This window comes from Lentzea sp. NPDC054927 (genome assembly GCF_053610285.1).
The window spans coordinates 1-57,671 of record NZ_JBSGXZ010000039.1 but is presented as its reverse complement, the minus strand read 5'-3'; the positions used below and the strand labels follow the sequence as shown (position 1 = coordinate 57,671).

The 57,671-nt window shown below is 69.2% G+C and carries 53 protein-coding genes (1 of these 53 running past the window's edge); 27 read left to right on the top strand and 26 right to left on the bottom strand.

Going from position 1 to position 57,671, the window contains the following annotated elements; all coding sequences use genetic code 11:
• Positions 1-2,096: the 3' portion of an RICIN domain-containing protein gene (locus ACWGE0_RS35700; protein ID WP_452265304.1), read on the top strand. 37 nt of this gene lie to the left of the window's left edge; the window shows 2,096 of its 2,133 coding nt (coding positions 38-2,133); its start codon lies beyond the left edge, outside the window; its stop codon occupies positions 2,094-2,096.
• Between the two features lie 78 nt (positions 2,097-2,174).
• Positions 2,175-3,425 (top strand): amidase family protein, encoded by a 1,251-nt coding sequence (locus ACWGE0_RS35695; protein ID WP_452265303.1) that lies wholly within the window; start codon positions 2,175-2,177, stop codon positions 3,423-3,425.
• On the opposite strand, the gene ACWGE0_RS35690 is transcribed toward ACWGE0_RS35695, so the two are convergent.
• Positions 3,400-3,726 carry a DUF6204 family protein gene (locus tag ACWGE0_RS35690; protein ID WP_452265302.1) on the bottom strand — a complete coding sequence of 109 codons (327 nt, stop codon included), beginning with the start codon at positions 3,724-3,726 and terminating at the stop codon, positions 3,400-3,402. The genes ACWGE0_RS35695 and ACWGE0_RS35690 overlap by 26 nt on opposite strands.
• A 70-nt stretch (positions 3,727-3,796) precedes the next feature.
• Here ACWGE0_RS35690 and ACWGE0_RS35685 point away from each other — a divergent pair, with 70 nt between their 5' ends.
• A complete protein-coding gene (locus tag ACWGE0_RS35685) occupies positions 3,797-4,438 on the top strand; it encodes a thiaminase II/PqqC family protein (protein ID WP_452265301.1) in 642 nt (213 codons plus the stop codon).
• Between the two features lie 38 nt (positions 4,439-4,476).
• Here the strand turns inward: ACWGE0_RS35685 and ACWGE0_RS35680 are convergent, their stop codons facing one another.
• On the bottom strand, positions 4,477-5,967 hold the full coding sequence (locus ACWGE0_RS35680; protein WP_452265300.1) for a chitinase: 1,491 nt from the start codon (positions 5,965-5,967) through the stop codon (positions 4,477-4,479).
• 96 nt (positions 5,968-6,063) lie between these two features.
• On the opposite strand from ACWGE0_RS35680, the gene ACWGE0_RS35675 reads away from it, so the two are divergent.
• Positions 6,064-6,828, top strand: coding sequence for an alpha/beta fold hydrolase (locus tag ACWGE0_RS35675; RefSeq protein ID WP_452265299.1), 765 nt, complete (start codon positions 6,064-6,066; stop codon positions 6,826-6,828).
• On the opposite strand, the gene ACWGE0_RS35670 is transcribed toward ACWGE0_RS35675, so the two are convergent.
• From ACWGE0_RS35670 to ACWGE0_RS35650, 5 genes are all read right to left on the bottom strand, one after another.
• On the bottom strand, positions 6,818-7,648 hold the full coding sequence (locus tag ACWGE0_RS35670; RefSeq protein WP_452265298.1) for an oxygenase MpaB family protein: 831 nt from the start codon (positions 7,646-7,648) through the stop codon (positions 6,818-6,820). The two genes, ACWGE0_RS35675 and ACWGE0_RS35670, sit on opposite strands and share 11 nt — an antisense overlap.
• Before the next feature lie 7 nt (positions 7,649-7,655).
• Positions 7,656-8,501, bottom strand: coding sequence for a hypothetical protein (locus ACWGE0_RS35665; protein ID WP_452265297.1), 846 nt, complete (start codon positions 8,499-8,501; stop codon positions 7,656-7,658).
• Between the two features lie 44 nt (positions 8,502-8,545).
• Positions 8,546-11,428, bottom strand: a complete 2,883-nt coding sequence (locus tag ACWGE0_RS35660; RefSeq protein WP_452265296.1) for an alpha-L-fucosidase — start codon at positions 11,426-11,428, stop codon at positions 8,546-8,548.
• Positions 11,429-11,536: 108 nt separating this feature from the next.
• Positions 11,537-12,190 (bottom strand): hypothetical protein, encoded by a 654-nt coding sequence (locus ACWGE0_RS35655; protein WP_452265295.1) that lies wholly within the window; start codon positions 12,188-12,190, stop codon positions 11,537-11,539.
• Between the two features lie 10 nt (positions 12,191-12,200).
• On the bottom strand, positions 12,201-14,855 hold the full coding sequence (locus ACWGE0_RS35650) for a WD40 domain-containing protein (RefSeq protein WP_452265294.1): 2,655 nt from the start codon (positions 14,853-14,855) through the stop codon (positions 12,201-12,203).
• A gap of 133 nt (positions 14,856-14,988) precedes the next feature.
• On the opposite strand from ACWGE0_RS35650, the gene ACWGE0_RS35645 reads away from it, so the two are divergent.
• Positions 14,989-15,852 carry a DUF4231 domain-containing protein gene (locus ACWGE0_RS35645; RefSeq protein WP_452265293.1) on the top strand — a complete coding sequence of 288 codons (864 nt, stop codon included), beginning with the start codon at positions 14,989-14,991 and terminating at the stop codon, positions 15,850-15,852.
• Positions 15,853-16,072: 220 nt separating this feature from the next.
• Here the strand turns inward: ACWGE0_RS35645 and ACWGE0_RS35640 are convergent, their stop codons facing one another.
• Positions 16,073-16,459 carry a hypothetical protein gene (locus ACWGE0_RS35640; RefSeq protein ID WP_452265292.1) on the bottom strand — a complete coding sequence of 129 codons (387 nt, stop codon included), beginning with the start codon at positions 16,457-16,459 and terminating at the stop codon, positions 16,073-16,075.
• Positions 16,460-16,489: 30 nt separating this feature from the next.
• Between ACWGE0_RS35640 and ACWGE0_RS35635 the strand changes: the two genes are divergently transcribed.
• The 12 genes from ACWGE0_RS35635 (at position 16,490) to ACWGE0_RS35580 (ending at position 27,787) form a co-directional block, all read left to right on the top strand.
• The gene (locus ACWGE0_RS35635) at positions 16,490-17,035 is read left to right on the top strand and encodes a helix-turn-helix domain-containing protein (protein ID WP_452265291.1); all 546 of its coding nucleotides are present in this window, start codon (positions 16,490-16,492) and stop codon (positions 17,033-17,035) included.
• Between the two features lie 27 nt (positions 17,036-17,062).
• A complete protein-coding gene (locus ACWGE0_RS35630; RefSeq protein WP_452265290.1) occupies positions 17,063-18,160 on the top strand; it encodes an NAD(P)/FAD-dependent oxidoreductase in 1,098 nt (365 codons plus the stop codon).
• On the top strand, positions 18,157-18,339 hold the full coding sequence (locus tag ACWGE0_RS35625) for a 2Fe-2S iron-sulfur cluster-binding protein (protein WP_452265289.1): 183 nt from the start codon (positions 18,157-18,159) through the stop codon (positions 18,337-18,339). Before ACWGE0_RS35630 ends, ACWGE0_RS35625 begins: the two co-directional genes overlap by 4 nt.
• The gene (locus ACWGE0_RS35620; RefSeq protein WP_452265288.1) at positions 18,336-19,526 is read left to right on the top strand and encodes an FAD-dependent oxidoreductase; all 1,191 of its coding nucleotides are present in this window, start codon (positions 18,336-18,338) and stop codon (positions 19,524-19,526) included. Before ACWGE0_RS35625 ends, ACWGE0_RS35620 begins: the two co-directional genes overlap by 4 nt.
• On the top strand, positions 19,523-20,431 hold the full coding sequence (locus ACWGE0_RS35615; RefSeq protein WP_452265287.1) for a dihydrodipicolinate synthase family protein: 909 nt from the start codon (positions 19,523-19,525) through the stop codon (positions 20,429-20,431). The genes ACWGE0_RS35620 and ACWGE0_RS35615 overlap by 4 nt, the downstream gene beginning before the upstream one ends.
• On the top strand, positions 20,428-21,420 hold the full coding sequence (locus tag ACWGE0_RS35610) for a proline racemase family protein (protein WP_452265286.1): 993 nt from the start codon (positions 20,428-20,430) through the stop codon (positions 21,418-21,420). The genes ACWGE0_RS35615 and ACWGE0_RS35610 overlap by 4 nt, the downstream gene beginning before the upstream one ends.
• Before the next feature lie 180 nt (positions 21,421-21,600).
• Positions 21,601-22,479 (top strand): hypothetical protein, encoded by an 879-nt coding sequence (locus tag ACWGE0_RS35605; RefSeq protein ID WP_452265285.1) that lies wholly within the window; start codon positions 21,601-21,603, stop codon positions 22,477-22,479.
• Between the two features lie 17 nt (positions 22,480-22,496).
• Positions 22,497-23,231 (top strand): VOC family protein, encoded by a 735-nt coding sequence (locus tag ACWGE0_RS35600; RefSeq protein ID WP_452265284.1) that lies wholly within the window; start codon positions 22,497-22,499, stop codon positions 23,229-23,231.
• Between the two features lie 22 nt (positions 23,232-23,253).
• Positions 23,254-24,081 carry an SCO6745 family protein gene (locus ACWGE0_RS35595; protein WP_452265283.1) on the top strand — a complete coding sequence of 276 codons (828 nt, stop codon included), beginning with the start codon at positions 23,254-23,256 and terminating at the stop codon, positions 24,079-24,081.
• 51 nt (positions 24,082-24,132) lie between these two features.
• On the top strand, positions 24,133-26,577 hold the full coding sequence (locus ACWGE0_RS35590; protein ID WP_452265282.1) for an ABC transporter permease: 2,445 nt from the start codon (positions 24,133-24,135) through the stop codon (positions 26,575-26,577).
• Positions 26,574-27,173: an ABC transporter ATP-binding protein gene (locus tag ACWGE0_RS35585; protein ID WP_452265281.1), complete on the top strand. Its 600-nt coding sequence runs from the start codon at positions 26,574-26,576 to the stop codon at positions 27,171-27,173. Before ACWGE0_RS35590 ends, ACWGE0_RS35585 begins: the two co-directional genes overlap by 4 nt.
• A complete protein-coding gene (locus ACWGE0_RS35580) occupies positions 27,170-27,787 on the top strand; it encodes an ATP-binding cassette domain-containing protein (protein ID WP_452265337.1) in 618 nt (205 codons plus the stop codon). The genes ACWGE0_RS35585 and ACWGE0_RS35580 overlap by 4 nt, the downstream gene beginning before the upstream one ends.
• Here ACWGE0_RS35580 and ACWGE0_RS35575 read toward each other — a convergent pair.
• Both ACWGE0_RS35575 and ACWGE0_RS35570 read right to left on the bottom strand, forming a co-directional pair.
• Positions 27,760-28,206, bottom strand: coding sequence for an Lrp/AsnC family transcriptional regulator (locus ACWGE0_RS35575; protein ID WP_452265280.1), 447 nt, complete (start codon positions 28,204-28,206; stop codon positions 27,760-27,762). The genes ACWGE0_RS35580 and ACWGE0_RS35575 overlap by 28 nt on opposite strands.
• Entirely contained in the window at positions 28,203-29,324 is a 1,122-nt protein-coding gene (locus ACWGE0_RS35570; protein WP_452265279.1) for a M24 family metallopeptidase, read from the bottom strand. Before ACWGE0_RS35570 ends, ACWGE0_RS35575 begins: the two co-directional genes overlap by 4 nt.
• A gap of 117 nt (positions 29,325-29,441) precedes the next feature.
• Here ACWGE0_RS35570 and ACWGE0_RS35565 point away from each other — a divergent pair, with 117 nt between their 5' ends.
• Positions 29,442-30,386, top strand: coding sequence for a 5'-3' exonuclease (locus ACWGE0_RS35565; protein ID WP_452265278.1), 945 nt, complete (start codon positions 29,442-29,444; stop codon positions 30,384-30,386).
• Here ACWGE0_RS35565 and ACWGE0_RS35560 read toward each other — a convergent pair.
• The 13 genes from ACWGE0_RS35560 to pafA form a co-directional block, all read right to left on the bottom strand.
• On the bottom strand, positions 30,383-31,552 hold the full coding sequence (locus ACWGE0_RS35560) for a GNAT family N-acetyltransferase (protein WP_452265277.1): 1,170 nt from the start codon (positions 31,550-31,552) through the stop codon (positions 30,383-30,385). The genes ACWGE0_RS35565 and ACWGE0_RS35560 overlap by 4 nt on opposite strands.
• A gap of 113 nt (positions 31,553-31,665) precedes the next feature.
• Positions 31,666-32,388 carry a DUF4333 domain-containing protein gene (locus ACWGE0_RS35555; RefSeq protein ID WP_452265276.1) on the bottom strand — a complete coding sequence of 241 codons (723 nt, stop codon included), beginning with the start codon at positions 32,386-32,388 and terminating at the stop codon, positions 31,666-31,668.
• A 121-nt stretch (positions 32,389-32,509) separates the two neighbouring features.
• Positions 32,510-35,251, bottom strand: a complete 2,742-nt coding sequence (locus ACWGE0_RS35550) for a DEAD/DEAH box helicase (protein ID WP_452265275.1) — start codon at positions 35,249-35,251, stop codon at positions 32,510-32,512.
• Between the two features lie 155 nt (positions 35,252-35,406).
• Positions 35,407-37,251: a molecular chaperone HtpG gene (gene htpG / locus ACWGE0_RS35545; protein WP_452265274.1), complete on the bottom strand. Its 1,845-nt coding sequence runs from the start codon at positions 37,249-37,251 to the stop codon at positions 35,407-35,409.
• 44 nt (positions 37,252-37,295) lie between these two features.
• Positions 37,296-38,156, bottom strand: coding sequence for a diacylglycerol kinase family protein (locus ACWGE0_RS35540; RefSeq protein WP_452265273.1), 861 nt, complete (start codon positions 38,154-38,156; stop codon positions 37,296-37,298).
• Complete coding sequence (tatC, locus tag ACWGE0_RS35535) at positions 38,153-39,061, bottom strand: twin-arginine translocase subunit TatC (protein ID WP_452265336.1); 909 nt, start codon at positions 39,059-39,061, stop codon at positions 38,153-38,155. The genes ACWGE0_RS35540 and tatC overlap by 4 nt, the downstream gene beginning before the upstream one ends.
• A 115-nt stretch (positions 39,062-39,176) precedes the next feature.
• The gene (tatA, locus tag ACWGE0_RS35530) at positions 39,177-39,467 is read right to left on the bottom strand and encodes a Sec-independent protein translocase subunit TatA (RefSeq protein WP_452265272.1); all 291 of its coding nucleotides are present in this window, start codon (positions 39,465-39,467) and stop codon (positions 39,177-39,179) included.
• Positions 39,460-39,732, bottom strand: a complete 273-nt coding sequence (locus ACWGE0_RS35525; RefSeq protein WP_452265271.1) for a bacteriophage holin — start codon at positions 39,730-39,732, stop codon at positions 39,460-39,462. Before ACWGE0_RS35525 ends, tatA begins: the two co-directional genes overlap by 8 nt.
• A gap of 18 nt (positions 39,733-39,750) precedes the next feature.
• Positions 39,751-40,722, bottom strand: coding sequence for a helix-turn-helix transcriptional regulator (locus ACWGE0_RS35520; RefSeq protein ID WP_452265270.1), 972 nt, complete (start codon positions 40,720-40,722; stop codon positions 39,751-39,753).
• Positions 40,719-41,684, bottom strand: a complete 966-nt coding sequence (locus tag ACWGE0_RS35515; RefSeq protein WP_452265269.1) for a helix-turn-helix transcriptional regulator — start codon at positions 41,682-41,684, stop codon at positions 40,719-40,721. The genes ACWGE0_RS35520 and ACWGE0_RS35515 overlap by 4 nt, the downstream gene beginning before the upstream one ends.
• 60 nt (positions 41,685-41,744) lie before the next feature.
• Entirely contained in the window at positions 41,745-42,572 is an 828-nt protein-coding gene (locus tag ACWGE0_RS35510) for an alpha/beta fold hydrolase (RefSeq protein ID WP_452265268.1), read from the bottom strand.
• 27 nt (positions 42,573-42,599) lie between these two features.
• On the bottom strand, positions 42,600-43,613 hold the full coding sequence (locus ACWGE0_RS35505) for an oxidoreductase (protein WP_452265267.1): 1,014 nt from the start codon (positions 43,611-43,613) through the stop codon (positions 42,600-42,602).
• A gap of 32 nt (positions 43,614-43,645) precedes the next feature.
• Positions 43,646-45,004, bottom strand: a complete 1,359-nt coding sequence (gene pafA, locus ACWGE0_RS35500; RefSeq protein WP_319970530.1) for a Pup--protein ligase — start codon at positions 45,002-45,004, stop codon at positions 43,646-43,648.
• A gap of 116 nt (positions 45,005-45,120) precedes the next feature.
• On the opposite strand from pafA, the gene ACWGE0_RS35495 reads away from it, so the two are divergent.
• From ACWGE0_RS35495 to ACWGE0_RS35480, 4 genes are read left to right on the top strand one after another with little or no spacing between them, the layout of a single operon-like run.
• The gene (locus tag ACWGE0_RS35495; RefSeq protein ID WP_452265335.1) at positions 45,121-46,485 is read left to right on the top strand and encodes a phosphatase PAP2 family protein; all 1,365 of its coding nucleotides are present in this window, start codon (positions 45,121-45,123) and stop codon (positions 46,483-46,485) included.
• Between the two features lie 49 nt (positions 46,486-46,534).
• Complete coding sequence (locus tag ACWGE0_RS35490) at positions 46,535-47,290, top strand: IclR family transcriptional regulator (RefSeq protein WP_452265266.1); 756 nt, start codon at positions 46,535-46,537, stop codon at positions 47,288-47,290.
• Between the two features lie 48 nt (positions 47,291-47,338).
• On the top strand, positions 47,339-48,829 hold the full coding sequence (glpK, locus tag ACWGE0_RS35485; RefSeq protein ID WP_452265265.1) for a glycerol kinase GlpK: 1,491 nt from the start codon (positions 47,339-47,341) through the stop codon (positions 48,827-48,829).
• A complete protein-coding gene (locus ACWGE0_RS35480; protein WP_452265264.1) occupies positions 48,822-50,342 on the top strand; it encodes an FAD-dependent oxidoreductase in 1,521 nt (506 codons plus the stop codon). The genes glpK and ACWGE0_RS35480 overlap by 8 nt, the downstream gene beginning before the upstream one ends.
• A gap of 1 nt (position 50,343) precedes the next feature.
• On the opposite strand, the gene ACWGE0_RS35475 is transcribed toward ACWGE0_RS35480, so the two are convergent.
• Together ACWGE0_RS35475 and ACWGE0_RS35470 are read right to left on the bottom strand one after the other, a co-directional pair.
• A complete protein-coding gene (locus ACWGE0_RS35475; RefSeq protein ID WP_452265263.1) occupies positions 50,344-51,171 on the bottom strand; it encodes a hypothetical protein in 828 nt (275 codons plus the stop codon).
• A gap of 5 nt (positions 51,172-51,176) precedes the next feature.
• Positions 51,177-51,596: a MarR family winged helix-turn-helix transcriptional regulator gene (locus ACWGE0_RS35470; protein ID WP_452265262.1), complete on the bottom strand. Its 420-nt coding sequence runs from the start codon at positions 51,594-51,596 to the stop codon at positions 51,177-51,179.
• A gap of 77 nt (positions 51,597-51,673) precedes the next feature.
• Between ACWGE0_RS35470 and ACWGE0_RS35465 the strand changes: the two genes are divergently transcribed.
• Positions 51,674-52,282, top strand: a complete 609-nt coding sequence (locus tag ACWGE0_RS35465; RefSeq protein ID WP_452265261.1) for a maleylpyruvate isomerase family mycothiol-dependent enzyme — start codon at positions 51,674-51,676, stop codon at positions 52,280-52,282.
• On the opposite strand, the gene ACWGE0_RS35460 is transcribed toward ACWGE0_RS35465, so the two are convergent.
• Positions 52,279-52,869 carry a GNAT family N-acetyltransferase gene (locus ACWGE0_RS35460; protein WP_452265260.1) on the bottom strand — a complete coding sequence of 197 codons (591 nt, stop codon included), beginning with the start codon at positions 52,867-52,869 and terminating at the stop codon, positions 52,279-52,281. The genes ACWGE0_RS35465 and ACWGE0_RS35460 overlap by 4 nt on opposite strands.
• Before the next feature lie 169 nt (positions 52,870-53,038).
• On the opposite strand from ACWGE0_RS35460, the gene ACWGE0_RS35455 reads away from it, so the two are divergent.
• The 4 genes from ACWGE0_RS35455 to ACWGE0_RS35440 are packed head-to-tail and all read left to right on the top strand — an operon-like array spanning position 53,039 to position 57,560.
• Positions 53,039-53,584 (top strand): PadR family transcriptional regulator, encoded by a 546-nt coding sequence (locus ACWGE0_RS35455; protein ID WP_452265259.1) that lies wholly within the window; start codon positions 53,039-53,041, stop codon positions 53,582-53,584.
• On the top strand, positions 53,581-54,285 hold the full coding sequence (locus ACWGE0_RS35450) for an ABC transporter ATP-binding protein (RefSeq protein WP_452265258.1): 705 nt from the start codon (positions 53,581-53,583) through the stop codon (positions 54,283-54,285). Before ACWGE0_RS35455 ends, ACWGE0_RS35450 begins: the two co-directional genes overlap by 4 nt.
• Positions 54,282-56,915, top strand: coding sequence for an FtsX-like permease family protein (locus ACWGE0_RS35445; protein WP_452265257.1), 2,634 nt, complete (start codon positions 54,282-54,284; stop codon positions 56,913-56,915). The genes ACWGE0_RS35450 and ACWGE0_RS35445 overlap by 4 nt, the downstream gene beginning before the upstream one ends.
• Positions 56,916-56,924: 9 nt before the next feature.
• Positions 56,925-57,560 carry an alpha/beta fold hydrolase gene (locus ACWGE0_RS35440; protein ID WP_452265256.1) on the top strand — a complete coding sequence of 212 codons (636 nt, stop codon included), beginning with the start codon at positions 56,925-56,927 and terminating at the stop codon, positions 57,558-57,560.
• The last annotated feature ends 111 nt before the right edge of the window (positions 57,561-57,671 follow it).

Genomic DNA, 57,671 nt, shown 5'->3' with positions numbered 1-57,671 from the left:
CAGCGGTCGTTCCTGTGTGGACGGTCGCGGCGCAGGCCGACGTAGTGCCCGGAACCGCTTATCAAGTGACGAACGTCGGCAGCGGAAAGTGCGTGGAGTCGCAGGGATCGGCGAACGGCGCACAGCTCCGCCAACAGGCCTGCTCCGGGCAGACCTGGAAGTTCACGCCCACGAGCGACGGCTATTTCACGGTCGGCGAAGGCTCGGTGTGGGACGTCTCGAACGTGTCCACCACGGACAACGCGCTGGTGCACATGTGGCAGAACTTCAGCGCGAACAACCAGCAATGGCGTCCCGAACAGGTCGGCACGGACACCTACCGGTTCGTCAACCGCAACAGCGCCAAGTGCCTCGACGTGCCCGGTGCGTCCACCGGTGACGTCCAGCTGGTCCAGTACGCCTGCAACGGCACGAACGCCCAGCTGTTCCGGCTGGGCACCTCCACGCCGCCGGACCCCGAAGCTCCTGACTTCGGCCCGAACGTGCTGATCTTCGACCCGTCGATGCCCGCCAGCACCATCCAGGCGCGGCTCAACGACGTCTTCCGGCAGCAGGAAGAGGGCCAGTACGACGCGCGCCGGTACGCGATCATGTTCAAGCCCGGCAACTACAACGTCGACGTCAACATCGGCTTCTTCACCCAGGTCATCGGCCTGGGCCTGCTGCCGGACGGCGTGACGATCAACGGCCAGGTGCACGTCGAGGCCGACTGGTTCCAGGGCAACGCGACGCACAACTTCTGGCGTGGCGCGGAGAACCTCGCGGTCAGGCCTCCGAGCGGCACCAACACGTGGGCCGTCTCGCAGGCGTCCGCGATGCGCCGCACGAAGGTCTACGGCAACATGCAGCTCGACGACAACGGCTGGTCGAGCGGCGGTTTCCTGGCCGACTCCGTGGTCACCGGCCAGGTCCGCTCCGGTTCGCAGCAGCAGTGGCTGTCGCGCAACACCGAGTGGGGCTCGTGGGCCGGCGAGAACTGGAACATGGTGTTCGTCGGGGCTCGCAACGCGCCGCAGAACACGTTCCCCGAACCGCCGTACACGACGGTCGCGCAGACTCCTGTCGTGCGGGAGAAGCCGTTCCTGAACATCGACGGCGCCGGCAAGTACAACGTGTTCGTCCCCGCCCTGCGCAGCAACACCAGCGGCACCACGTGGGCGAGCGGCAACCAGCAGGGCACCAACATCCCGCTGTCGAACTTCTTCGTGGCCAAGCCGGGCACGAGCGCGGCGACGATGAACGCCCAGCTCGCGGCTGGCAAGCACCTGCTGCTCACACCGGGCATCCACCAGGTGTCCGAACCGATCCGCGTCACGCGTCCCGACACCGTGGTGATGGGCCTCGGTCTCGCGACCGTCATGCCCACCAACGGGAACATGGCGATCGACGTGTCCGATGTGGACGGCGTGAAGATCGCGGGCCTGCTCCTCGACGCGGCCCCGACCAACTCGCCGCTGCTGATGCAGATCGGCGCGCCGGGCAGCAACGCCAACCACTCGGCCAACCCGACGTCGGTGCACGACCTGTACGTGCGCATCGGCGGTTCGGCCATCGGCCGCGCCACGACCTCGTTGGTGGTCAACAGCCACAACGTGATCGGCGACCACCTGTGGCTGTGGCGCGGTGACCACTCCATCGGTGTCGGCTGGGACGTCAACAGGGCGGACACCGGCCTGATCGTCAACGGCAACAACGTGACGATGTACGGCCTGTTCGTCGAGCACTACCAGAAGTACCAGACCATCTGGAACGGCCAGGGCGGCCGGACGTACTTCTACCAGAACGAGATGCCCTACGAGGTGCCGAACCAGGCGGCGTGGATGAACGGCTCGACGCGCGGCTACGCGGCGTACAAGGTCTCCAACAACGTCACGACGCACGAGGCGTGGGGCCTGGGCAGCTACATCTTCGCCAACGCCAACCCGAGCGTGGTGGCCGACCGGGCGTTCGAGGTGCCCAACACGCCGGGCGTGAGGTTCCACAGCATGGTGACGATCTCGTTGGGCGGCAAGGGAACCATCGAGCGAATCATCAACAACTCGGGCGGACGGGTGACCGCCGGCTCTACCGAGGCCTACCTGGCCAACTACCCGTGATGTTTCCCCGAAGATCAATGTTCCACTGAGCGGTTTTGAATGACGCATCCCCATGCTCCGGTCCGCATAGACTGGAGCATGGGGATTCTTTCTGAGCAGTTGCGGATCATCGAGGCCCTCAACCCGGTCTACAACGCTTTGACCAGCGTTTTCGACGTCCGGGATGAGCCGACCGGCCCACTCGCCGGGGTCACGTTCTCGGTCAAGGCCAACATCGACGTCGCGGGCGCCGCGACCACGCACGGCCTGAAGGCGTTGACCGGCAACGTGAAGTCGTCCGACGCACCGATCGTCGCACGGCTGCGGGCGGCGGGAGCGACACCGATCGGGCACGCGAACATGCCGACGATGAACGCCCGCGGCATGCACACGTACAGCGAACTGGCCGGGCACACCGTCAACCCGTGGGACGCCACGAAATCACCTGGCGGCAGCTCCGGCGGTGACGCGGTCGCGGTGGCGACGGGCATGGCGCACATCGGGATCGGCAACGACAGCGGCGGATCACTGCGGCTGCCGGCGTTCCTCAACGGCGTCTGCGCCCTGAAGCCGAGCTACGGCCGCTACCCGCAGGGCGCCGTGTTCGGCCAGCCCGACCCGCCGTTCCCCACCCAGGTCATGACGGTCGAGGGCCCGCTCGCCCGCACCGTGGCCGACCTGCGCACGGTGCACGGCCTGCTGTGCGGCGCGGACCCGGCCGACCCCCGCGTGGTGGCGATGCCCGTGTCCGGTCCACCGGCTCCTCTGGTGGCCGGTTTCGTGCCGGGCGACCCGGTGGTCAAGGCAGCGGCGACACGGCTGGCGGACGCCGGTTACGAAGTCGAAGCGGTCGAGGTGCCACGGCTGGACGAGGCCGCGGAGCTGTCCATGCGCATGATCGCCACGCCGATCGCCCTCGGCTACGAGCAGTTCGCCACGTTCGCCGGCGAGGACGTGGCGCTGTACGCCCGCCATTTCCTGGAGGTGCGGCCGGGGCTCGACCTCGCGGAGTTCCTCGCGCTCACCGGCACCCGCCTGGCCGTCCAGCGGGAGTGGGCACAGCTGCTCGACCGCTACCCGGTCCTGCTCGGCCCGGTCAGCACCACGCCGTCGTTCGAACCGGACCAGGACCGCCGCAGCCCCGAGGCGCTCGCCGCGTACTTCGAGGCGACCAAGCTGTGCGAGGCCAGCAGCTTCGTCGGCGTGCCCGCGGTGGCGGTGCCGACGGGCCTGCGGGACGGGCTGCCGACCGGTGTCCAGGTGATCTCCCGGATGTACCGGGAAGACCTCGCCCTGAACGCCGCCGCAGTCCTGGAAACCCCGCTCACCCCAGCCGTTTCGGCCGGTTGACCTTCATCTCGTCCATGTCGGTGACGGTGGCGCGCAACCCCTTGAAGTCGACGCCCAGCGCGTCGAGGGCGGTGGTCGCGCGCCGCAGTCCCGCGTCGTCCGGCTTCGTCTCGGCCGTCAGGATCACGCGGTAGCTGAAGAAGTCGAGCTTCTCGTCGAACATCAGCGCGCCCTCCTCGCTGAAGCCGCCGTCCCGCAGGAAGTCGAACCCCTCGAGGTGTTCCCGCAAAGACACGCGCTGTTCGGCGGTGAGGTCGGTGAAGCGTCCGCGGACGAGTACCCGGTAGGTGTGTTCAGCCACGAGCGAAGATGGTCCCCGAAGGCCCGCCGGTCTGGCGAACGATTTCCCGGGTGCGGAAGAATCGTGATCCATGAACGCAAAAGAGCTGGTCACGCGCATCCGGACGGAGCTGCACCCCGGTGAGCACGACAACCTCGTGGTCAACCTGATCGAAACCGGACAGGCTCCGCGTGCTGTGATCGCCACGTTCGCCGCGGAAGAGAACCACATCGTGTCGTCGGACTGGCGAACATTCCTGGCCCTCGCCTCGAAGGCGGGCGAGCCGAACGCGCGGGCGTTCTTCACGTTGCTGGCGGGCGGTGAGGAGCTGGTGCTGCCAATGCTGGAGCCGCTGGCGAACGCGGCCGGCATGTCGTCCAAGGACTTCCACAACTACGAGCCCTTCCCCGGCTGCCAGGCCTACCCGGCCTACCAGGCGTGGATGGCGCTCAACGGGGAGCCCACCGACGTGATCCTCGCGATCCTGGCGAACTTCACCGCGTGGGGCGGCTACTGCGCGCGGATGGCGAAGGGGCTGCGCGAGCACTACGGGTTCGACGACGAGGCGTGCGCCTTCGTGGACTTCTTCGCCACGCCCGCGCCGCAGCTCGAGGAACGCGCGATCGCCGCGATCCATGCCTCACTGGACGCCGGCTGGCAGCCGAAGCACGCGTGGCGCTACGGCCGCCTGCTGCAGGCGTACGAACTGCAGTTCTGGTCCACGCTGGCCTGACGGGAGTGGGGGCGGCGAAAGAGCCGCCCCCACCGCCGCTATCGGGGTAGATAAGCCCGGTGGGACTTGGAGAACTCGTAGTTGTTGTACTTGTCCCAGTTGATCGACCACGTCATGAGGCCGCGCAGATTCGGGTAGACGCCCTTCGGCTTGTAGCTGCCGCACCGCGTGCCCTTGGTCAGGCAGTCCAGCGCGGTCTGGACGTCCGCGACGGACGTGAACCCGTTGCCCGCGTACTGCGCGGCGGGCAGGCCGATCGCGACCTGTTCCTGCCGCAGCGGCGCGAAGACCTTCGACGTGTCACCGCGCACCGGGAACCCGGCGAGCAGCATGTCGGTCATCGCCACGTGGAAGTCGGCGCCACCCATGTTGTGGTACTGGTTGTCCAGCCCCATCACGGGACCGGAGTTGTAGTCCTGCACGTGCAGCAACGTCAGGTCGTTGCGCATCGCCTCGATCACCGGCAGGTACGCACCCGTGCGCGCGTCGCCGGTGCCCGTGCCGCCGTAGAACTGGTAGCCGACCTGCACGAAGAACGTCTCCGGTGCCATGGTGAGCACGAAGTTGGCTCCGTAGCGGGACTTCAGCGTCCGCAGCGCCGAGATCAGGTTCACGACCACGGGCGTGGTCGGGTTCCTGAAGTCGAGGTCACCGGGGTTCAGCGACAGCGAGTGGCCCTCGAAGTCGACGTCGAGGCCGTTCAGGCCGTACTTGTCGATGATGGCGCCGACCGTCCGCACGAAGGCGTCGCGCGCCGCCGTGGTCTCGAGCCGCACCTGGCCGTTCTGGCCGCCGATGGAGATGTTGACCTTCTTGCCCTTTTGCTGCTGGGCGCGGATTCCGGCGATGAACTCGGCCTCGGACTCGACGTTCGGGCACTCCGCGACCGGGCACTGGCTGAACCGCAGGTCACCGGACGTGGCGCTGGTCGGCTCGGCGAACGAGAGGTTGATGACGTCCCACTCGTCCGGCACGTCCTTCATGCGGATGTAGCCGGAGCCGTTGGCGAAGCTGGCGTGCAGGTAGCCGACGAGCACCTTGCGCGGCAACTGCCCCGTGGGCGGCTGACCCGTCGTCGTGGTGGTCGTGGTCGTCGTAGTAGTTGTCGTCGTGCTCGTGGTGGACGACGTCGTCGGGCCCGTACCACCGGTGCACGCCGCGCCGTTGATCGTGCAGTTCGCCGGATCCGCGGTGCCGGCGGCGTTGAAGCCGAACGTGACGCTGGCTCCGGGCGCGACCGAGCCGTTGTACTCGCGGTTGACGAACGTGTTGTGGTTGCCGCTCTTGGTGAGCAGCGAGTCCCAGTAGGCACCGACGGAGGTCGTGGCCGGGTAGTCGAACTCGACCTTCCAGGAACTGATGGCCGCGCTGGTCTCGTTCTTGATCGTCACCGTCGCGGTGTACCCGGTGGCCCAGCCGTTCTTGGAGAACGTCGCCGTGACTCCGGCGGCGTTGGCAGGGGCGAGACTCACGATCACGGTGCCGAGCACCAGTGCGGCCACCGCGGATATTCGAGCGAACAACAGCATGGGTTCCATCCCTCACGCGTTGGCGGCCGGCAGGGGGGTCACCCCGAATTGGACTAGACCATCTACCTCGGAGTCAAGGTTCTAGACTGCCCAGTCGTGCCTCTAGCTCGTGCCGCCGACGGAACCTCGCTCTTCTACTCGGTCGAAGGCTCCGGTCCCCCACTGCTGCTGATCGCGGGCCAGTCGAACTCCTCCCGCTGGTGGTCACAGGTGCGGCCGGACTTCTCCGCGGCGTTCACGACGATCGTCACCGACCACCGCGGCACCGGTTCCAGCGACAAGCCCGACTCCCCCTACAGCACCCAGCTCTTCGCGTCGGACTGCGTCGCGATCCTCGACGACGCCGGCATCGGCACGGCCCACGTCTACGGCACCTCGATGGGCGGCCGGATCGCGCAGTGGATCGCGGCCTCGCACGGCGACCGGGTCGACCGGCTCGTGCTCGGCTGCACCTCCCCCGGCGGCACGCACGCGATCGAGCGCAGCGCCGAGGTGCGCAAGTCGCTGGCGCAGATCGACCCGATGAAGGCGCGCAGGGCGTTGGAAGAGCTGATGTACACACCGGCGTACCGCGGCCCGTTCAACACGCTCGGCGACCCGAACATGCCGCCGCACGCACGCAAGCGGCACCTGTTCGCGAGCGCCGAACACGACGCGTGGGACGTCCTGCCGTCGATCACCGCACCGACTCTCGTGGTGCACGGCACCGAGGACGTCTTCAACCCCACGGCGAACGCTCCCCTGATCACCGAACGCATCCCCGGCGCGCGGATGCACCTGATCGAGGGAGCACGGCACGGTTACTTCGAGGAGTTCCGCGACGTGGCGACTCCCCTGGTGACGGACTTCCTCAGCCGGTGACCCAGCGCAGGCCGCGCATCAGTGCGTGGCCCGCGAACCGCACGCCGGTGGCCTCGGCGATCGGCAGGTAGGGCAGCCGCAACGGAATCCGCGCCCACACCGGCAGGCTGGCGACCGCGGTGGCGGTCAGGATCGCGTACGGACCACGGGCCAACACCGGCAAAGGGGCTTTGAGCAGCAGGAATCGCGCTGCCTCGCGGGCGTCGTGGGTACCTTTCAGCTCGGCCCGGTAGGAGTCGAGCCGCGCTCCGAGCTCGGCGGTGGTGCGCGGCGGATCGACGACGCCCAGCGCCTCCCCGATGACGGCCATGTCCGCGACGTACTCGTCGTAGTCGTCGAGGGGCTTCTCGCCGTACTTCTGGTGGCAGCGCAGGAAGCTGTCGACCTCCGCCACGTGCACCCAGGCCAGCAGGTGCGGGTCGTCGGCGCGGTACTGACGACCGTCCGGCGCGGTGCCGTGGATGTGCTTGTGCACGTGTCCCAGCCGTGCGATCGCCTTCTGCGCGTCCTCGACCGTGCCGTAGGTGGTGACGCCGATGAACAGGCTCGTGCGTTGCAACCGTCCCCACGGATCGGTGCGGTAGTCGGAGTGCTGGGCGACCGCGGCCATCGCCAGCGGGTGCAACGACTGCAGCAGCAACGCCCGCAGCCCGCCGATGAACATGGCGTGATCAGCGTGCACGTGCCGGATCGGCCGGTCGTCGGCGAACATGCGCGGTCCGGGCGTCTCGTGGATCCGCCGCGCGTGTTTCTCGCGCTCCGGACCCGCGACCCGCTCGAACAACGACTCGCTCAGCTGACGCCGCAGTGCCTCCAGCATCCCTCCATCATGCGTGCCAGTAGTCCCGATCGGGAAGGAGCAACCACCGGTTCGGCGCAGTGAACGCCTTGTCGTCCTCGGGCCGCAGCCCCACGTAGGCGCAGCAGTACGCCACAGCCTCGCTGGAGTAGAGGTGCGCCAGCAGCACCTCGGACGTCGTGTCGGCCTCGCTGGGCGATCCGCCGGGGTGCAGGTCCCAGCCGGCGATCTCACCGTCGCGGTCGATCCTGCCCTGGTTGCCGCTCTTGGGGTTCGCGTACATGGCGTACACGACCGTGCCCGCCGACAGCAGGTTCGTCACCACCGGGGTGGAGGCGTTGAAGTACCAGGGCTGCATCAGAACGCACCCGCCCGGCACATCGGTGACGCCGATCGCGAGCTCGGTGTCGTCCTCGAACGGCTCTTCCCACCAGTCGGTGACGTCCGGAAGCTCGTGCTCCGGCACCACGTACGCCTTCAGCCTCCGCGCGGCCTCGCCGGCGTCGATGCCCGCGACGCAGGCGATGCTGAAGCCGTCCGCCTCGGGAAATCCGGCGAGTGCCGCGACGAGCCGGTCCCGTTCGTCCACGGCGGCCTGTTCCTCGGGCGTGAGGACCTCGTCGGTGGCGAGGGGATGCGCGGTCGTGAGGCTGAGGCGGGCGGGCGACCAGCCGGACATCATGGGGCGCGCCGGGTCAGCGCCCGCGGCCAGCAACAGCTCGACGCTGTCGAACTTCCGCCCGTTCACGGCCTGCCACAACGCCGTGCGGCCGTCGAACATCACGTCGACGTCGTCGGTCTCTTCCAGCCGCGCCGCCACTTCCTGTGCCGTGCCGAACGCCGCCGCCAGGTGCAACCTGTGGAATTCCCCCATGGGAACGGCACCCTACCGATGCGGGGTGCCGTTCCGCCGGGAGATCAGGCGATCGCGATCTGGTCCAGATCAGGAGCGCCGGCCTTGTCGTTGCCGAACTTGATGGAGTTCGCGCCAGCGTTCAACGTCACCGGAAGCTCGGCCACGTACGGGGTGTTGTTGCCGACCCCGTCGAGCTTGACCTCGACCGGCGTGCCGCCGTTCACCGTCACGAAGTACGAGCGCGGCCCGTTCACCGTGAACTGGATGAACATCCGGTACGCACCCGCCGCGGGCACGACGACGTTCGGGAACGTCACCGAGGCCTCCGGGCTGCCGCCGATGTTGCGCACCTTCTCCGCGCCGGAGCACGATCCGCAACTGGTCAAACCCGTGCTGCCGAACACGTTCGCCGAGTCCTCCGCCTCGCGCACGAACACGCGGTCCGCGGGCCTGGTGCGCACCGGTACCGAACCCGAGACCTTCCGGTCGGAGCTCAGCAGCTGGAACGACGCGGTCACCGGGATGCTGACCGAACCCACGTCCTGCCCGGCGGGCGAGGTCGCGGTCCAGCTGCCTTCCAGCAGACCCGCCAGCCGCATCGACGTGCGGGTCGCGGGTGCGCCGGTCAGCGTCCAGCCGGCGGGCAGCACGGGTGCCAGCGACACGGTGTCGATCTGGTCGTCGGCGTCGAGACGCAGCCGTGCGGTGATCTTCACGGATTGCTGGCCCGGCGAAACCCATTGCACGCCATGGGGTTCGACGGTCAGCGTCGTCTTCGGCGTGTAGGTCGACGGTGGCAGCCCGCCGACCGAGATGCGGTCCAGGCCGAGGGACCTGCCGGTGCCGAAGACCTTCAGCGTGTTGCGGCCCGCGTTCAACGGCACCGCGACCGACGTCGGGTCGGGCACGTCGGCCCGGTCCGCGGGCACCGCGACGGAAACCGGCGCACCACCGTTCGCGGACACCGAGACCGAGGAGGCCGCAGACGACGTCAGGTCGAGCTGCAGACGGTAAGTACCCGCCGTGGCAACGGAGACATCCCGATAAGTCACGGCGTTGCGCTCACCACCGCCGAGCCCGGTCACCTGCCGCGTGCCGGAACAGGCCTCGCAGAACTCGCTGCGTGCCGAACCCGACCGGGACGCGTCCTCGGCTTCCAGCGCGCCGTCCCGGACCGAGCGCGGATAGCTGTGACCGACCCGGATCTCGTCGATCTTCAGTTCCTTGAAGTAGACCGGCGCCTGCGGCCCGCCCCACGTGTTGAGCACGGTCAGCTTGAGGAACCGGGCCTCCTGCGACCCGATGTCGATGAACTGAGTGCCACGAGCGGAAGGCAACGCGCCGGTCCGGACGTGCCACCAGTTGCGGCCGTCGTCGGACGCCGTCAGCTGGTAGTCCTTGATGCGACTCGAATCCTCAGGGCGACCGAACGACACACGTGCGTGCGTCGGTGACGACTCGCGCTGGTTGATCGCGAGGAACGCCGCCTCCTTGCGCCGGCCGAGGTCCAGCGAGATCGAGACGGGCTGGGCCGCGTTGGCGTCCCAGTACTTCTCGTAGCTGCCGTCGGTCAGGTTCGCCGCGGGGAAGCCGTCCTCGGAGGAGGTCGCCGACGCCTTGACGCCGGTGTAGAAGCCTTGCTGCCCAGCGGTTTCCACGGCGAACACCGTGTCGTACTCGTCCCACTTCGTGATGCCCTGGATCGTCAGGTGCCCGGCTGACTGCGAGAACCGCATCCGCTCACCGGTCCGCAGGTCCCTGACCCCGGTGACGCGATAGCCGTTGTCCCGCAACCGGACAAAGTCAGCACGCGGCTTCGTCACGACGTGCACGTACTGCTTGCCCGTCTTGGGATTGATGGTGATCACGCCGTGCGCACCGTCGTTCCAGAACCCCGGCTGCATGCCGCCGTACATGTACCCGGCGCCCTCGACGCCTTGGATCGACTCCTGGATCGGCGGCACCCAGGAGGACATGAAGTTGTTGTACGCCTCCTGCTGCGCGGGCATTTTGCCGTTCACCATCGGCGTTTCGGCCATCAGCGACTTGATCGAGGCGCCCGCGTTGGTGATGTAGCGGCCGGTGTTCAGTCGCGTGTCGACGGCGTGGTTGCCGCCGTCGTACCACCAGTCGCCGGTGTTGGGCAGCTTGTAGCAGGCCTCGGACAGCCGCGGCATCGGCGTGAAGGTCGCCGCCGGGTAGTCGTAGGACGGGAACATGCCGGTCTTCTGCTCGTTCGAGACCGTGTCCATGATCGGCGTGTCCTCGTTGTTGTTGCTCAACAACCAGGTGGGCTGCAGCTGCCGGATCTGTTCGTAGAGCTTGTTGCGCTCCCAGTACTCGTTGTCGTTGTCGATCCAGAACCCGGCGAGGTCGTTGTAGTTCTTCATGACCTCGAAGAAGAGGTCGTAGCTGTACTTGCCGAAACCCTCACGCGTGGTGAGGTCGACCTGCTCGCCCTTGTAGTCGGAGTAGGCCTTCGAGTCGAGCATCTGCACGCCCTGCTCGCTGTGCCACTGCGGGTCGTCGGTCATGTAGAGGATGACCTTGACGCCCTTCGCCTTGCCGGCCTTGGTCAGCTCACCGAGCAGGTCGCGTTGCGTCGCACAGCTGCCGGGGATCTTCGACGGCCACGGCCGCGCGTAGCCCAGCCTGCTGTGGAACGTCGCCAGCACGACGTAGGAGGCGCCGAGCTTGCGGGCCTCGTCGATCCAGTAGTCGGGGGTCCACCCTCCGCCGGTGACGTCACGTTCCCACTCGGCGCAGTTGAGATGCTTGGGGGCGGTGAACATGCCCCAGTGCAGGAACAGGCCGGCGGTGGACTTGCGCAGCCATTCCTGTCTCGGGTGTTGCACTTCGGCCTGCGCCGGTGCCGACACGGCCACCGTGAGCAGACCAGCGAGCAACGCGGCCACGACGGCCGCGCACAAACGTCGTAGAGCCATGACCCACGCATTCTCGTCGGGGCGGCGGCGAGAGATCCGATGATTACAACCGGAACAACGTGGGTCAAGCCCCTGTTACGCCTGGGTCGGCCAGACCCATCCGATCTGTCAGGACACCTGGACAGCCGGATCGGCCTTCAACGTGCCGTCGCGCAGCCACCACCTGGTCAGCGAGGCGCCGGTGGGGCAGCAGTTCGCGTCGGTCGGCCGGTACCAGGCCTCCGTGACGGTGATCGCGCCCTTCTCGAACCGGGGCGCGGTCAGCACCGGCACGTGCGGCGCGTCGTCCCGCATCGTCGTCGTGCTGATCTCCCCCACCAGTTCCAGCTTCCCGTTACTGGCCCTGACCACCACGAACCCGTACGCGAGGTCGCTCGACGCCGTGCCGCCGCCGTTGTCGCAGCCGATGCTGACCGCGGCCTCGTCGTGGCCGTCCGCATCGACGTCACCGAACCAGACGGGTCTGTCCGAGCGGATCCAGAGCCCGACCTCGCCCCAGGTCGTGGAGGTGGCCCTGCCTTTGCCCTCCTGGAACTTCACCGGCTTCTCGACGCCGCAGAACGCCGCCGGGAGGGTCGTCTGCTCCCAGTCCACCTCGTGCAGGTCGCCGGGTGCGGCACCCAGTGTCGGCTTCGCCCCGCCGGACGGCACGGTCGTCACGACGGTCGTGCCACCGGACCGCGGTGCGCTGGTGATCTTCGGTCCCGCGGAAGGATCGCCGCACGCGGCCAGCAGCAACAAGAGCGGGAGAACGGGTCTCATGAGATTCCCTTCACGCGCACGGCGGATCGTAAGGGGTGTCCGGAAGGTACTGGCGCCACACGGTTTCCGGAATGGCGGGCGAGTCGGCGCAGAGCTTCTCCAGCAACCTCGGCACGTCGATGCTCCAGATGGTCGTGCGGGTGCCGTCCGCGCCGCCCAGCAACGCGCCGTCGGGGCTGAACGCGATCGCCGCCTGGTCGAACACGCCTCCCGCCCGCAGCTGCGAGACGCCGAGCGGGCGCGACGGATCACTGACGTCCCACACCGCCACCTCGCCGGCCTCCCCCGCGCTCGCGAGCGTCCTGCCGTCCGGGTGCAGCGCCAGGCCGTGCACGCTGCCGAGGTGCATGCTGACGGTGGCGACACGGCTGCCGTCGACGTTCCAGACGGTGATCAGGCCGCTGCGGTTGCCGGTGACGACGTGGTCGTCACCGGGCCCGAACAACACCGCGTCGACCCTGTCGTCCTTGGTGTCGATCGCCCGCACGAGCCGTGGCGCCCGCGGGTCGGTGACGTCCCAGATCTGCGCCAGGTCGCCGTTGCGGCCGTTGGTCACCGCGTGGCGGCTGTCGGAGCTGAACGAGATGCCCTGTTCCACCAACCCGGCGGTGTCCGGCAGAGTCGCCGCCTTGACCGCGTTGTCGCCTTCGCGGATCCAGAGCGTGACCTCCTGCCGGTCGGACGCGCCGATGAGCTTGCCGTCCGGGCTGAAGACAACGGATTCGGCGGTGGCTTCCTGTTTCACCGCGGGCGGTTCGTCGCTGTTCGGGTCCATCAGCACGATCGGCAGCCCGGCGGCCAGCCGCGAGCCGTCCGGGCTGAACGCGATGGGCTGCCTGGACCGGTTGTAGGTCCGCAGCGTGCGGACGTTCCTCGGGTTGGCGACGTCGTGCAGGTCGTAGAGCATCGTGGGTCTGCCGGTGGCGAGCTGCCGGTTCGCCCCGAACGCCAGCTCGTTGCCGCCCGCCGGGACCACCGCCGTCGCCGCGGAACGGGAGCCGGCGAGCACCTGCCACAACCGGACCACGTTCTGCTGGGGAGATCCGTCGACGCTCGCCGACGCGAGCACCCGCGAGTCGGCCCGGAACGCGAGCGCGCTGACCTCGGCGATGTGCCCGCTCAGCTGCGGGCCCGCCTTCGGCTGGACCGCGTCGGTGACGTCCCACAGGTCGACGCCGCCGGTGTTGTCGCCGACCGCGAGCATGGTGGCGTCGGGAGAGAACGCGAGCGCCCGCACGCGGTCGTCGGCACCGGTGAGCACGCTGTACAGCTCGGGTTTCGCGATGTTCCACAGCTGCACGGTCTGGTCGCCGGAGGTGACCGCCAGCACCCCGCCCTTCGGCGAGAAGCTCATCTTCGCGACCGTGTCGCCGCGTGCGGTCAGCGTGCCGCGCGAAGTTGGTGTGCCGGTGATGTCCCACAGTTCGACCGTCGAGCCTCCGGCGGCGATCGCGAGGGTCGAGCCGTCCGCGCTGATCGCCAGTTCGTGGCCCGCCTTGATCGCGCCGATCTCCTTGGGCGCCAGCGGATCCGTGAGGTCGAACAGGGCCGGTCCCGCGGCGAGCACGGGTTTGCCGGGCGCGAACGCGAGCGACCACCCGCCGACTCGCAGCAGGTGCCGCTTCGCCGGATCGGTGACGTCGATGACGACCGCGAACTTCTCGGTGCTCGCCACGACGTGCTTGCCGTCCGGGTGGAAGGCCACGTCCAAGACCGGTGCGCCCAGCGGGAGGCGGTTCCGTTCGGTCGTGCCGTCGTAGATCAGGAGGTCGTTCTCCCGTGCTGCCGCGAACATCTCGCCGTTCGGCGCGAACGCCATGGCGCGGACGGCGTCCCCCGTCGGCACCACACGGGGGATCGACGGGCTTTCCATCAACGCCCCGAGCACTTCCGCGGTCGGCGACATCCGGTAGGCCTGGGCGAGCAGCTGACGTGCGATGTTCGGCCGTGAATCGCGGATCGCGGCGGCTTGCGCGACGAGCTGGCGGGACGTGGCCACGAGCGTCTGCTGCTGTGCCCGGTCGCTCTGCTGCTCCGAACGGACCGCGAAGATCACGGCGGCGACCAGCAGGACGACCAGGACGGAGATCGCGGCGGTGACGGTTCGCCTGGTGCGGCGGCGTTCGGTGATGTGGTGCCCGATCAGTTCGGTCTTCTCGATGCCGTCGAGCGGCGCCACCACGTCGGCCAGCACCGACTCCCACTGCGGGTTGCGCGGGTCCAGCGCGATGTCGCGGACGCCGCGCAGGTCGACGCAGCGCGGTTCGGGAACGTCGTACAACGCCTCTGGCAACGCGGTGGTGCGTTCGATGTCGAGAACCCCGTTGTCCCACACCGCCTCGCCGTCGGTGAGCAGCACGAACAGGGTCCGGCGGTCACGGTTCTCCAGCCACCAGGCCACTTCCTTCGCGACCCAGCGGGACTGCGCGGAAGCCGGTGAGGCGAGCAGCAGGAAGTAGTCGGCGTTCGCCAGGCCGTCGAGAATCGCCTGCGTCAGGTCGGATTCGGCCGCCAGCACGGAGTTGTCGAGGAACACCCGCCGCCGGCGAGGGCGGTACCAGGGCTTCGCGAACTTCTCGACGCCCTCCTGCAACAACGGTCCGAGCGCGTGGTCCGTAGCGTGGCTGTACGAGATGAACGCGGCATACGTCCGTTCGCCGGGCATCCCGAAGCCTCTCCGCTGTACGGGTGATCACCCCTTCATCGTGCCGGAAGCGGCCACTGTTAAGGCTGCATCGTGGTAACACACGTTTGGTGTCTCACGATCAGCGTGGCGAGCAGAGGGAGATGGTCACCAGATGATCGACGCGGACCTGCCGGGTTTCTTCCACGACGCGGAGAAGGCTGCTCAGCGCGGGCAGCGACAGACGCTCTCGCTCGGCAGACTGCGCCTGCTCAGCGCCGGGGTGGCGGCGCTCGGCGGAGCGCTGAGCTGGAAGGCCGGCCGGATCGACCTGTGGGCGATCGTGTCGATGGCGGGCTTCCTCGCCGCGCTGTACGCCGAGGTCCGGCTGTGGAACCTCAAGCCGGAGGAGGACTGGAAGTCCGGCCGCGCGGTCGCGGAGGCCGTCAAGTCGCTGGCCTGGCGGTTCGCCGTGGCGGGCAACCCCTTTCCGCACGACCTGCCGAAAGCACGCCGTGAGCTGGCCGCGCAGACCGCCGAGGTGGTGCGCAAGTACGGCCAGACCCTCGCACTGGACAGCTCGAACCCGTCCGCCACGCCCGCGCTGATCGAGTTGCGCGACAAGCCGTTCGGGGAACGCCGCCGCGAGTACATCGAACGGCGCGTGCGTGACCAGAAGACCTGGTACGCAGGCAAAGCCCGTAACAACAAGGATCGCGCGTCGCTCTGGCGCGGCCTGCTGATCGTCGGCGAGATGCTCGCGATCCTGCTGGCGGGCGGCCGCGCCGTCGGTTTCTGGGACGTCGACATCTCCGGTGTGATGGCCGCCGCCGTCGCGGGCGGTGCGGCGTGGCTCGGCGTGAAGCAGCACGAGACGCTGCGCCTGAGCTACAGCGCGGCGGCCACGAACCTCGCCCTGCTCGAGGAAACGCTCGCCGAGACGCCCGAGGAGGAGTGGGCCGCGGCGGTCGCGGACACCGAGGAGGCCATCAGCAGCGAGCACGCCGCGTGGCTGGCGTCGCGGCCGAGCGCGACCTGACGAGGGAGCCCGCCGTGGATCCGTTGACGATCTTCCTGGCCACACCGAGCACCGCGTTCGGTGAGCACGCGAGGCCGTCAGGCAGGCCGGCCGAATCGCTGTGGACGACACGGCGTCACTGCTGAACGAAGCACGGCTGGAAAGCCGGCGGCACCACCTGAGCGGTCACCGCCGGCGAGCAGCACCTCGTCGATCCGGCCCGGAAGTCAGGCAGGCTCCGTCAGGCGAGGGCTTCGACGACTCGGGTCACCATGTCCCTCTCGGCCGCCGCCACCTCGCCGTCCGCGCCGGCCACCGAGCGGCACATCTCCGTCACGGCGGCGCGGAAGATCGGGACGTCGCGTGGTTCGTGGGCGGTGATGATCTCGACGGAGGAGCGCAGCGCGGCCAGGACGCCTGCCTCCACATCGGACGCCGAGCCGCCGGGCAGGGCGGGCGGGGCGGCGGCGATGGTGGCGCGCAGGTCGTCCGTCAGCAGGGACATGGCCCTGATCCCGGCGTGGCTCTCCTCGTCGACCGAGCCGGGGTCCGCCGTGGACACGAGCACCATCGCACCGAAAACGGCCGTGCGGAGGGTCTGACCCTCCGCCTCCGTGTACGCAGTCATGTGCGCAAGCCTATGCAACGATCAGTGGCTATGAGTGCGGGTCAGGTGCTTGGCGCCAACATCAGGGCGTTCCGGGAGCAGCGCGGGCTGTCTCTGTCGGAGCTCGCGCGGCGGTCGTCCATCGCCAAGGGCACGCTGTCGCAGCTGGAGAGCGGCTCCGGCAACCCCACGATCGAGACAGTGTTCAGTTTGTCGAACGCTTTGGACGTGCCGGTGTCCGAGTTGGTGACCGAGCGGACGCCGCCGGACGTGGTGCTGGTGCGGGCGCGGGACGTCGAGGTGCTCAGCAGCAACGCCGTCGACCTGCGGCTGATGCGCCGGATGGACATCGGGGACACCGTGCTGGAGATCTACGACCAGCGGGTCCGGCCGGGAGGTACCCAGACCAGCGAAGGTCATCCCGGCAAGGAGCACGTGCTGGTCACCAGCGGCAAGCTGAAGGTCGGGCCGGCGGACAAACCGTACGAACTCGGACCGGGCGACTACGTGTGCTTCCCCGGCTCGGTCCCGCACCTCTACGAGACGATCGACGGCGAGGTCAGCTCGGTACTGGTGCTGGAGTACCCGAAGCACTAACGTTCATTCTAATGAACGGAGGTGGCGATGCACCCGGACGTCGTGGTCATGGGAGCGGGCATCATCGGGGCCGCGTGCGCCCAGGCGTTGAAGGCACGCGGGCTCGAGGTTCTCGTCATCGACCGCCACGGACCGGCGTCGGGCACCAGCGCGGCCGGTGAGGGAAACGTCCTGGTCAGCGACAAGGAGCCGGGACCGGAGCTCGAACTCGCCAAGGCGAGCCGGGAGCTGTGGCCGCAACTCGCGGACGACGCCCAACTGGCAGAAGACTTCGAATGGGAGGAAAAGGGCGGACTGGTCGTCGCCACGACACCGGACGCATCCGTTCCCCTCAAAGCCTTCGCCGCCAAGCAACGCACGGCCGGCATCGACGCCTGCGAGCTCACCACCGAGGAAGCGCTGAGCCACGAGCCGCACCTCAACCCCGAGATCACCGCCGCCGTCCACTACCTGCAGGACGCCCAGCTCAACCCGGTCAAGGCCACCAGAACCCTGCTGCGCGGCATCAGGATCACCCGCGCCGAGGTGTCCACAACGGACGGCCGTTCGGTCACCACGTCAGATGGCGTGATCAGCTGCGGCGCGGTCGTCAACGCCACCGGACCGTGGGCGCGGAACTTCGGCGTCAACGTGCTTCCCCGGCGCGGCGTGGTTCTCGTGACCACGCCGATCCCCGGCACGATCCGGCACAAGGTCTACGACGCGGACTACGTCGGCGCGGTCGCGAGCGGCGACGCGGACCTGCAGACGTCCGGCGTCGTCGAGTCGACCCGGGCCGGCACGGTGCTGATCGGGTCGAGCCGTCAGCGCAAGGGCTTCGACGACACGATCGAGAGCAAGGTGCTGAAAGCGCTGGCGCTCAGGGCGATCGCGCTCTTCCCGATGCTGAAGGACGTCCCGGTCATGCGCGCGTACGGCGGCTTCCGCCCGTACGCCCCCGACCACCTGCCGATCATCGGCGAGGATCCGCGCACGCCCGGTCTGTGGCACGCCACCGGACACGAGGGCGCGGGCGTCGGCCTGGCCCCGGCCACCGGACGCCTGCTCGCCGAGCTGCTCACCGGCGGCACGCCGTTCCTCGATCCGTTTCCGTTCCGCGTCGACCGTCCGGAGGTGATGGTGTGAAGGTGACGTTCAACGGCCTCCAGCGCGAGGTCGCGCACGTCGCGGAGCTGTTGCCGGGCAGGTTCTTCTGCGGCATCGGTGTCTGTTTCGGCTGCGTCGCGGAGATCAACGGCGTGCCCGAGGTCCGCGCGTGCCGCCACCAGCTGCGCGACGGCGACGTGATCAGGACGAAGCCATGAGGATCGTGGTCGTGGGTGCGGGCCCAGCGGGGATGGCCGCCGCCAGAACCGCCGCCGACGCGGGCGCCGAGGTCACCATGGTCGACTCGGAACCGGAAGCGGGCGGCCAGTACCTGCGCGGCCGCGTCAAGTTCAGCCACCACGGCGTCACGCACCTCAAGAACACCGAGGCCTGGCTGGTCGAAGGAAACACGCTGCATCTGAGGGGGCCGAAGCAGCTCCCGTTCGACGCGCTGATCATCGCCACCGGCGCCTACGACCGGCCGCTCCCCTTTCCCGGCTGGGACGGCCCCGGCGTGATCACCGCGGGCGCCGCCCAGGCCCTCGCCAAGCAGGGCGTCACCCTCGCCGAACGCGTGATCGTCGCGGGCACCGGCCCGTTCCTGCTGCCCGTCGCCACCGCGCTGCAGGATCTCGGCGCCACGCTCGTCGGCGTCTACGAGGCCTCCTCCCCCACCAGGTGGCTGCGCGAGGCCAGGGCCCTGCTGGCCAACCGGCACAAGATCGCCGAACTCGCCCGGTACCGCACAGTGCTGCCGCACCTGGAAACCCGGACCGCGGTGATCGCCAAGCACGGCCACCGCGTCACCGTCGCGAAGCTCGACCGCCACTGGCGCCCGATCAGCCACCGCACCGAACACGCCGACCTGGTGTGCATCGGCCACGGATTCCTCCCTCGCACCGACCTCGTGCCGAACGCCAAGCGCACCAACGACTTCCTCGACGTCGACGAGCACCAGCGAACGTCGGTCGAGAACGTCTACGCCGCGGGCGAGGTCACCGGCATCGGCGGCGCGGACCTGGCAGAAGCCGAAGGCGTCATCGCCGGAGCCGCTGCCGCACAACAGAAGCCGCCGCAAGCAGCCGTCGAAGCTGTCCGAAGGGGCCGTCTGTTCGCCGGAGCTCTGGCGCGAGCGCACGAGATCCAGCCCGGCTGGCGGACGTGGCTCGACCCGGACACCACGGTGTGCCGCTGCGAGAAGGTCAGCCTCGAGAACCTCACCGACGCGACGAGCATGCGCGAACTCAAGCTCACCAGCCGGGTCGCGCTGGGCCGCTGCCAGGGCCGCATCTGCGCCCGCAACGCCGCCGAGCTCACCGGTGTCCCGTTCGACGGCCAGCGCCGCGTGATCGCGGTCCCGATCCCCCTTGGCGAACTCGCAGAACTCCCGGAGGAGAAGTCATGACCGAACGCCTCGACGGCGTCATCGTCGCCACCGCGCTCCCCTACGCCGAGGACCCCAAGGCCCCGGCGGGACTGCGCCCCGACCTCGACAAGCTCGCCGAGCACTGCCAGTGGGTCGTCGAGAACGGCTGCCGCGGCGTGGGCCCCAACGGCAGTCTGGGCGAGTACTCGTCGCTGACCGACGCGGAACGCCGTGAGGTGGCCAAAACCGCCATCGCGGCCGTCAAGAACAAGGGCATCGCGGTCATCGGCGTGCACGGCGTGGGCGCGCACCAGGCCCGGCACTGGGCCGAGCTGGCGGCCGAGGACGGCGCGGACGGCGTGCTGTGCCTGCCGCCCACCATGTACCGGGCGAACCGCGGCGAGGTCGTGCACCACTTCCGCGAGGTCGCCAAGGCCGGGCTGCCGATCATGGTCTACAACAACCCGATCGACACCAAGGTCGACCTCACGCCCGACCTGATCGCCGAGCTGGGCCAGATCGAGCACGTCGTGGCGGTGAAGGAGTTCTCCGGGGACGTCCGGCGCGTGCTGGAGATCCGCGCCGCCGCCCCGCACCTCACCGTCGTGGCCGGCGCGGACGACGTCGTGCTGGAGAGCCTGCTGATGGGCGCCACGGGCTGGTTCGCGGGCTACCCCAACGTGTTCCCCGCCGAGTGCGCCGAGCTGTTCGAACTGGCGCAGCTGGGCAAACTCGCCGAGGCCCGCGCCCTGTACGAACGGCTCGTGCCCGCGTTCCGCTGGGACTCGCGCACCGAGTTCGTGCAGGCGATCAAGCACTCGATGGACTTCGTCGGCCGCTACGGCGGCCCGTGCCGTCCCCCGCGCGGCCCGTTGTCACAGGCCCAGCTGGACCAGATCGACACGGACATGGAGCTCGCCACCCAGAAGGTGGACGCGGCATGAGGTTCGCCAGGTACCTCAGCGCGGTCGACTCGCACACCGAGGGCATGCCGACGCGCGTGATCACCGGCGGCGTCGGCGTGATCCCCGGCGAGACCATGGCCGAGAAGCGCCTGAACTTCATCAAGAACCACGACCACATCCGCAGGTTCCTCGTCAACGAACCGCGCGGGCACTCGGCGATGAGCGGCGCGATCCTGCAACCCCCGACCCGCCAGGACGCGGACTGGGGCGTGCTGTTCATCGAGGTCTCCGGCCTGCTGCCGATGTGCGGGCACGGCACGATCGGCGTCGCGACGGTGCTGGTCGAGACCGGCATGGTCGAGGTGACCGAGCCCGTGACGACCGTGCGGCTCGACACCCCGGCCGGGCTGGTGCTCGCCGACTACGACACCCGCACGAAGCTCGTGACCATCCGCAACGTGCCGTCCTACGCCCACGAGCTGGACGCCGTCGTGGACGTGCCGGGGCTGGGCGAGGTGCGCTACGACATGGCGTACGGCGGCAACTTCTACGCGATCCTGCCGCTCGACCAGCTCGGCATCCCGTTCGACCGGGCGGAGAAGGACCGGATCCTCGCGGCCGGTCTGTCCATCATGGACCAGATCAACGCGGTCAACCGCCCGGTGCACCCCGTGGACACCGCGATCGGCGGCTGCAAGCACGTGCAGTTCACCGCGCCCGGCCAGGACGGCGCCGACTCGCGCAACGCGATGGCGATCCATCCCGGCTGGTTCGACCGATCACCCTGCGGCACAGGCACTTGCGCTCGAATGGCCCAGCTGCACGCCCGTGGTGAGCTCGGAATCGGTGCAGAGTTCGTCAACGAGTCGTTCATCGGCACCAGGTTCATCGGCCGGTTGCTGGAAGAGGTTCCGCTGGGTGATCGAACCGCCGTTGTGCCCACAGTGGCCGGTCGCGCGTGGATCACCGGGATGGGGCAGTACCTCCTCGACCCCACCGACCCGTTCCCGGAGGGGTTCTCGCTCTAGTCGCTAGTGCCGTGGCCGTCAGCCTTTGCCCCGTGTTCGGTGGTCAGACGGGTGCATCGCGGTGCCGGCCCCGCGTCCTCATCCTGGTTGGCTGTGGGCGTGGGGCCGGTGCCGCGAGGCGCCCTGCTGAGCGCCGGACACGCGGTGAAGGCTGACGGTCACGGCGCTAGTCTCGGGCCCGTGACTACGCCCAGCCTGGAAGCGTTGCTGCAAGTCGGACCGTTCCACTCAGCCCTGCGCGCGGCCATCCGCCGCCGCGGGCTGACCCTGGAACGGCTCCGGCTACGCCTGGCGCAACAGGACGTGGCGGTGGCGTTGTCGACACTGAGCGACTGGCAGCAGGGCCGGGTGCGGCCGATCTCCCCGAAGTCGCTGCGAGCGGTGGCGGTGCTGGAGGAACTGCTCGAGGTGCCGTCCCGCTCGCTGCTCACGCTGCTGGAGCACACCGGCCCCAGCGGCTGGCCGGACGTCGTGCCCGGCATGATGCCCGGCTTCAACACCAACGACCTGGAGGTCGTGTCCCGGCACGACAGGGTGTTCGTCGACGCGCACCGGCACGCGTCCCGGGTCGAGTCGCGGATGGTCGTCCGCGCGCGTCACGACGGCGTGGACCGCTTCTACGCCCACTTCTTCTACGACGACTCGGTGCAGGCGTCCGAGGTGCGGCACGAGCCCCTGCGCAACTGCCGTCTCGGCCGCTCGGCCCGCAACGACGCCGAGCAGGTGACGGTCGACGAGCTGCTGTTCGACAAGCCGTTGGTGTCGGGTGAGACGTGGGTGTTCGAGTTCGCCATCCACGACCCGACGCAGCTCGACACCATCGAGTACGCGGCCGGCGTGCGGTGTTTCCTGGCGCAGAGCCTGATCGAGGTGCACTTCGACCCGGCGGCGCTGCCCTCCGACCCGCACGTCTACCTGCAGGACTGGCAGGAACCGGAGCCGCACCGCACCATCGACCTGGAGCTCGACCACACGAACTCGGTGCACCACTTCGAGGCGAACGTGTCCGTGAACTGGGTCGGCATCCGCTGGAAGTGGGCGGAGCCGAGCGAGTTCTAGAGGAACTGGAGACTTCCTTGCTCACCACCGACTTCGTGCCCGGAGCTCCGAACTGGATCGATCTGGGCAGCCCGGACGTCGTTGCCGCCGCTGACTTCTACGCCAGGGTGCTCGGCTGGGCCCACGTCCCGCTGGGGCCGGAAGCCGGTGGCTACGGCTTCTTCACTCACGACGGGCGAACGGTCGCCGCGGTGGGGCCGCTGTCCGAACCCGGCGCGGCTTCGGCGTGGACCATCTACTTCGCTTCGCCCGACGCCGATGCCGTGACCCGTGCGGCGGCAGCGGCCGGTGGAGTCGTGCGGCTCGAACCGTTCGACGTCTTCACGAGCGGGCGGATGGCACAGCTGACCGATCCCGCCGGCGCGGAGTTCGCGGTGTGGCAGGCGGGTGATCTGCGCGGTGTCGACGCGGTGTCGTCCGTCGGAGCGCTGACGTGGACCGAGCTGCACTCCCCCGCCGCCGACGTGTCGTCGTTCTACCGCAAGGTGTTCTCGTGGGACGTCGTCACGATCGAGGGCGCTCCCGGCGCGTTCTTCCGTCCAGCGGGCACAGGCGCGGGGCGGTTGTTCGGCGCGGTGGTCCCGGATTCGTCCGCCTACTGGTTGCCGTACTTCGAGGTGGCCGATCCGGATCAGGCCGCCGGTGCCGCCGAGGTGGTGGTCGAGCCCTACGAGCTGGACGGTATCGGCCGGATCGCGGTGCTCGCCGATCCGTTCGGAGCCAGGTTCGGTGTGATGCGGTCCAGCTCTTAGGGCCGCATGCATGATGGGGATCATGACTAGCACCGCCCGTCGCATGTTCGAGCTCCTGGAGCCGATCTGCCTGGTCACCTTCTTCGCCGACGAGTGCAACGAGGAGATGGCGGCGCTCGGCCACCGCACCTATTGGGACGGTTACTTCGCGAGCCGGGCCGCGCCGCTGGGACGGGTGCCGGCGCAGGTCGTGCACGCGGCGTTCTACAACTTCGCCGACGGGGAGGCCGCGCGGCACATCCCGAGCGCGTGGGAGACGATCCCGCCCGAGGCGTCCGTCGCCGCGCGGGAGCGGGGCAGCGCGGCCTCCGTGCGGCGGATCCTCGGCGCCGAACTGGCCGGCTCTCCGGGCCTGGTGCGCGCCGCCGACCTGACCACGAAAGCCGCGACGAGTGCGCCCACCGAAGGCCGGGTGATGTACGCCGCGATGCGCACTCTTCCCGTGCCGACCGACCCTGTCGCACGGCTGTGGCACTCGGCGACCATGCTGCGCGAACACCGCGGTGACGGGCACATCGCCGCCCTGGTCGGCGCGCGCATCGGTGGCACGGAGGCACATGTGCTCAGCGCGCTGGCCATGGGGATTCACCCGCCGGAGTCGTTCGGGCGCATCCATCACCTGCCGAAGAAGCGGCTGGCCGCGGTCATGGACGGATTGCGCGACCGCGGGCTCGTCGACGCCGACGGCCATTTCACCGACGCAGGTCGCGAGACCCAGCACCGCATCGAGACCCTGACCGACGAGCTCGCCGCCGCGCCGTACGACGCCCTCTCTCCCGCAGAGCTCGAGGAACTGATCACCGAGCTCGAACCGATCACCGCGAAACTGGTGGCAGCCGGGTCGAGATGAGCGCAGGTCAAAAGGCTCCCGAAATGACGAAACGCCAGCTAGCGTGCGCTGGTGCAGTTGCCGTGGAGAGCCGCGCCCAGGGCGGCGCTGTCGAGTCCGCTCACGTTGCTGGTGAGCATCGCGACGACGTTGCTGCTGGGCTTCGTGGTGGCCGCGGCCGTGCTGCACTCGTCCTCCGCGGGCAGCGCGGCTCTCGCGTACCAGGAGGGCCGGATGTGCCCGCAGTCCGTGCATCCGTCGCTCGACGGCGACAAACTGCCGCTCGCGACCGCCGTCTCGATGGCCTCGCGCAGTCCGCTGGGCGCGGTCTACACGCGGATCGACCGGCCTGATTTCAACGGCATCGCCACCTACGGCCGGTTCGGATACCGCCCGGATGCGCTGTCGCACTTGACCGTCGTCCAAGGTGGTGGCACCGGGCTCTGGGTGCCGCAGACGATCGCCACCGCCGCGCGGGTGCGCGTGGGTGATCGGCTGACCGGGTCCTCGCTCGTCGTCAGCGCGATCTACGCCGATCTCGCGCATCCCGTCTCCGGCTGGTGGTGTTCCGAGGCGAAGACCGTGGTGCCGAACTCGTTGAGCGCTGACGGCGTCAGCACCTCGGTGATCTGGGTGCCACAGGTCGCGGTCCTCGCCTCGCTGCCGCCCGAGTTCTCGTCAGCGGCCTCGGTGTCGCTGCGGTTCCCGACCGAGCCGTTGTCGACGCTCGCCGAGGCGGAGACGTTGCGGGACAACGGGAACGCGCTGGTGTCGTCGCTCGGGCTGCCGCTGACCCGGACGGACCTGCTGTCGTCCGCGATCACCGCCGCCCGCACCTCCGAGCGCAACGTCACGTCCGCGCTGCTGCCGTTGGTGATCATCAGCGTGCTGGTCGGGCTCGCCGGCGTCGGCACGGTGACCGTGCAGTGGGCGCAGCGCAGGCATTCCGAGCTGCGGCTGCTGTGGGTGCGTGGGGCGAGTCCGCTGGCTCTCGGCTTCCGCGGTGTGCTGGAGCTCGGGTTGCCGCTGGTTCTGGGCGGGCTGCTGGGATTGGTCGCCGCACGGCTGTTGTTGCCGTTGTACGCGCCTGGGGTGGTTTTGACCTCTGGGACGCTCTGGGTGGCGTTGGGCTGTGTGTTGGCTGTCGTGGTTGCTTCGTTGGTGGTCACCGTTCTGGTGGCTTCGTGGCAGGCGGACCGGACGTTCCAGCGACGCGCGCGTTCGTGGCGGCTCTCTCTTGTACCGTGGGAACTGGTCGTCGCGCTGCTGGCGGTGCTGGCGTGGGTTCGTCTGTCCCGCAACGGGTTGGGCACCGCCGTGAAGTCCAGCGAACTGCCGCGGATCGACGTGGCCGCGCTGACCTTCCCGCTGCTCGTGGTGCTGGCAGCGGCGTTGCTCGCGACGCGGCTGCTGCGGTGGTCGCTGGGCTGGTCGCACCGCGTGCAGTGGTGGCAGGTGCCGGCCGCCCAACTGGCGTTGCGCCGCCTGGCCGCGGCCGTCGGACCGGTCACCGGCGTGCTGCTGGTGGGTGTGCTGGCGGTCGGCACCATCGCGGTGGGCACCGCGGTGGCGGGTGCTCAGCGGTCGGCGCTGGACTCGAAGTCGGGCGTGTTCGTCGGCGCCAACAGCACGGTCCAGGTGCCGCAGGACATCGCGCTCGGCCGGCTGCCGCTGCCTTCGTCGTTGCAGGGCAACACCACCCTCGTCGGCGTGAGCACCGGCGCGCTGATCGTCGACCCGGCGACGTTCACCGACGCTGCCGTGCTGGACGACGCTTCTTCCGTGCGGACACTGCTTTCCTCGCTGCGCCGGACCGGTGACGTCGCGCCCGCCCTGCGCATCGGGCGCGCGCCGAACCAGGAGATCCAGATCCCCGGGCTGCCGCTGCTGAAGCCGGTCGCCTCACTGCCCGCGTTTCCGAAACTGGGCACGCGCGGCTACGTGGTGACGCGGGACTCGGTGCCCGCCGTCGAGCAGGTGGGCTCGTGGCACCTGTGGTCGTCGTTGCCGTTGTCCGCCTTGACTTCCGCGTTGCAGGACGCCGGCATCCACTACACGAACGTCGCCGATCGCGGGCGGGTGCTCGACGGCCTGCCGTTCCTGACGGTGGAGTGGACCTTCGGCTTCGTGGCCGCGATCGGTGTCGTGCTCGCCGTCGTGGCCGCCGTCGCCCTGTTGCTGGCCATCGAGGTGCGCCGCCGTCAGAACGCCGTGTCCGGCGCGTTGTCGACCCGCATGGGCATGCGGCCGTCCGTGCTCTGGTCCAGCCACCTGATGGAGGTCGGTGCGCTGGCGTTGCTGGCTCTCGTGGTCGGCGCGCTGGCGTCGTTCGTGAGTGCCGGTGTCGCGGTGCCGCGCCTGGATCCCGCGCCGTGGCTGAATCCCGCCCCGATGCTGCCGGACCTGACCTCGTTGCTGGGGTTCATGGTGCTGGGCGGTCTCGTGGTGGTCGTCGTGGCGGCATGGCTTGCGTTGCGCGGTGTCCGAACCGCGCGGATGGGAGAGTTGCTCAGGTGATCCGCGCTTGTGGCGTCGGGGTGTCCTACGGTTCCGTGCGCGCCGTGTCGGACGTGTCGCTGACCATCGCACCCGGACTCACCGTGCTGTCCGGCCCGTCCGGCTCGGGCAAGTCGACGCTGCTGCGGGTGCTGTCACTGATCGAGCGCCCGTCCGCCGGCGAGGTGTTCGTGCACGACACGGCCACCTCCGCCCTGCCGTGGTCGGACCTGCGTGCGTTGCGGCGCAAGGAGATCGCGGTCGTCTTCCAGAACCCCGCGGACAACCTGATCGCGCACCTGACCGTGGGCGAGAACCTGCGCGCCGCCGGTGCCGCGGACCTGTCGTTGCTGGACCGTCTGGGGTTGGGCGGGTCGTCGACCTGGCGGATCGGGGCCCTGTCCGGCGGGCAGCAGCAACGGCTGGCCTTCGGGTGTGCGTTGGCGCGCGGTGCTTCCGTTGTGGTGGCGGATGAACCGACGTCTCAGCTGGACGTCCGGTCGGCCGACCTGGTGCTGGAGACCTTGTCGTCGTTGCCGGTGCCGGCCGTGGTGGCGTCGCACGATCCGCGGCTGGTCGCGTTGGCGGACCTGTGCGTTCCGCTGGCGGCGTCATGATCCAGGCCTGTGGTGTGCACCGGACGTTCGGCGGTGTCTCGGTGCTGCGCGGGGTGGACCTGGCGGTGTCCGCCGGGGAGCTGGTGACGCTCAGCGGGCCGTCCGGATCGGGCAAGACGGCGCTGCTGTCGTTGTTGTGCGGCTTCGACTTCCCGGACAGCGGATCAGTGCTGCCCGGGCTGGCGTCCTGGTCGGCCTGTGCGGTGCTGCCGCAGTCGCTGGGGCTCGCGTCCGAGCTGACGTTGGAGGAGAACGTCGCGTTGCCGTTGCGGCTGGCCGGGCGTTCGATCGCCGGGGTCGCCGGACTGCTGGCCGAGCTGGGGATTTCGGGACTGGGCGGCCGATATCCGGGACAGGTGTCGTTCGGGCAGCAGCAGCGGGCCGCCCTGGCCCGGGCCGTCGTGGCTCAGCCCGCGGCCTTGCTGGCGGACGAGCCGACCGCGCACCTGGACGCGGTCAGCGCGGTGGCCGCGGTGGCGTTGCTGCGACGGGTCGCCGACGAAGGCGCCGCGGTGCTGATCGCCACGCACCACGACGCCGTGCACGCCGTTGCCGATCGTGTGCTCGTGCTCGCCAACGGCCAGGTTCAGACCGACGGCGGCCGATCCTCGTAAGGCGTGGAGAGGACCACGGTCGTCCGCGTCGACACGTTCGCGGACTCCCGGATCTTCTGCAGCAGCTCCTCCAGCGCCGTCGGCGAGGCGACCCGCACGCGCAGCACGTAGGAGGCGTCGCCCGCCACCGAGTAGCAGGCCTCGATCTCCGTCAGGTGCTCGAGGCGCTTCGGGTAGTCGTCGGGCTCCGCGGGGTTGATCGGGAAGAGCGAGATGAAGGCCGACATGGGCAGGCCGATCTCGGCGCCGTCCAGCCTCGCCGCGTACCCCTTCACGATGCCGCGCTGTTCCAGGCGCTTCACGCGCTGGTGCACCGCCGAGACCGAGAGGCCCACCCGCTCGGCCAGGTCCGTGAAGCTGCACCGGCCGTCGGAGGCCAGTTCCTTCAGGATCGCTCTGTCGATCTGCTCGAGGGTCAAAGCACCACCAGCTCGTGAGGTCGGTTGTTGAAGGACTCGACGCCGGTCTCGGTGGCCACGACGATGTCCTCGATGCGGGCGCCCCAGCGGCCGGGCAGGTAGATGCCGGGCTCGACGCTGAACGCCATGCCTGCTTCGAGCGGCAGCGCGTTGCCGCTCACGATGTAGGGCTCCTCGTGCACGTCCAGGCCGATGCCATGGCCGGTGCGGTGCACGAAGTACTCGCCGAAGCCCGCGTCCGCGATGACCGTGCGGGCGGCTTCGTCGACCTGTTCACAGGTCACGCCGGGCTTCACGGCGTCGACGGCGGCCTGTTGCGCGGCCTGCAGGACGGCGTAGGTGTCCCACACGTCGTCGTAGGTGGGCTCGCCCATCACGTAGGTGCGGGTCGAGTCGGAGTTGTAGCCCTCGGCGACCGGGCCGCCGATGTCGATGACGACGACCTCGCCGGCCTCGACCACGCGGTCGGAGTCGCGGTGGTGCGGAGAGGCACCGTTCGGGCCGGAGCCGACGATCACGAAGTCGGCGACGGTGTGACCTTCCTCGACGATCGCGGCGGCGATGTCCTTGGCGACCTCACGTTCGGTGCGGCCCACCCGCAGGAACTCGCCCATGCGCGCGTGCACGCGGTCGATCGCGGCACCGGCCTTGCGCAGCGCGGCGATCTCCGCGGCGTCCTTGCGCATGCGCAGCTCGCGGATGATCGGACCGGCCAGCGTCTGCGGGCCGCCGATCGCGTTGCCGAGCTTGATGGTGTGCAGCGCGGGCATCATGTCCGCGACGGCGACGCGTGAACCCTTCAGCGCGGCCTTGACCAGCGCGTACGGGTCCTCGCCGTCGACCCACGTGACGACCTGGACGCCCAGCTCGTCGGTCGGGATGGCGGCGTAACCGGGCTGCTCCAGCTTCGGCACGACCAGCGTCGGGGTGCCGCCGACGGGCAGCGCGAGGCAGGTGAGGCGTTCGAACGAGTCGCCACCGGCACCGATCAGGTACCGCAGGTCCGAGCCGGGCGAGATGAGGAGGGCGTCGACGCCCGCCTGCTCGGCGGCGGCGGAAGCGCGGTCGAGTCGCGCACGCAGCGCGGACACGTCGATGGGTCCGGTGATCGTTGCCATGGTCGAAATCCTAGTGCGTTGACCGCGACGCCTGCCGCGCGCGTTCGGCACTCCAGGCGGGCACAGCGGCGCGCCCGGCAGGCGTCAGCGGTCGTCGCACGAGTAACTTGTCCCTTCGTGAGCTCTCCCCTGGTGTTGCTGGACTCCGCGAGCCTCTACTTCCGGTCGTACTACGCGCTGCCGGACTCGATGACGGCGCCCGACGGCACGCCGGTGAACGCCGTGCGCGGGTTCGTCGACACGATCGCCCGCGTCATCACCGAACGCGGCGCCGGTCGCCTGGTCGCCTGCCTCGACGCCGACTGGCGGCCCGAGTTCCGGGTGAAGGCGCTGCCGTCCTACAAGGCGCACCGCGTGGCCGAGGACGCGACCGACGGCTCCGAAGAGGTCCCGGACACCCTGACGCCGCAGATCCCGATCATCCTCGACGTCCTCGACGCGGCCGGCATCTGCACCGGCGAGGCGGCGGGCTACGAGGCGGACGACGTCATCGGCGCGCTCGCCCACCGCGAGACCAAGTCCCCCGTCGAGGTCGTCACGGGCGACCGCGACATGTTCCAGGTGGTGCGCTTCGAACCCACCCCCGTGCACGTCGTCTACGTGGGCCGCGGCTGGAACAAGGCCGAGGTCCTCGGCCCGGAGGAACTGGCGGCCAAGTACTCGCTGCCGGTCGAGAACGCCGGTTCCGCCTACGCCGACATGTCCGTGCTGCGCGGCGACCCCTCCGACGGCCTGCCGGGCGTCGCGGGCATCGGCGAGAAGACCGCGGCCAAGCTCATCACCGAGTTCGGCTCGCTGGAAGCCGTGCTGAAGGCCGTCACCGACCCGATGGACCGCAAGCTCACCACCAAGGCCCGCAACTCGCTCATCGCGGCCGAGGACTACCTGGCGGTGGCACTGGTGGTCGTCCGCACCGCGCTGGACGCCCCGGTGATCCTGGACCGCGACGACGAGGTGCCGCGCGTGCCCGCCGACCCCGAGCGCCTGCGCGAGCTCACGCAGCGCTGGGGCCTGGGCAGCTCGGTGCCGCGCCTGGTGAACGCGATGGAGCGCCGCGCCTAGAAGAAGGTCCCGCAGAACGGCTTCTGCGGCACGGCGAACAACGCGTCGGCGTCGGCCAGGCGCGTCCCCTCGATCCGTTTGGTCGCCGCCAGCTGCGAGAACGTCGTGTCGCCGAGGTACACCGCGCCCAGCAGGTCGACGGGGATCGTGAGGTCAGCCGGCCCCTCGACGCGTTCCACGCCGTCCGGAGACACCCGGTAGCGGCCGTCGTTGGCGGGCAACAGCTTGTCCAGCACCTCGATGACGACGGGTTCAGCTGTGCCGTAGGTGCGCGCGGAAAGCATGCGTGGCACGTCGACCAGCCGCAGCCAGATCTCGTCGAACACGTCCTTCGTCCTGACGACACGCGGGTCCTCGAACAGCCAGCTCACCGGTTCGTCGAGGGCGAGGTCGATCTCGATCCTGTCGACCAGGTCCAGTCGCGCCACGTAGATCCACAGGTCGCGCCACGCGTCGTCGTTCGCCCACACGAAGTCCTCGATGGACATCTCATGGCTGAAGTCGTCCTTCGTGGTCACCTTGTAAGTCAGGAAACCGTCGTCGCCGTCCGGTCCACTGTGGACAACGGTGACCGAGTTCTCCGCATCGGTCTTGCGGTCCCGATGCCGGGCCCACCAGCCCGCCCACCGGCCGATCTGGCCCGGCCTCGTCAGCCCGACGGCCTCGTGCAGCTCCGGCAGCAGCTTGTCGGCGGTGTCCTGGTCGAGCATCCGCACCCGGCCGGTCATGTCGCCGGGGATCACAGCCCGTTTGGCGTCGATCTCCACGATCCGCCACCGTCCGGCCAGGCCGTAGCCGAAACGGCCGTAGATGCGTCCCTCAGAGGCGCGCAACGTGGCCACGGGGTCTGGCAGCGACGAGAGTTGCTCGCGCATCAGAGTGCTCAGCACGCCACGGCGCGTGTAGTCAGCACGCACGCCCACACGTGAGATGGCCGAGTGCGGCACAAGTGCACCGCCAGGCACGACCATCGAGGACCCGAACGACGCGTTCGTTCCGATCATCTCGTCGCCGTCGAACGCGGCGAGGACGCGATCGGGCTCGTAGGAGGGGCGAATCACCTGCCACTGCTCGTCACTGGGCGGACTCCAGTGCATGGCACGGCGGAAGACGGCCATGTGCGCGCGGAACTGCGCTTCGTCGCTGAGAACGCGGATCTCGGTCACGCCCGCGATCCTGACTCAGCACGACCGCGGACGCACCCCAGTTTCCCGGGAAACGCGAAAGGCGCCCGCCGGGACCGTGAAGTCCTGGCGGGCGCCTCGCGAACAGCCGGAGATCAGCCGGTGGGCTGGCCGACCTCGTACTCGCCGTCCTCGGTCTTGACGACGATCTTGACCTTCTTGTCCTTGCCGCCGACCTGGACCTTGCACTCGAACGAGGTGTTGGGCTTGACCTCGTTCTCACCGCTGCAGGTCGCGCTGCCGACGTCGGAGATCTTGTACTCGTCCTTGAGGATCTGGACGATGCCGGTCTGCACGGCCGTGTTGTCGAAGATCTTCTTCTTGAAGAACGCCGGCGACACGAACCCGGTGAACAGCACGCCACCGACGAGGAGAACGACGACCACCGCGGCTACCCAGATGGCCGCGCTGGACTTCTTCTTCGGCGGCATCGGCGGGCCGTAGCCCGGCTGCTGGCCGTACGGGTTGGGCTGCTGCTCGCCGTACGGGTTCTGCTGCTGCTGGCCCGGCATGCCGTACTGCTGCGTCTGCTGGCCGTACGGGTCCTGTGCGGGGGTGCCGTAGGGGTTCGACTGCGGCTGCTGGCCGGGCACGCCGTACTGCTGCGTCTGCTGCTGCGACGGATCGAAACCGGGATACGGCTGCTGCGGCTGCTGGCCCGGCTGGGGCTGCGGCTGGCCGTAGGGGTTCTGAGCCGGGAAGCCGCCGGACGGTGTGCCGGGAGGGAACCCGCCTCCGTAGGGCTGCTGCGGCTGTTGCGGCTGGCCCCAGGGCTGCTGCGGATCGTTCCCTCCGGACGGTCCGTACGGGCTGCTCATCTGTCGACCTCCGTGTGTACGACGTTGCGGCGCGATCCAATCACACCGTTGACGTCAGTCTTTACTCCGACTCGCAAAACCTTCGTCAGGCCTGTGTCACATGTCAGCGTCAGATTTCCACTCACATCATCGCCACAACTCCGCGGCGCAGCGCGTCGACGGCCTTGGCCGCCGCCGCACCGACCGGGTCCTGTCGGCCGACCACCTCACGGATCTGGTCCAAAAGGTCGATCACCTGCCGGCACCAGCGCACGAAATCGCCCGCGCCGAGCTCGTTGCCACCGGCCTCCGCGGCGCTGAGCACCTTCTCCAGCGACTCGCCGCGTGCCCAGCGGAACACCGGCCACGCGAAGCCCGGATCGGGCTGGCGCGTGATGCGCTCCAGCTTGAGCCTGCGCTCGTCGTCCTCGATCTCCGCCCACAGCCGCACGGTCTTGAGCATCGCGTCCGACACCGCGCCCTGCGGCAGCCGCGCCTCGACGGGACCGTCCCTGCGCGCCTCGTAGACCAGCGACGACACCACGGCCGCGAGCTCCTCCGGCTTGAGGCCCTTCCACACGCCGTGGCGGATGCACTCGGCCGCGAGCAGGTCCGACTCGCTGTAAAGCCTGGTCAGGCGCTTGCCGTGCTGCGTGACCTCCTCGGCCTCGCTGAGGTAGCCCCGCTCGCGCAGCAACGCCCGGATGCGGTCGAACTGCCGCGCCAGCGAGTGCGTGGTCGCCGCGACCTTGCGCTCCAGCTGCTCGGTCTCGGCCAGCAGCCGGTGGTACCGCTCGCCCCACCGCGCGTGGTCCTCGCGCTGGTCACAGCCGTGGCACGGGTGCACGCGCAGGGCCCGGCGCAACGTCGCCAGCTCGGGGTCGTCGTCCGCCGTGGTCGCCTTGCGGCCCCGCGACGGCACGGTGATGCCGGTGTTGCGGATCGTCGCCGCGAGATCGCGCCGCGACTTCGGCGAGCGCACGTCCACCTGCTTGGGCAGCCTGATGTGGCCCAGCACCTCGACCGGCGACGGGAAGTCCGCCGACGTCAGCCGGCCGGACCAGCGGTCCTCCGTGACGACCAACGGCCGTGCCTCACCCAGTGGCTCCAGACCTGGGTCGATGACCACGGCGAGACCGGAACGACGGCCCGACGGCACCGCGATCACGTCGCCCTTGCGCAACCGCTCCAGCGACTTCGCCGTGTCGATGCGACGCGCGTTCGTGTTCTGCTTCGCGAGCTGCTTCTCGCGGTCCGAGACCCGGCGGCGCAGCGACGCGTACTCCGTGAAGTCGCCGAGGTGGCACGTCATCGACTCGGAGTAGCCCGAGAGGGCCTCCTTGTTGCGGTCGATCCGGCGCGCCAGGCCGACCACCGACCGGTCCGCCTGGAACTGCGCGAACGACTGCTCCAGGATCTCGCGCGCGGCCGACGCGCCCAGCTGGTGCACCAGGTTGACGGCCATGTTGTAGCCGGGCCGGAACGACGACCGCAGCGGGTACGTGCGGGTCGAAGCGAGCCCGCCGACCGCCTTGGGGTCGATCCCCGGCTGCCAGACGACCAGCGCGTGGCCCTCGACGTCGATGCCACGCCGCCCCGCACGACCGGTGAGCTGCGTGTACTCGCCCGGCGTGAGGTCGACGTGCGCCTCGCCGTTGTACTTGACGAGCTTCTCCAGCACGACCGTGCGTGCGGGCATGTTGATGCCCAGCGCGAGCGTCTCGGTCGCGAACACGACCTTGCACAGCCCGCGGACGAACAGCTCCTCGACGGTCTCCTTGAACGCGGGCAGCAACCCGGCGTGGTGCGACGCGATGCCCCGCTCCAGCGCCTCACGCCACTCCCAGAAGCCCAGCACCGTGAGGTCGGCCTCTGGCAGGTCGCGCGTCTTCTCGTCGATGATCCGGCGGACCTGCTCGGTCTCCTCCGGCGAGTTGAGCCGCAGCCCTGCCCGCGCCGTCTGCGCGACCGCCGCGTCGCAACCGGCCCGGCTGAACACGAACACGATCGCGGGCAGCAACGAGGCCGCGTCCATCCGCTGGATCATGTCCGTGCGCGACGGCGGCTTGAACCCGGTGTTGCGCGGCGGCCGCCCGCTCGTGCCGCCGCGGTTGCGGCCACGGCTGAACGGCACGTGGTACCGCGTGAGCTCCTCGGTCTTGCGCAGCACCTGCGAGTTGATCCGCGCGTGCGTCTCGTCGCCCTCGAACAGGTCCAGCATCTGGTTGCCCACCAGCATGTGCTGCCACAGCGGCACCGGCCGGTGCTCGTCGACCACGACGGTGGTGTCGCCGCGCACCTCGACCAGCCACTCGCCGAACTCCTCGGCGTTGCTGACCGTCGCGGACAGACCGACCACCTGCACGTGCTCCGGCAGGTGCAGGATGACCTCTTCCCACACGGGACCGCGGAACCTGTCCGCGAGGTAGTGCACCTCGTCCATCACGACGTAGGCGAGTCCGTCCAGAGTGGACGAACCCGAGTAGAGCATGTTCCGCAGCACCTCGGTGGTCATGACGACCACGGGCGCGCCACCGTTGACGCTCGTGTCACCGGTGAGCAGGCCGATGCTCTCCGCCCCGTACCGCGCGGTGAGGTCGGCGAACTTCTGGTTGGACAACGCCTTGATCGGTGTCGTGTAGAAGCACTTGCGGCCCTCGCTCAGCGCGAGGTGGACGGCGAACTCGCCCACGACGGTCTTGCCGGCACCCGTCGGGGCGCACACGAGCACTCCGTGACCGTCCTCCAGGGCCTCGCAGGCCTGGCGCTGGAACGGGTCCAGCTCGAACGAGATCACGGAGCCGAAGTCGGTCAGCTTGGGCCGCTGGGCGTTGCGCCGGGAGTCGGCGTAGGCCTCGGCCGGGGACCGCGAAGCACTTGACACCCCATCAGGCTTTCACATCGCACCGACAATCGCCGCCGAGATAGATTAACTTCAGCCAACACTGAAGCGACAGAGCCCGCCGTCCCGTCGTTTTGGCGTCTGCAAGTACCACCAACTCGCGGTCGGTAGTACTTGCAGACGCCTCAACAGCCAGGTCAGAACGTCCGCTGCACCCGATCTGCCACGAGTTTCACGAACCGCGACGGGTCGGCCAGCTCCCCGCCCTCTGCCAGCAGCGCCAGCCCGTAGACCAGCTCGGCGGTGTCCGCGAGCGACTCCCGTTCACCGTCCGCGAACGCCTTGTGCAGGCCCTCGACGAGCGGGTGCGACGGGTTGAGCTCCAGGATCCGCTTGATCTTCGGCAGCTCCTGCCCCATCGCCTTGTACATCTTCTCCAGCGTCGGAGTGATGTCGTGCGCGTCGCCCACCACACACGCCGGCGAGGTCGTGAGACGCGTGGACAGCCGCACCTCCTTGACGTTCTCCTCGAGAGAGGAGCCCATCCACGAGAGCAGCTCGGCGAACTCCTCGGCCTTGGCCGCGGCAGCCGTCTTCTCCTCGTCCGTCTCCAGGTCCACCTGCCCCTTGGCGACGGACTGCAGCGGCTTGCCGTCGAACGCGGGAACCGAGTCGACCCACATCTCGTCGATCGGGTCGGTCAGGATGAGGACCTCGAAGCCCTTGGCGCGCAACGCTTCCATGTGCGGCGAGTTCTCGACGGCGAGCCGCGAGTCACCGGTCATGAAGTAGATGTGCTCCTGGCCGTCCTTCATCCGGCCCACGTACTCGGCCAGCGTCGTCAGCGACTCCGTCGAGTGCGTCGAGGCGAACGAGCAGACGTCGAGGATCGCGTCGCGGTTGTCGTGATCGGAGAGCAGGCCCTCCTTCAGCGCCGCGCCGACCTCGCCCCACAGCTTGGCGTAGTCCTCGGCACGCGACGACTGCAGCGACTTGATGGACGACAGCACCTTCTTCACCAGGCGGCGGCGCATCAGCTGGATCTGGCGGTCCTGCTGCAGGATCTCGCGCGAGACGTTCAGCGAGAGGTCCGCCGCGTCGACGACACCCTTCACGAACCGCAGGTACTCCGGCATCAGCTCGGCGCAGTCGTCCATGATGAAGACGCGCTTCACGTAGAGCTGCACACCGCGCTTGCTGTCCCGCATGAACAGGTCCAGCGGCGCCTGGGCCGGCAGGAACAGCAGCGCCTGGTACTCGAACGTGCCCTCCGCCTGCATGCGGATGGTCTCGAGCGGCGCGTTCCAGTCGTGGCTGATGTGCCGGTAGAACTCGGCGTACTCCTCCTCCGTCACCTCGGAGGCCGGGCGCGCCCACAACGCCTTGCGGGAGTTGATCTCCTCGCCACCCAGCCGCACGGGCCAGGTGATGAAGTCCGAGTAGCGCTTGACGATCTCGCGGATCTTCGCCGGCTCCGTGTAGTCCGGCAGCCTGTCCTCGTCGTCGGACGGCTTGAGGTGCAACGTCACCGAGGTGCCCTGCGGCGCGTCCTCGACGTCGTCGATCGTGTACGTGCTCTCGCCGGACGACTCCCAGCGCACGCCCGTCGCACCCGGATAGCGCGTCACCAGCGTGACCTTGTCGGCCACCATGAACGACGAGTAGAAACCGATGCCGAACTGGCCGATCAGGTCCGACGTCGCGGCACCGGACTGCTGATCCTTCAACTGCTTCAGGAACTCCGCGGTACCGGACTTCGCGATCGTGCCGATCAGCCGCACGACGTCCTCGCGCGTCATGCCGATGCCGTTGTCCCGCACGGTCAGCGTGTGCTCCGCGGGATCGGACTCGATCACGATGTGCAGGTCGTCGACGTCGACCTGCATGTCCTTGTCGCGGAACGACTCCAGCCGCAGCTTGTCCAGCGCGTCGGAGGCGTTGGAGACCAGCTCGCGCAGGAACGTGTCCTTGTTCGAGTAGATCGAGTGGATCATCAGCTGCAGCAGCTGACGCGCCTCGGACTGAAACTCAAGCGTTTCCATGAATCCCCACCGAAAACCGAAAACCGAACCAACAGCCGTAGAACTTAGCGACCCACGACTGTGAGAGCGCCTGGGACCGTGCGAACTGAGACGGGCAACGCTTCCTGGCGTTCGCCGTCGGCGTACGCGATCCAGCCGTTGCCGCCGGACAACGACACCTCACGCGCGCGGAACGTCCGCACGGCGGGATGCTCCGTGTGCTTGCCCGTGCGCAACGTCGGGAGCATCCGCATCAGCATCGAACGGCTCGCGTGCTCCACGACCGTGACGTCGAACAGCCCGTCGTGGGCGTCGGCCTCGGGGCACACCGGGATGCCACCGCCGTAGTTCGGCGTGTTCCCCACCGCCACCAGCGTCGCGTCCAGCGAGAACGTCTCGGTCTCCGTCGTGACCAGCAGCGGTGCCGACTTCAACGACGCCAGCTCTGCCACGATCGCGAGGTCGTAGCGGCGCGGACCGGCGGGCCAGCGCATCGCGTTCGCCCGCTCGTTCACCGCGGAGTCGAACCCGGCGCACAGCACCGTCGCGAACCACTGCCCCGTCGACAGTCGCCCCAGGTCCAGCGTCTTGCGGGAACCGTGCACGACGTCCTCGACGGAAGCGGACCCGATCGCGGTCGCCAGGTCGTTGCCGGTGCCCGCGGGAACGATGCCCAGCGCCGTCGACGTGCCCGCGCACGCCTGAATGCCCAGGTGAGCGGCCCCGTCACCGCCGAGCACGACCAGCAGGTCGATCCCGTCGGCCACGGCCTCACGGGCCATCTTCAGCGTTCCGGCGGCGTCGTGCGCCACGAGCTGCGTCAACGACGAGACGTGCGGACGCAACGCCGCGGCGGTCGACCCGGCCATCCGGGCCGCCCGCCCCTTGCCCGACGCGGGACAGACCAGTAAGGCGGCCCGCGTCACGTGGCGTCGTCGTAGTTCACGCGCTTCGTGGGTTCCGAAGCGATGGCCTTCTCACCAGGCATGTCACCGTCCGCGTCCGACGCCGTGTAGTCGAACGGCGCGGCCTCGTTGTCGTCGAGCGCGTCCCAGCCCTCGGCGGCACGCAGCTTGGCCTTGCGCTTGTCGTGGACCCGCGCGATCTGGATCGCCATCTCGAAGAGCAGCGTCAACGCGATCGCCAGCACGATCATCGAGACCGGGTCGGTGCCCGGCGTCGCGATCGCGGCGAACACGAACAGGCCCATGGTCAGGCCGCGCCGCCACTTCGCCAGCCTCACGTACGAGATGACGCCCGCCCGGTTGAGCATCACCACGACCAGCGGTATCAGGAAGCTCACGCCGAAGATGAACAACATCGTGATGACGAAGTTGATGTACTTGCTACCGGTGAGCGCCGTGGTCCAGTTGCCGCTGCCGAAGCCGAGCAGCACCTTCAGGCCCTCGGGCACCACCAGGTAGGCGAGCACCGCGCCGGCCACGAACAGCAGCGCGCCCGCGCCGACGAACACCCGCGCGAAGTTGCGTTCCTTCGTGTACAGCCCAGGCGTGATGAACGCCCAGATCTGGTACAGCCACAACGGGCTGAGCAGCACCGCGCCCGCCGCCGTGCCGACCTGCAGCTGCACGAGGAAGATCTCGAACGGCTCGGTCTGCAGCAGTGCGCAGCGGCCGTCCTTGGTGATGTCGGCCCGGTACGGCGCCAGGTCGTCCTGGCAGTACGGACCCGTCAGGATGTCGCCCAGCGATGGGATGGGACCGAGCCGCACCTGGAACCAGATGAAGCCGAAGATGGCACCGACGGCGATGACCAGCATCGCCATGCCGAGGCGGTACCGCAGCTCGTAGAGGTGCTCTTTGAGCGACATCGTGCCGTCGGCGTTACCCCGACGGCGCCTGCCGCGTTCCCGGCGCTCGGCCAACCACCGGAACGGACTTGCCACCTCGCTGACCGTCCTTACAAGTCTGCGACCACAAGGTCAGTTAGTTGTTGGCCTTGTTCTGCGTGGTCTGCTCGATGGGAGGCGCGACCTGCGGCTGCTGCGGCACCGGCGGCTGGGCCGGCGGGAGCTGCTGAACCGGCTGCTGGACGGGCTGCTGGGCGACGGGCTCGTCGTCCGTCGAGTTCGAGTCGCGCAGGCCCTTCGTCTCGGCCTTGAAGATCTTCGCCGACCGGCCGAGCGACCGGGCCATGTCGGGAAGCTTCTTCGCACCGAACAGCAGGATGATCACCACAGCGATGATGATCAGCTCGGTGGGTCCGAGGTTAGGCATTGCTGGTCCTCCTGTCTGCCCCGCGACGTCGATCGTACGCGGGGTTTGCCCTGGTGCGGGCCTGTTCCGAAGGCCGTCGACGCGCGAAGGCCACCTTCAGCGCGGCGGTGCGCGCCTTCAGCAGCCCGACGCGATCGCCGACCCTGTCCCCCACCAGAGTGCGGGTGCGGGCGAATCGACGCAAGGATCGGATGACTCGGATCGTGATGACGACCAGCACGATCAGGCCGAGCGCGATCAGCGCCAGGGTCGGTGTAGACGGCACGAGCACACGTTATACGTCCTAGGTGGACAGCAGGTGATCTGCCCGGCGCAACGCCTCCCGCGCCTGCCTGACGACCTCGTCCGCCAGCTCCGCCGGCTGCTCTACGTGCACGTCCCCACCCAGCCCGAGGAGCAGGCGGACCATCCAGGACGAGTCGTCGTAGCGCATGAGGACACGCGTGCGGCCGTCCGACAGCTCCGCCGCGTGGTCGACCGGGTAGTACTCCGCGACCCAGTGCGCGTCCGGTTCGAGAAGCAGCACGGCGATCTTCTGGTCGTCCCGCGGTTGGAACAACCCCTCCGATGTATCGGTCAATTGGGCGTGCGGCGGAGGCGACGACGGCTCGTCGAGAACCTGCACTTCGTCGATGCGGTCGAGCCGGAACAAGCGCACCCCGAGCGCCGAGCGGCACCACGCTTCCAGGTACCCGCGCCCCTCCAGGAGCAGCAGGCGCATCGGGTCGACCACACGGTCGCTCATCGCGTCGTGCGACTGCGAGTAGTAGCGGATGCGCACGGCCCGTTCGCGCTTCACGGCGTCCTGAACGGCGGCCCGGATCTCCGCGGTCTCCCCGCGCTCGAACCCGCCGAGCCCGACCACCATGCCCGCTGGCTGCGCCTTGCCGACCGCGGCTTCGATCTTGGCCAGCGCGCGCTGCACGGCGTCCGTGTCGACCACACCGGGCGTGTCCGCCAGGGCCCGCAACGCCACCAGCAGCGACGCCGCCTCGGCCGCGGTGAGGCGCAGCGGCCGGTTCATGCCCGCGTCGAACGAGACGGTGATCGTCTCGCCCTCGAAGGACAGGTCGATCAGGTCGCCGGGGCCGTAGCCGGGCAGGCCGCACATCCACAGCAGCTCGAGGTCCTTGCGCAGCTGCTTGGGCGTGATGCCGAAGTCGGCAGCGGCCTCCTTGACCGTGATCGCGGGCCGGTTGAGCAGGTACGGCACGAGCGCTAGCAACCGCGGCAGCCGTTCGTTCGACGCGGTCACCGCGCTCCTTCCAGTGCGCCCTGCAGGCGGTCGCGAACCGATTTGGCCAGCACCTCGGGCTCCAGCACGACGACGTCCGGCCCGAACCCGGCCAGCCACTTGGCCGCCGAGTCGGGGAACTTCAGGTCGATCTCCACGACGTCGCCGCCGTCGCGTTCCTCGACGACCTTCGCGTGCCGGCGCAGACCTTGGGCCCGGTCCTTGGCCACCCAGATCTTGGCGGGCGCGGTGTGGTGCGGATCCACCTCGGTGCGGGCGATGAGGCTCATCAGGTCGATGCCCTCCGGCACCTTGAAGGCGCCGGGCTTGCCGACGGGCTTGACCGCGCCCACGACCCTGGAAAGCCGGAAGCAGCGGGTGTCCTCGCGCTCCTGGTCCCAGCCGACGAGGTACCACTTGCCGCGCCAGGCGACGACACCCCACGGTTCGACCGTGCGTTGCTTCTGCCCACCGGGCGGCGGCTTGCGGTAGTCGAACGCGACCACCTGTCCCGCCTGCACGGCCTGCAGCAGCGGCGGGAACGCGGGTTCGTTGGCGCGCACCTTGGGTTCCACGGCGGCCGGTGCGTCCTGGTCGACGTCCACCCCCGCGGCCCGGAGCTTGATCAACGCTCCGTGCACGGCGCCCGTGAGCTGCGGCGAGTCCCAGAGCCGCGCGGCCAGTGCCACTGCGGCGGCCTCGTCGGGTTCGAGGTCGATGTCACCGAGCTCGTAGTCGCGCCGCGCGATGCGGTACCCGTCCTCCGCGCCCTCCGCGTTGGACTGCCGGCCGGTCTCCAGCGGTACGCCGAGATCCCGCAGCTCGGACTTGTCCCTTTCGAACATGCGGAAGAACGCCTCGTCCGTCGGAGCTTCGTGATAGCCCGGGACGATGGCGCGGATGCGCTCCGCTGTCAGGTACTGACGGGTCGACAGCAGGCACAGCACCAGGTTGACGAGGCGTTCGGCGCGTGCGATGGCCACGGACAAACCCTAACCCTGTGCGCTTATAAACTCTGACATCACCTGTTGTGAACGGTCCGTTCAGAGCAACGTGCGCAACTCCCTTACCAGCTCCACGGGTGCTTCCTCGGCCATGTGATGTCCACAGTCGATGGCACGTACCTGCACGTCATCGGCCCATTCGGCCCACACGTCCGCGAGATTTTCATACAACTCGCCGAGGTCGTCCTTCGCCGCCCACAACGCCAGCACACGACACGCGATCTTCTTGTTCGCGCTCCGGTCCTCGTCATCGTGCTGCCGGTCGACCTCCAGCCCGGCCCGGTAGTCGCCGCACATCGCGTGCACGGTCGCGGGGTCGTGGATGGCGCGCTGGAAGTCGGCCCAGTTCTCGACGCCCATCGCGAGCGGCGTGTCGTGGTAGCGCCCGCCGTAGAACAGATCCGGGTCCTGGTTGATCATCGCGGCCGCGAGCTCCTGCTGCGCCAGGAAGAACCAGTGGTACCAGGACTTCGCGAACCGGGCGTCGCACCGTTGCAGATGGGCCCCGATCGGCAGCCCGTCCAGCACCGCGAGTTCGGTGACCCTGCCCGGATGGTCGAGCGCCAGCCGGATCGCCGCGGCCGCACCCCGGTCGTGCCCGACGACCGCGAACCGCTCGTGCCCGAGATCGCTCATCAGCCGCGCGAAATCGCGCGCCATGGCCCGTTTCGAGTAGTCACCGGGCTTGCTGGACTCGCCATAACCACGCAGATCGGGACAAACGACCGTGTGGTCCGTGGCGAGCAACGGCGCAACGCGGTGCCACGTCGTGTGTGTCCGAGGATGGCCATGCAGGAGGAGGACCGGCGGCCCTGCACCACCGGTCCTCACTCGCAGCACGGCCTCGCCGACGTCCCTGCGACGCAACGAGAATCCTTCGAACACTCGACCGGGCTACCCCTGCGCAGCGCGGCCGACACGTCCCTTTTCGCCGGCGGCCCAGCAGGTGTTACCAACGCAGTCCACAGTGTCGAAACTTCCCGTGTCCGCGACCTTCCAGGACTTGCCGTCCTTGCTGGTGTCCGTGCCCGACGGTCCAACCGCGACCAGTCCGTTGCCCCGATAGGCGATCCCGGACCGGTACCCGACCGGCGCCTGCTTCCCGGCCTTCCACCCGTGCCCGTCGTTGGTCGCGAACGCCGGCGTCGGATCGGTCGGCTTCAGGTAGTCGCCACCGATCGCCACACCCCGCCACGGCGTCTTGAACGCCACCGCGAACACCCCAGCCGCCTCACCGCTCGGCAACGGCGTGTCCGAGGCCTTCCACGACCGCCCGCCGTCCCGCGACTCCAACACCCGTGCCTTCGCGCCGCCGCCGGTCGCGATCCACGCGTGGTTGCCACTGGTCGTCACACACTGCCCACTAGCGGCGAACGCGAACTCGCCCGCCAACGCGTCCGGCATGCCCTTCGTGTCGTTGACGTGCCACGACCGACCGCCGTCCCACGTCCTGAGCACCCGGAACTTGCCATCGACCGGATCGCTCAACGCGAGCCCGCGGAACCTGTCGAAGAACGCCACACAGTCGTAGAACGCCTTCGGATCAGCGTTGCGGAACGACTCCTGCCAGCTCTTACCGCCGTCCGACGTGCGGTAGATCCGCGACGACTCGCCCTCACCGATCGACAACGCCACCGCGTTGCGCGCGTCGAACGCCTCGATGTCGCGGAACTCCAGCGCCTCCGTGCCAGGCGGCCCGACCGAGTCCCACGACCGGCCACCGTTCGTGGTGCGCAACACGGTGCCCTTGGAGCCGCTGACCCACGCGACCTGCCCGGACACCGCCGACAGCCCGCGCAAGCGCGCGTCCGTGCCGGTGGGTTTGAGCTCCCAGTAGGAGTCGGCCGAGGCAGAAGCCACGCCGGGTAGAACCAGAAAAGCAGCGAGTGCCGCCGCAATGATCCTCATGCGACGGCACTCTGCCACTTCTCACAGCGCTGCTAAAGCGACGAAATGAGCCTTTCGACGCGCTCGTCCACCGCCCGGAACGGGTCCTTGCACAGCACGGTCCGCTGCGCCTGGTCGTTCAGCTTCAGGTGCACCCAGTCGACGGTGAAGTCGCGGCCGGCGGCCTGCGCGGCGGCGATGAAGTCACCGCGCAGCTTGGCCCGCGTGGTCTGCGGCGGGGTGTCCTTGGCGGCCTCGATCTCGCCGTCGTCGGTCACGCGCTCGACCTGGCCCTTGCGCTGCAGCAGGTCGAACACGCCGCGGCCACGGCGGATGTCGTGGTAGGCGAGGTCGAGCTGGGCGATGCGCGGGTTGGACAGGTCCATGTTGTGCTTGGCCATGTACCGCTCCATCAGGCGATTCTTGATGGCCCAGTCGATCTCGCGGTCGATCTTGGTGAGGTCCTGGGACTCCACGGCGTCCAGCGTGCGGCCCCACAGTTCGAGGACGCGCTCGGCCATCGGGTCCGGCGAGCGCTTGGCCGTGTGCTCGACGGCCTTCTCGAAGTACTCGCGCTGGATGTCGAGGGCGGAGGCTTCCTTGCCACCCGCCAGGCGCACCGTGCGGCGGCCGGTCAGGTCGTGGGAGATCTCGCGGATGGCGCGGATCGGGTTGTCCAGGGAGAAGTCGCGGAACTGGACGCCCTGCTCGATCATCTCGAGCACGAGGTTGGCGCTGCCCACCTTCAGCAGCGTGGTCACCTCGGACATGTTCGAGTCACCGACGATGACGTGCAGGCGCCGGTAGCGCTCGGCGTCGGCGTGCGGCTCGTCGCGGGTGTTGATGATCGGGCGGGAGCGGGTGGTCGCGGACGACACGCCCTCCCAGATGTGCTCCGCGCGCTGCGAGAGGCAGTAGACGGCGCCGCGCGGGGTCTGCAGGACCTTGCCCGCGCCGCAGATCAGCTGGCGGGTGACCAGGAACGGCAGCAGCACGTCCGCGATGCGCGAGAACTCGCCGGCCCGTGCGACCAGGTAGTTCTCGTGGCAGCCGTAGGAGTTGCCGGCCGAGTCGGTGTTGTTCTTGAACAGGAAGATGTCCCCGCCGATGCCCTCGTCGGCGAGCCTGCGCTCGGCGTCGACCAGGAGGTCCTCGAGGATCCGCTCGCCGGCCTTGTCGTGCGTGACGAGCTGGGCCAGGTCGTCGCACTCGGCCGTGGCGTACTCCGGGTGCGAGCCGACGTCGAGGTAGAGCCGGGAGCCGTTGCGCAAGAACACGTTGGAAGAACGTCCCCACGAGACGACGCGGCGGAACAAGTACCGCGCGACCTCGTCCGGGGACAGACGACGCTGCCCGTGGAAGGTGCAGGTCACCCCGAATTCTGTCTCAATGCCGAAGATCCGCCGCTGCATGCCTCAACAGTAGGCGACTCGCAGGCGGAGCAGGGTGATCCGTTCGGGCGGCACGCCGGTTGCGGTTTAGTGTCGGAGGGGTGTGGAAACGGGTCAGCGCTCTCGACAAGAAGCTCATGAGCTCGTCTGCCGGACTGCCTCCGAGCAGGCTCGACAGGGGTTTCAAGAGACTTTCCAAGGCCGCTAACCACAGCGTGCTGTGGTTCGTCATCGCGGCGATTCTGGCCACCAGAAAAGGCCCGTTCCGGCGTGGTGCGATGAGAGGTCTCGCGGCCATCGCCGGGGCCTCTGCCAGCGCGAACCTCGTCGGCAAGTCACTTTTCCCACGGCGTAGACCCGCCGCGGATCTGCTCGCGGTCGAGCGGCGTCTGTCCAAACGGCCGACGTCGTCGTCATTCCCGTCCGGTCACTCCGCGTCAGCGGCCGCTTTCGCCACGGCGGTGGCCATGGAATCCCCCAAAGCGGCCGTGGTGGTGGCGCCGATCGCGGCCGCCGTCGCCTATTCACGCGTTCACACGGGCGTTCATTGGCCGACCGACGTCGCGGCCGGCGCGGCGGCGGGTGTCGGTGCCGCGTTGCTGACGCGCCGGTGGTGGCCCCTCGGGTTGAACGAGCCCGCTTCGGCCTACGAGCACGCTGACCTGACGTCGTTGCAGGAGGGCGACGGGCTGGTCGTGGTGGTGAACCCGTACTCGGGGATCGGGCCCGACCCGACGCCGCAGATCATCGAGGAGTGGCCGAAGGCGCAGATCGTCTCGGTCGAGGAGCTCTCCGACCTGCCGGACGCGAAGGCGCTGGGGGTGGCCGGTGGTGACGGGACCGTGGCCGCCGTGGCGGCCATCGCTGTCGAACGTGACCTACCGCTGGTGCTCATCCCCTCTGGCACGTTGAACCACTTCGCGCGTGACGTCGGCATCACCGGTCTGCACGACACGGCGCAGGCGGTCGCGGACGGCGTGGGCGTGCGGGTGGACATGGCGCAGGTCAACGACCAGTGGTTCATCAACACCGCGTCGCTGGGCGGCTACCCGGACATGGTGCGGATCCGCGAGAAGCTGGAGAAGCGCTGGGGCAAGTGGCCGGCGGCGGCGATCGCCCTGTTCCGGGTGCTGCAGCGGGCCAAGCCGCTGAAGATGACCATCGACGGCGACAAGCACCTCGTGTGGCTGCTGTTCGTGGGCAACGGCCCGTACCGGCCGAAGGGCTTCGCGCCGACGATGCGCCCACGGCTCGACGACGGGCTGCTCGACGTGCGGTTCGTGCGGGCGGACCGGCAGTTCTCGCGGACCAGGTTCTTCCTCGGCGCCCTCCTCGGGGCGCTGGAGCACTCGCGCATGTACAAGCACTTCGAGGTGGCCTCGTTGAACGTCGAGGTCCACGGCGCCCCCATCTCGATCGCGACGGACGGTGAGGTGCGCGAGAGGGCCAACCACTTCAAGTTCCGCTCGCGTGCGGCGGGGCTGGGCATCTACCGACCCTGAGCACCGAACCGTTCGACATTGTCGAACATTCGCAGCTAGAGTGCCTGGTGTGCCCGGACCTATTCAGTCCATTCAGCGCGCGGCCGAGGTGCTCAAGCTGCTCGCCCACGGTGGCGCGCACCAGCTGAGCGTCGGCGAGATCGCCCGCGCCCTCGACCTGGCGAAACCGACGGTGCACGGGATCCTGCGGACGCTGCAGGAGGTCGGGTTCGTCGAGCAGGAGGTCGAGGGCGGCAAGTACCGGCTGGGCGCGGCGTTGTTCCAGATCGGCACGAGCTACCTGGACGGCAACGAGCTGCGCGCCAAGGCGTTGAACTGGTCGGACACCCTGGCCATGCGGGCGCGCGAGGCGGTGCGCATCGGCGTGATGCACGGCAAGCACGTGCTCGTCGTTCATCACGTGTTCCGGCCGGACAACAGCAGGCAGACGCTCGACACCGGCGCGTTGCTGCCGTGGCACGCCACCGCGCTCGGCAAGGCACTGGTCGCGTTCGGCGAGTGGCCGGACGGCGACCTTCAGCGGTTCACCCGGCACACGCTCGACCCCGAGCGGCTCGCCGACACCATGAACGAGGTCCGCGACCGCGACTGGGCCTACGACCTGCACGAACTGGTCGAGGGCGAGGCGTCGGTGGCGGCGCCGGTGCGGGACAGGCGCGGCGTGGTCGTGGGGGCGGTCGGCATCTCCGGGCCGGTCGAGCGGCTGTGCGAGTCACCCGATCAGCCGCCCCGCCTCGAACTCGTGTCCTACGTACGTGAGGCAGCTCGCAGCGTTTCGAGGGAGCTCGGCGGGCTCTCCTGGTAGTAGTGTGGAACCGTTCGACAATGTCGAACGGTTCGCACAAGGGAGTGTGTGCACGTGGCTTACATCGCGGCGATCGACCAGGGCACGACGTCGTCCCGGTGCATCGTGTTCGACCAGGTCGGCGGGATCGTCTCGGTCGCTCAGCGCGAGCACCGGCAGATCTTCCCCAAGCCGGGCTGGGTGGAGCACGACGCGACCGAGATCTGGGCGAACGTGCAGGCCGTCATCAGCGATGCCCTGGCACACGCCTCACTGACGTACGCCGACATCGCCGCGTTCGGCATCACGAACCAGCGCGAGACAACGGTCGTGTGGGACAAAGCGACCGGCGAGCCCGTGCACAACGCGATCGTCTGGCAGGACACGCGCACCGACGCGTTGATCAGCCGGCTCGGTGACCAGGACCGGTTCCGCGAGCGCAGCGGGCTGCCCCTCGCGACCTACTTCTCCGGCCCGAAGCTCCGGTGGCTGCTGGACAACGTCGACGGGCTGCGCGAGCGGGCCGAACGCGGCGAGGTCCTGTTCGGCACCATGGACACCTGGCTGATCTGGAACCTGACCGGCCGCCACGTCACCGACGTGACGAACGCGTCGCGCACCATGCTGATGAACCTCGAGACCCTCGACTGGGACCCCGAGCTGGTGTCCGCGATGGACGTCCCTCGAGCGATGCTCCCCGAGATCCGGTCCTCCTCCGAGGTGTACGGCACGCACGAGGGCGTGCCCGTCGCGTCGGCGCTGGGCGACCAGCAGGCCGCGCTGTTCGGGCAGACCTGCTTCGCGCCGGGCGAGGGCAAGTGCACGTACGGCACCGGCGCGTTCCTGCTGATCAACACGGGTGACCAGCCCGTGCACTCGCAGAACGGCCTGCTGACCACCGTCGGCTACAAGATCGGCGACCAACCCGCCGCATACGCGCTGGAAGGCGCCGTCGCGGTGACGGGCGCGCTGGTGCAGTGGTTCCGTGACAAGGTCGGCCTGATCTCGTCGGCCGCGGAGATCGAGACGCTCGCACGGACCGTGGACGACAACGGCGGTGCGTACTTCGTGCCCGCGTTCTCCGGACTGTTCGCACCGCACTGGCGCAGCGACGCGCGTGGCGTGATCGCCGGACTGACGGGCTACATCTCGCGCGGACACCTCGCACGGGCCGTGCTGGAGGCCTCGGCGTGGCAGACCCGCGAGGTCGTGGACGCGATGAACGCCGACGCGGTGAATGCCCACTCGGCAGCGGACCTCACGACGTTGCGGGTCGACGGCGGCATGACGGCGAACAACCTGCTCATGCAGTTCCTCTCGGACGTCCTGGACGTGCCGGTGGTGCGCCCGATCGTCGCGGAGACGACGTGCCTCGGCGCGGCGTACGCGGCCGGTCTGGCGGTGGGCTACTGGCCGGACACCGACGCCCTGAAAGCGAACTGGCACAAGGCGGCCGAATGGGAGCCGTCGATGGAACCGGCGGCGCGAGCACGCGGCTACCGGAAGTGGAAGAAGGCGGTCGAGCGGACCGTCGGGTGGATGGACGAGGACGATGACTGACCTGAACCAGCGGGCACGCGCCCGTGAAGAGCTCCAGCACGGCGAGTTCGACGTCGTCGTGATCGGCGGCGGCATCCTGGGCATCGCGACCACGTGGGCCGCGGCCCGCTCCGGCCTGCGGGTCGCGCTGGTGGAGAGCGGTGACTTCGCGGGCGCCACCTCGTCCGCGTCGTCGAAACTGGTCCACGGTGGCCTGCGCTACCTCGCGATGGGCCCGTCGGCCGTGCCGATGGTGCACGAGAACCACAAGGAACGCCGCGCGCTGGGCGACCACCTGGCCCCGCACCTGGTGCGCCCGCTGCCGTTCCTCGTCCCCGTCTACAAGGGCGGCCCGCACAGCCGGTTCGTGCTGGGTGCGGGCGTCACGTTGTACTCCGCGCTGTCGGGCTTCGGCGACGGCATGGGGAAGGTGCTGTCGGCGCGCAGGGCTGTGGAGTGGGTGCCTGACCTGCGCGCCGACGGTCTGCGCGGTGCCGCGATGTACTACGACCACCAGATGAACGACAGCCGCGTGGCGATCACCGCCGCGCGCGCCGCCGCCGAGGCCGGTGCCGTGCTGCTCAACCACATCTCGGTCGTGGGGCTGCGCAAGACCGGCGCGAAGGTGACCGGCGTCGACCTGCGCGACTCGCTGGGCGAGTTCGGCGTGAACGCGCGCGTCGTCGTGAACGCCACCGGCCCATGGCTCGACGTGCTGCGGCGCATGGAAGATCCCGCCGCCGACCCGTCGATCCGCCTGTCGAAGGGGTCGCACCTGGTGATGCGCACCTCGTCGGAGTGGAAGGCCGCGCTGACGATCCCGGTCGACGACGTGCGCGTGTCGTTCGCGATCCCGTGGGAGGGCCACCTCCTCCTCGGCACCACTGACGAGGCGTACGAGGGCGATCCGGCCGCGGTGTTGTGCACCGACGCCGACGTCGACCAGATCATGTCCGAGGCGGGCGTCGCCGTCACCGGGCTGGACAAGAAGAACCTCGCGTACACGTTCGCGGGCCTACGCGTGCTGCCCGGCGGCCCCGGCGACACCTCTCACGCCAAGCGCGAGACCGTGATCACCGCGGGTTCCGGCGGCATGATCAGCGTGGCCGGCGGCAAGTGGACGACGTTCCGCAAGATCGGCGCCACCGTCCTGGCCCGCGTGAACTCGGAGCTCGGCCGCACGTTCGACGGCCCGCTGGACGGCGTCGCGCTGCCCGGCTCCGCCCAGCCCGACACCGTGGGTTCCGTGCTCGGTCACGCCTGGAGCGCGCTGCCCGACGACGTGGTGCGCCACCTGGCCACGCACTACGGCACGACGTCGCACGAGGTCGTCGCGCTCGGCCTGGAGAACCCGGCGCTGCTGGAGCGTGTCCACCCGGACGGCCCGGACATCTGGGCGCAGGTCGAGCACGCCCGCCGCACCGAGTGGGCGTCCGAAGTGGACGACGTGCTGCGCCGCCGCACCACCGTGATGGTCCGCGGCCTGGACTCGCCCGAGGTGCGCACGAGGGTGTCGGAGCTGCTCGCGTCCTGAGCTAGCAGTTCATCCCGAGTTCGACCAGGTACTCGGCAAGTTCGGGTTCCGAGTGGAACGCGCTGCGCACCGCCAGCGTGCCGTCGCAACCCAGCACGACCTCTTCCCGTGACACTGAGCGGTGTTCGAGACGGAGCCCCTCCAGATAGGCGTCGATGATCTGCTCCCGGATCGGGGGCAGATCGCCGACCGCCATCCGGCCCGCCTGGACCAGCCCGACGAGGAGCTGCGCCAGGTCGGTGCCCACCGGCGACGGGAACTGCCAGGTCACGTCGATCACCACGAACGACTCCGTGTCGTCGGCGGGGACCAGCAGGTTCTGCGGGCACGCGTCGTTGTGCCCGATCGCCTGGGGCAGGGCCTCCAGCCGCGCCAGCAGCTCTGGCACCCGTCCGGCGAACGGCGAGCAGTCCGGACGCAGGAACGCCTCCCTGACCAGCCGTCCCTCGTACAGCACCCGCAACGCTCTGCCCGGCGCGCCACCGAACCTGCGCCCTGCCCACCGGCCGAGCCCCAGCGCGGCCCGCCGGAACCGCGGCAGGTCCCACTCCACGTCCGCGCAGTGCACGTCCTCGAGCCACAGCGCGACCCGGTCGCCGAGGTCGTCCACCCGCACCACCCGCGGCCGCCGGAAACCGGGCGGCAGCACGAATTCCGACAACAGGAACTCCGCCTCGTCGCGCCACGGGAAGTCGCCGACCACGTCGGCCAGCTCCGCCGGGAGGTCCGGCCGGCGCAGCACCTTCACGAACACCGACGAGCGCGCGGACACCACCCGGTAGACCGCCGCCGTCGTCACGGCGACCGGCAGGAAGTCCACCGGGACCACGCGGGTCAGCGGTAGGGATCGGTGATCTCGCCGAGCATCTCCAGCGCCTCGCGCAGCTGCGTCATGCGGCGCTTGCCGATGTGCTGTTCCCATTCCGCCTCCATCCTGGCCATCTCCTCGTTCGCGATGGGCACCGCGGCCATCGCCTTCTCCGTCACGCGCACCAGCCGCGCCCTGCCGTCCGACGGGTCGGGGACCCGTTCCAGGTAGCCGGCCTGCTCCAGCTGGTCCACCAGGAACCCGGCGGTCTGCTTCGTCACCTGGGCCGCCTCCGCGAGCTCGGTGAGCCGCGTTCCGTCCGGGCCGACGCGCATGAGAACCCGCGCCTGCGCCTGCGTGACCTCGAAGCCCGCGTTGACGACGGCGGCCAGCATGCGGTTCTCCACGTAGCGGTTCGGAATGAAGAGCAGCAGCCCGATGTTCACTCTCGCGCCCCTTGTTTTAGTCAGATCCTCTGATTAAAGTAGTCAGTCTCTCGAACTAAAACAAGAGGAGGACGGCCATGGACGACACCCAGATGTGGCAGACGGTCGACACCGAGCGCGCGGCGACCGCGGATCTGCTCGCCGGGCTCTCGGACGTGGAGTGGACCTACCCGTCGCTGTGCGAGGGCTGGACGGTGCGCGAGGTCGCCGCCCACATCTCGATGGCCCATCGCATCGGCATGGGCACGGCGTTCAAGGAGTTCGTGAAGGCCCGCGGCAGCTTCAACCGCATGGTCGACCGGACCGCACGCGAAGAGGCACGCAGACCTACCACCGAGCTCGTCACGAAACTGCGCGGCGCCGTCGGGTTCCACAAGCTCGCCCCCGGCCAGACGCTCAAGAACGCGCTGATGGACATCATGGTCCACTCGCAGGACATCGCCCTGCCTCTCGGCATCGAACGCCACATGCCGATCGACGCCGCCGTCGTCGCGGCGGACGACCTCTGGCGGATCGGCTTCCCGTTCCACGCGCGCCGCCGGCTGGCAGGGCATCGGCTCGTCGCCACCGACGCCGACTGGTCCGCGGGCGAGGGTGCGGAGGTCAGCGGGCCGATCGAGGCGCTGGTGATGCTGCTCGCCGGCCGCACCGCCACCATCCCGCGACTCACCGGCCTGAGCGTCTAACCCAGCACGCGGACCATTCGCCGGCACACGTGGACGCGCTCGAACCGTTGGCGCAGCTCGGTTTCCCGTTCGATCCTGGCGTGCAGGAACGCTCCGACCGGCGTCAGCCCGTACTTGGCGTTCAGCACGGTGCCCACTTCGTCCGCCGAGGCGTACACGTGCAGATAGCGCGACGTCTCCAGGAAGTCGTTGCGCGCGAACCAGCCCAACGCCTGTTCGTCCTCACGAGTCCACGCGTCGAGCGCGCGCACCCGGCACCGTTCCAACCGGCGCAGCGCCTCACCCAGCAACGCCGTCGCGATCCCCCGGCCCTGGCGGTCCGGGTGCACGAAGACGGTGCCGATGGTCGCCTCCGGCCCCGGCACCGACACGTCCAGCGCGCCGATCACCACACCGTCCTCGAGCGCCACGAGTTCGAGATCGGCGCGGCGCTTGGCCTGCCAGACGTCGTCGTAGCTGCTCGTCGTGACGAATCCCAGCACCCGGCAGCGCAGCCAGGACGCCTCGTCCGCCGTCTCGTAGTCCCGGATCTCCGCGGGCGACACCAATGCGCGCGGAACCTCGGCACCGCCCGATGTTCCCAGCAAGCTCAGTCCTCTAGTTCGACCCCGTGCGGCGTCGACCACGTCGTCCCCCAAACCACTTCAGCCGGACGTCTCCGGCACCGTTCAGGGTTCCCGATGTCCGGCCTGCTCGCACGCATGTTTTCGTGTCACCGTTTGCCAGGAACATACTCAGTATGCATACTCAGTAGGTATGTCGGTCAAACACGGTCTGCTCGCTCTGCTGGAGCGCGGGCCCATGTACGGCTACCAGCTGCGGGCGGCGTTCGATTCAGCCACCGGCGGCACGTGGCCGTTGAACATCGGGCAGGTCTACACGACGTTGGCACGCCTGGAGCGTGACGATTTGGTCGAGGCACTGCCCGAGAACGAGGGGCAGCGCCCCTACGAGATCACCGCGCAGGGCCGCGCCGAGCTCAGGAAGTGGTTCGGCTCGCCGGTGCAGCGCGGCGACCGGCCGCGCGACGAGGTGGCGATCAAGCTCGCCCTCGCGATCACCACGCCGGGCGTCGACGTCGCCAAGGTCGTGATGACCCAGCGCACGGCCACGATGCGCACGTTGCAGGAGTACACGAGGCTCAAGACCCAGCCCGGCGACCTGCCGTGGCTGCTCGTGCTCGACGCGATGATCTTCCAGGCGGAGGCCGAACTGCGCTGGCTCGACCACTGCGAGGCGAGCCTGCTGCGCTACGTCCCGGCGGCCGTCCCCGAGACGACCGATGTCGAGGTGCCGCGATGACCGTCCTCGAACTGCGCGACGTGCACCGCGTCCACGGCGCCGGAGAGACCGCGGTCAACGCCCTCGACGGCGTCGCGCTCACCGTCGAACCCGGCGAACTCGTCGCCGTGATGGGCCCGTCCGGCTCCGGCAAGTCCACGCTGCTGAACCTCGCCGGCGGCCTCGACAGCCCGACCAGCGGCCAGGTCCTGGTCGACGGCACCAGCCTGCAGTCCTTGTCCCGCAAGCAACTCGCCGCCTGGCGCCGCAAGCGCATCGGCTACGTCTTCCAGGACCTCAACCTCATCGCGAGCCTCACCGCCGCCGAGAACGTCGCACTCCCCCTCGACCTCGACGGCGTCCGCAAGTCGCGCCGGCAGGCGGAGCAGGCACTGTCCGAAGTGGACCTGGACGGCTACGCGGACCGCTTCCCGGACGAGATGTCCGGCGGCCAGCAGCAACGCGTGGCCATCGCCCGTGCCCTGATCGGCGAACGACGCCTGGTCCTCGCCGACGAACCCACCGGCGCCCTCGACTCCCGCACCGGCGAGACCGTCCTGCGCCTCCTGCGGTCCAAAGTGGACGCCGGAGCCGCCGCCGTCCTCGTCACGCACGACGCCCGCCACGCCGCCTGGGCCGACCGCGTGATCTTCCTGCGCGACGGCGTCGTCGTCGACGTCTCGACCCGCGACCAGCCAGAAGAACTGCTGAGCACCCCGTGAACGGATGGCGCGCAGCACTGCGCATCGCCTGGCGCGAGGCCCGCAGGTCTCGCGGCCGCTCCGCCCTCGTCGTAGCCCTGATCCTGATCCCGGTGGCCGCGCTCTCGTTCGCGGCGATCGTCTACGACTCGACCGAACTGACCCCGGACGAGGACGCGTCCCGCCACATGGGCACCGCCGAGGCACTGGTCAGATGGCCCAGCAACACTCCGGTCATCCAGCAGCCGGACCAGCTCCTCGGCATTCCCGCCGGCAAGGGCGAGGGCCCGGAACCGTCAGAGGAACGCCTGCGAGCCCTCCTGCCCGGCGCCCAGCTGCTGTCCGCCCAGCGCACCGGCATCACCATCCGCACCACCGCGGGCCTGGGCCGCGCCGAAGCCCGCATGCTCGACCTCACCAACCCGCTCACCCAGGGCACCGTCACCGTCCTGGAGGGCCGTGCGGCCACCAGCACCACCGAAGTAGCGTTGTCCCGCAAGGCAATGGACCGCACCGGCGCCAAAATCGGCGGCACGATCACCACCGAGGAAGGCCGCACCTTCACCGTCGTCGGCCTCATCGAAGAACCCCGCGCCCTGGAAAGCACCACGATCGTCGCCCTGCCGGGCACGTTCGCCAACGCCGGCCAGATGTGGCTCGTGACCACCCCGCTCACCTGGGCGAAGGTCAAGGAGCTCAACAAACTCGGCATCGCCGTGATGTCCCGCACCGTCCTGCGCGACCCACCACCCGCCGCCGACCGCTATCCGCAACTCGACCGCGGCAACCAACTGCGCGCCGAGTTCCTGATGCTCATCGCGGGCCTGGCCGTGCTGGAAATGGCCCTGCTGGCAGGCTCCGCCCTGGCCGTGGGAGCCCGCCGCCGCAAACGCGACCTGGCCCTCGTCGCCGCAGTGGGCGGCGCCCCGTCCCACGTCCGCCGCATAGTCCTGGCCGACGGCGTGGTCCTCGGCGCTCTCTCCGCCCTGGGAGGCGTGGCACTCGGCACGCTCGCCGCCATCCTGTGCCGCCCGCTGATCGAGACCGCCCTCGAACAACGCTATGGCGCCCAACGCTTCTACCCCACCGCCCTGCTGGCCCTGGCCCTGCTGGCCGTCGTCACCGGCCTCCTGGCAGCACTCGTACCGGCATGGATCTCCTCCCGCCAGGACGTCGTGACCGCCCTGGCCGGCCGCCGCGGCATCACCCGTTCCCGCCGCCGCTGGCTGGCCCTCGGCCTGATCCTCATCGCGGCAGGCGTCGCAACCGGCGTCTTCACCGCGATCAGGATGGAGATCGCCGGCATCCTCATCGCCCTGATCCTCACCGAGATCGGCCTGATCCTCTGCACCCCAGCGCTACTCGGCCTGCTGGCGAAAGCGGGCCGCTGGCTCCCGGTGGCTCTCCGCATCGCCCTGCGCGACGCAGCCCGCAACCGAACCGCCGCCGCCCCGGCCATCTCGGCCGTGATGACAGCCGTGATCGGCGCGGTGGCCGTCAGCGTGATGCTGACCTCCCAAGCAGCACAAGAAGAAACCCAGCTCGCGGGCACCATGGGAGACGTGAACGTCCACCGCCGGAACGACATGGAAAAGGCCGCCACCTCGATCCCGCCCTCAGTGACCACCGCCATCCGCAACACCATGCCGGTGGCCGAGGCCCACGAGATCAAACTCCTCTCGTGCGACAGCGGCCCGTGCTTCGCCCACGTCCGCCCGCCACAAGACCGCGAGTGCCCGTACTCCCTGGACGTGATCAAACGCGAACCCACCAAGTCAGAAGAACAAGCAGCCCTCCAAGACCGCCGCTGCGACGGCGCAGGCCGCTCCCACCGCTACTTCGGCACCATCACCAGCCCGAACGGTTTCCTGGTAGTAGCCACCCCGGACGCCGCCCCCACCCTCTTCACCCTGCCACCACAGGACATCGCCACCACCCAGGCCGCCCTGCGCGAAGGCAAGGTGGTCGTCAACGACCCCAACATGGTCGCCAACGGCCAACTCCTCATCACCACCGGCGCGCAGGCCACCACCACCCCGGCCCCAGGCCACGCCGTCCCCAAGAACTCAGCCCCGCTGGCCATGATGACCGAGGAAACGGCCCGCACCCTCGGCTACGAAGTGGCCGCCTTCACCATCTTCGCCACGACCACCCGCATGCCCACCCAAGCCGAGGAAGACGCCCTGGCCGCAGCCCTGAGCGGCGGCCAGTACGAGGTGAACGTAGACCGCCCAAGCGAATCCGAAGTACAACGCTCCCTCAGCATCCTCGCCCTCGTGGCAGGCATCATCACCCTGGCAGCAGCCGCCCTGGCCACCGGCCTGGCAGCAGCCGACGGCCGCCGCGACCTGACCACTCTCGCCGCCGTGGGCGCCACCCCAACCCTCCGCAAACTCCTGTCACTGAGCCAAGCAGGGGTGATCGCAGGCATAGGCGGCGTCCTGGGCACAGCAGCAGGCATCGCCTCAGCCCTGGCCCTACTGGCAGCCCTGAACGTCGGCTACGCCAACCAGTGGCCCCAACCACCCCTCAACCCGCTGACCGTTCCCTGGCAAGACACCCTGTTCCCCCTGCTGGTCATCCCAGCCGTAGCAATGCTGGGCGCAGCCCTCTTCACCCGTTCCCGCCTGCCGATCGAACGCCGCGAATAGGCTGCGAGGGTGACAACCTTCGCGATTGTGCACGGAGCAGGCGACGTGGGCTGGTCGTGGCACCTGGTAGCAGCAGCCCTGGAAGCCAAGGGCCACACCACAATCGCCCCCGACCTCCCCACCGAAGACGAGTCGAAGGACCTGACGGACTGGGCGTCCACCGTGGTGGACGCCCTCCCGTCCACTTCGGACGTGGTAGTAGTAGGCCACTCGTTCGGCGGCTTCACCGCCCCTTTGGTAGCCGCACGAATCAAGGCCTCAGCCCTCGTCCTGGTAACCGCGATGCTCCCCAAACCAGGCGAAACGCCAGGCGCCTGGTGGGAGAACGCGGGCTACACGGACAGCGGCCACGAGGACAAGTTCTGGCACGACGTCCCACCGGCCTTGGCCAAGGAGTCACAAAAACGCGAACGCGACGTGTCGGAGACCGCCATGGCCAAACCCTGGCCACTACCAGCAATGCCCGACGTACCAACCCACTTCATCCTGTGCACCGAGGACAGGTTCTTCACCCCGGAATTCATGCGCGGAGTGGTGGCCGACCGCCTACCAGGAGTGGAACCGGTAGAACTGGCAGCGGGCCACTGCGCACAACTGAGCAGCCCCAACGAACTAGCAGCACTGCTGGCCACCTACGCACGCTGACGCACCCGAGGCCGAAGGCGAGGCGACCCGACGGCGAAGCCGAGGCGTCCTTAAGTCTTGAAACAGCGCTCCGGGCGGGTCCCCGTCACGAGTCGTGCCTCAGCACTCGCT

Coding starts and splice junctions, on each gene's coding strand:
- ACWGE0_RS35680 (WP_452265300.1), bottom strand. CDS start 5,967: ATGCTGTTGTTCGCTCGAATATCCGCGGTGGCCGCACTGGTGCTCGGC.
- ACWGE0_RS35670 (WP_452265298.1), bottom strand. CDS start 7,648: ATGCTGGAGGCACTGCGGCGTCAGCTGAGCGAGTCGTTGTTCGAGCGG.
- htpG (WP_452265274.1), bottom strand. CDS start 37,251: ATGGAAACGCTTGAGTTTCAGTCCGAGGCGCGTCAGCTGCTGCAGCTG.
- tatC (WP_452265336.1), bottom strand. CDS start 39,061: ATGTCGCTCAAAGAGCACCTCTACGAGCTGCGGTACCGCCTCGGCATG.
- pafA (WP_319970530.1), bottom strand. CDS start 45,004: ATGCAGCGGCGGATCTTCGGCATTGAGACAGAATTCGGGGTGACCTGC.
- ACWGE0_RS35610 (WP_452265286.1), top strand. CDS start 20,428: ATGAGGTTCGCCAGGTACCTCAGCGCGGTCGACTCGCACACCGAGGGC.
- ACWGE0_RS35665 (WP_452265297.1), bottom strand. CDS start 8,501: ATGGGGGAATTCCACAGGTTGCACCTGGCGGCGGCGTTCGGCACGGCA.
- ACWGE0_RS35615 (WP_452265287.1), top strand. CDS start 19,523: ATGACCGAACGCCTCGACGGCGTCATCGTCGCCACCGCGCTCCCCTAC.
- ACWGE0_RS35570 (WP_452265279.1), bottom strand. CDS start 29,324: ATGGCAACGATCACCGGACCCATCGACGTGTCCGCGCTGCGTGCGCGA.
- ACWGE0_RS35650 (WP_452265294.1), bottom strand. CDS start 14,855: ATGCCCGGCGAACGGACGTATGCCGCGTTCATCTCGTACAGCCACGCT.
- ACWGE0_RS35640 (WP_452265292.1), bottom strand. CDS start 16,459: ATGACTGCGTACACGGAGGCGGAGGGTCAGACCCTCCGCACGGCCGTT.
- ACWGE0_RS35495 (WP_452265335.1), top strand. CDS start 45,121: ATGAGCTCGTCTGCCGGACTGCCTCCGAGCAGGCTCGACAGGGGTTTC.
- ACWGE0_RS35555 (WP_452265276.1), bottom strand. CDS start 32,388: ATGAGCAGCCCGTACGGACCGTCCGGAGGGAACGATCCGCAGCAGCCC.
- tatA (WP_452265272.1), bottom strand. CDS start 39,467: ATGCCTAACCTCGGACCCACCGAGCTGATCATCATCGCTGTGGTGATC.
- ACWGE0_RS35685 (WP_452265301.1), top strand. CDS start 3,797: ATGAACGCAAAAGAGCTGGTCACGCGCATCCGGACGGAGCTGCACCCC.
- ACWGE0_RS35655 (WP_452265295.1), bottom strand. CDS start 12,190: ATGAGACCCGTTCTCCCGCTCTTGTTGCTGCTGGCCGCGTGCGGCGAT.
- ACWGE0_RS35660 (WP_452265296.1), bottom strand. CDS start 11,428: ATGGCTCTACGACGTTTGTGCGCGGCCGTCGTGGCCGCGTTGCTCGCT.
- ACWGE0_RS35505 (WP_452265267.1), bottom strand. CDS start 43,613: ATGAGGATCATTGCGGCGGCACTCGCTGCTTTTCTGGTTCTACCCGGC.
- ACWGE0_RS35595 (WP_452265283.1), top strand. CDS start 23,254: ATGACTAGCACCGCCCGTCGCATGTTCGAGCTCCTGGAGCCGATCTGC.
- ACWGE0_RS35580 (WP_452265337.1), top strand. CDS start 27,170: ATGATCCAGGCCTGTGGTGTGCACCGGACGTTCGGCGGTGTCTCGGTG.
- ACWGE0_RS35630 (WP_452265290.1), top strand. CDS start 17,063: ATGCACCCGGACGTCGTGGTCATGGGAGCGGGCATCATCGGGGCCGCG.
- ACWGE0_RS35465 (WP_452265261.1), top strand. CDS start 51,674: ATGGACGACACCCAGATGTGGCAGACGGTCGACACCGAGCGCGCGGCG.
- ACWGE0_RS35620 (WP_452265288.1), top strand. CDS start 18,336: ATGAGGATCGTGGTCGTGGGTGCGGGCCCAGCGGGGATGGCCGCCGCC.
- ACWGE0_RS35480 (WP_452265264.1), top strand. CDS start 48,822: ATGACTGACCTGAACCAGCGGGCACGCGCCCGTGAAGAGCTCCAGCAC.
- ACWGE0_RS35455 (WP_452265259.1), top strand. CDS start 53,039: ATGTCGGTCAAACACGGTCTGCTCGCTCTGCTGGAGCGCGGGCCCATG.
- ACWGE0_RS35695 (WP_452265303.1), top strand. CDS start 2,175: ATGGGGATTCTTTCTGAGCAGTTGCGGATCATCGAGGCCCTCAACCCG.
- ACWGE0_RS35635 (WP_452265291.1), top strand. CDS start 16,490: ATGAGTGCGGGTCAGGTGCTTGGCGCCAACATCAGGGCGTTCCGGGAG.
- ACWGE0_RS35645 (WP_452265293.1), top strand. CDS start 14,989: ATGATCGACGCGGACCTGCCGGGTTTCTTCCACGACGCGGAGAAGGCT.
- ACWGE0_RS35450 (WP_452265258.1), top strand. CDS start 53,581: ATGACCGTCCTCGAACTGCGCGACGTGCACCGCGTCCACGGCGCCGGA.